The organism is Chryseobacterium sp. 22543 (assembly GCF_052044565.1).
In the GTDB taxonomy this organism is placed as follows: domain Bacteria; phylum Bacteroidota; class Bacteroidia; order Flavobacteriales; family Weeksellaceae; genus Chryseobacterium.
This window is the reverse complement of the sequence record NZ_JBQENH010000006.1, coordinates 173,014-226,319: the sequence shown is the minus strand read 5'-3', so window position 1 is coordinate 226,319 and position 53,306 is coordinate 173,014. Positions and strand designations below refer to the sequence as shown.

The window sequence follows — 53,306 nt, the reverse complement described above, 5'->3', positions numbered from 1 at the left end:
TTTTTAAAAAATCCTTTATCTTATGATAAAGGATTTTTTTTTTGCGTTATACCCAAGCACTATACCCAACTAAATAAAGCAAAACAAAACAAAACAAAACACCTGAACTCATAAATAATGAGTAATAAATAAACAATCAATCATTATTGATTGTCCCTACTGTTATCCAATATCATTTATCATCTATACCCCCATTATCACTTCGTAGGAGTCTCAACAACCCATTATCTTATTTTATCTCTTTTTTTCAACTAAATAGCCCCACCAGGTATTAAGTTTTGGTCAATCTAATTTCGAATTTTACTTAATCGTTTAAGTATCATAAGCTTTAGAAAGATTCAGTTGCTTTTATGAATGTATTTAACATAAATAATTAATGATTGTGTATTAATTTAATAAGAATTACGTTTATTTGTTATAATATCCTGTGATATTATTAAGTATATACCAAATCTAATTTTTATGAAAAAAAACATTTTTAAGGTTGGGCTGCTCCAATCCTTATTATTCTGTTTCGGACTGTATGCACAAAGTGATTCAACTAAAACGTCAAAGATTGACGAAGTAGTTGTTACAGCCTATGGTGTAAAAAAAGAAAAAAAAGCGCTTGGATATTCTTTCCAGGATGTGAAAGGCCAAACCCTTGTTGATGCTAAAGAAAATAACATGACCAATGCATTAGTAGGGAAGGTTGCAGGTTTACAAGTTATTAAAGGAGGTTTTGGGCCAGGTTCTTCTTCCAAAATTAATCTACGGGGGTTTAATTCTTTTACTGGAGATAATCAGCCTCTTATTGTGGTGGATGGAGTTCCATTAAGTAATAGTTTAGGATCAAAGGTTAAGCAGAATGGAAAAGACTTTAATAATGATTTCTGGAATCCGGATCTTGATATGGGAAATGGTTTAAGTGATATTAACCCGGATGACATTGAAAGTCTTTCTGTTTTAAAAGGTGGTGCTGCTTCCGCTCTTTACGGTTCCAGAGGTGGAAATGGAGTTATTTTGATTACTACAAAAACCGGTAAACGAAAGGGAGGATTAGGAATTACATATTCTACAAGCTTAGGCTTTGAAAATATTTTTATGAAACCTGATTTGCAAGATAGTTTTGCACAAGGTAGTATTGGTTTACCCAATCTTCCTGGGGTTGACAATACCACTTCCTGGGGACCTGCTTTTGAAGGATCCAATATGACGGTTCATGACAACTTAAAAAACTTTTTTAAGACAGGAACAAATTCACAGCATACACTGAGCTTTCAGGAGAGTTTAGGCGAAGGATCAAGCTTGTACACTTCGGCTAATTATTTAAACAGTAATAGTCAGATTCCTAATTCAAAATATGAAAGATTCAATTTCATGGCTAAAATGAATTCTAATTTTGGAGCTAATAAAAGGTGGACTAGTGAGGTGAAAGCCCAATATATGAGTATTAAAGGAACAAATAGACCTTCTGGAGGACAGGGTGATGGAAATTACTATCCGAAAATACTCTTAATGCCTCAAAATATTGATGTAAGAGATTATCGTGAGGGGCAGATGCAAAATGAAGTTACTTCGCGCTGGATAACTTCAAATGGAATTAACCCCTATTGGACAGCTTATAATGCATTGAACGCCGATAAAAAAGATAGGTTTTTATTAAACGGTTATCTCAAGTATCAATTTAATAATTGGCTGAGCGCAGATGTAAGGTTAGGAACAGATTTCTATTCTTTAAATACGGATGCAAGGGTTTGGACGGGATCTGGCCGTAATAATTCTTACTCTACCGGTCAGGAAAAGTTTTATGAGAATAATTATATCATAAGTCTTAATGCCAAAAAGGATAATATTATTGGCAAATGGGGCGGATCGCTTTCCGTTTATGGGCAGATGATGGAAAGCAGGGATAAGGCATTATATTTTTCCACTCAAAATCTTATTCTTGCCAACGTTTTCAGCACGTCTAATACGAGTGATCTTGCATCTATTACTACAACTGAAGTTGATATGTGGAAAAAAATTAATTCAGTATTTGCTGCTGCTGAAATTAATTATGATGGATACTGGTTTCTGAATGCTACAGCAAGAAATGATTGGTCTTCTACTTTGAATATTGATAACAGGTCTTATTTTTATTCTTCTGTGAGTACTTCATTAGTTTTAACGGATATGCTGAAGAAATTAAATGGTACAACTTCGAATGTTTTAACGTTTGCTAAACTTCGTGCAGCTTACGCAGTTGTAGGGAACTCTTTACCTCCTCAAAGCTTATACAATACATATCTTGCTTCCACAGATCCAAACGGGCATATTGTACTTGCAAGAAATAAAATACTTTTTAATCCGGATTTGCATGCGGAAAAGCTTAAAACTTTCGAAGTCGGTGCAGATATGAAGTTTTTTGACAGAGTGTCTTTGGATGTAAGCTATTTTAATAATAATGCGACTGATCAGCTTATAGCTATTCCAATAAACCCGCTATCCGGATATGAAAGAATGATGATTAATTCAGGAGGGCTGCATAATAAAGGATTTGAATTTGTTTTGAATACAGATATTTCTAAGAAGGAAAATTTTGCGTGGAACGTAAATGCTAATTTTTCAACTTTAAAAAGTAACATCGATAAAATTGATGGAAATATTTCAAAATATCCTCTATCAGGTTTTGATAACGTTGCTTTCTTCGCTGAAGTAGGAAAACCTTATGGTGCAATTTATGGAACGAAATTCTTGAGAGTAGAAGATACCGCTAGTCCTCATTACGGAAAACTGATTGTGGATCAAAATGGATTGCCACAGGCTACTCAAGACCAATATTATCTTGGAGATCAGACTCCGAGGGCTTTGTTTGGCTTTACCAACAGCTTTGTATATAAAAATATTGGACTTTCATTTTTAATTGACGGAAGAATCGGAGGTAAATTTTTCTCCGCAACGCAAGCAGCATTACAAGCTAATGGACTTGCTGCAGACACTGCGCCCGGAGGAAAACGTGATAATATGATTTTGGATGCCGTAGTGGAAGGAAATGGCGGTTATACAGCAAATACCAAAGAAATAACTCAGCAGGATTATTGGGGAGCTGTAACATCTGGAAATTTAGGAATTACGGAACAGAATATTTATGATGCTACCAACATTCGTTTAAGAAATATTCAGCTGACGTATAATTTCCCTAAAAGTATTTTCCAAAAATTAGCCTTGCAGAGTGCTAAAGTTGCTTTTACGGCCAATAATGTCTGGATGATCTACAGTAAAGCAAAAGGAATTGATCCGGAATCTGTATTCGCAATTAATTCTAATGCTACAGGATTTGAAAACCTTGCTTTTCCTACTTCAAGATCTTATTTATTTACAATTACTTTAGGCTTTTAATTAAAAACTGAAACAATGAAAAAATATATCTTATCATTTTTTACCATCGGTTTATTATGTACTTCATGCAATGATTTTGAAGAAATCAACAATAACCCATTTGCCGTAGACGCTAATAAGGCAGAACCTGAATATTTCTTAAATAACTCAATTCTTGGTGCTCAGCAGGATCCTAATATTGCAGAACGTGTTTTTGTTTTATACTGGAAAACGGCAGCGAGACAGCATTTATCAACAGGAATTGCAGGTGGAACTTATGACGATTCCTGGACTTCCGAATATTGGAAATATGCTTCAGATTGGCTGAATAATGCGAATGCGGCTATTCAATTGGCTAATGAAAAAAAGGCGGCCGGGCAAGGAAAACCTTATTATGACAATGTCATTCAGGTTTCCAGAATTTGGAGAGCTTATTTAATGAGTGAATTTTCGGATAATTTCGGACCTCAACCTATTCAGGCTTTTCAGGGAACGAATCCTACTTTTAATTCTGAAAAAGAAGTGTATTATTTTATTTTGGAAGAATTAAAAGATGCAGTCGCAAAAATGGACACAACCCAAGGAGCACCATCAAACGCTAATGCCCATGATATGGTGTATGGGTTCAATTGGACGCAATGGGTAAAGTATGCCAACTCTATGAGAATGAGAATTGCTATGAGAATTGCTGAAGTAGATCCTTCAAAAGCAAAAACAGAATTTGAAGCAGCTGCCAATTCAAATATGTTTATCGCTACAAATGCAGATAATTTTAAAGTGGCTGAAAAATCCGGTTGGGATGCCTTAACGGGTGTAATGTCCAGAGAATGGAACTCCCAAATCTTGTCAGCAACCCTTAATAATTTATACATTGGTTTAGGAGGAGTAAGTTCCACAGAGCAATTACCTGCAGCTCAACATACAGCAGTTAAGGCATCTGACTATGTTGGCATAAAGTATGATCAACAGTTCACCACAATGACCAACGATCCTAGTGCAGGATATTGGTTGGATGGACTACCCAATAAAATTGATCCGAGAGCGTATAAAACGTTCTATATTCCGGGTGATCTTACAAGCCCGGTTTATTCATTATATCCCACTTATACCAATCAGGCAACTACCAATCATGGAGATCTTACATTTGAAGATAACTCTAAAGTAACAATAAATACAGTAAATACCTGGAATGCCTATACCATTGGAAATTGGGGGGTAAAAGGACAGAGAAACGGCTTGAGAAATGTAGTAGGATGTATGCCGGCTTTGGGTAAGCAGTACCGGGAAAGTACGAATTCAAGAATATTTTTTGCAAGCTGGGAAACTTATTTCCTTTTGGCGGAAGCGGCATTGAAAGGCTGGGCTGTTCCAATGGGCGATGAAGCGGCATATAATAAAGGAATTCAGGAAAGTTTTGCTTATAATGGAGTTTCACAATTCTATGGTCAATATATTGCTTCAACAGATTATAACCGTGATGGGACTTCTGTTTCTTACAGTCATATTACAGAACCGGGAGTGAGCCATACGATGAAATATAAAGATCCTGTAAGCGGGAACTTAGTTTCGGTAGACATTAAATATCCTGTAAATACCATTTATAAAAATGGATCGGTAAAGAATGATAAACTGACAAAGATTATTACCCAGAAATATATTGCCAATATGCCTTGGTTACCGTTAGAGTCCTGGAGTGATCAGAGAAGACTTGGACTGCCGTTTTTTGAAAATCCTGCCATCGAAACTCCATTGGCAAACCTTCCTAATCTGAGTTCAGGGAATTATATGACAAATTCTATTCAGAATTTCCCTCAGAGATTAAGATATCCAAGTACTTTCAGAAATACGGATCAGCCTGGATATGATAAGGCTGTACAGTTACTTGGTGGTGCAGATGCTGTACTGACTCCTCTTTGGTGGGCCAAACATTAATTAGTTTTAAATACAATTAAAAAACAATCCTTTTCTGATTTTGAAAAGGATTGTTTTTTTTTAGATATAAATTGACTGATTATGTCTTTAGCTGGATTGGTATTGGAGTATTTTTAATTGGGACCTATTGTGAAAACTATTTGCGTGTTATAGGTTGTTGCAGGAACGATTACAGAAACACCACTTATTTGTAATTGTCCATTAATGCCTGAAAAAGTAACACTATTACCCAATCCCAAAATTCCCGAGAAATTTATTGTAAAGAATGCTGTATCTACAGCTTGTGGTATTTCTACATAGGTTGTCCCACCATTGATCGTTGCAGTGCAGCCAAGGCAAAGTCCACTGATACTGGTTGTCCCGCCACTTCTTTTGGCATAAAGGTGTAGATTGCTGTTCCAGGTGGTAGGAGTATGATGCATGCTTATTCTTGCCGCCCCACTTGTGAGCAGATTTAGAAAAGATCCTGGCAGTGTTCCTGATAATGTTATCAAATTAGTAGCGCTCTGATACGTTCCGGCATAGTTTGTCCCTGCTTCGGTAATAGAAGGTACGCTTACTGTCCAGTTACTTCCACCTACAGTTATTGTTTGGCCTGTCAAATAACTACTTATTATTAAAGGAATAACATATAGATATTTTTTTAAGAGGATTTCCCTGAAAAAGTGGCTGTAGACTTTCATTTTTCAATTTTATTCTGTGATGGTGTAGGTGATGACAATTGCTGTATTGGCCTGTGCCTGTAAATTAGCATAAGTATTGGTCGTTAGAGAAATAGTGAGCGCATGGCCATTGTTGGCACCATTTCCTGTGTAGGCACCTCCAATGCCGCTAATAATTGTAACAGGAGTCGTCGTAAGGGTAACCTGTCCTGAGGAAGTTCCCAATGTTCCGCCTCCAGCTCCGGAAGCGGCAGCTGCCTGTAATCTTATATTAACTCCTGCAATAACTTTATTCACAGATGCTGTAATTTTTCTGGTAAGTCCTCCGGGTGCAATTGCAGAGGTATAGTTGACCCATTTGGAAGTATTGGGTGTTGGATTACCAAGAGCATTTCCTGCTTCGGTAGGAGCTGTAAAATTGAGCGTAAAACTTCCTGTAGGTTCTATATCCATTAAAGTTACGATAGGTAAAGTCATCGTAACAGTAGTCTGGGAATAGAATACGCCCGAGAAGATGAAAAACACTAATAACAATAGGGAACGGATCAAAATCATTTTTTCTTTTTTATTTCATTATATCCTACCTTTAAGGATTCCTGCTGGTATTTTATTTCTATTTGCTGTTTGACAATATGAATATTTAATTTTTTTGTTTCCGAAGGGTTAAGCGTAAACTGAAATTTGTCGTTCGAGACTTTATAACGTTTATCAAGACCATTGCGATAGACTTTAACGGTCCAGTCTCCAGGTCTGAGGTAAGTAAAATCAAAATCTTCACCTATAAAGCATATTTTACGGTAGGTCTGATCCTTACCTGTAGCTTCTATAATAATACTTTCTTTCTTCTTTTTCTCTTTTTTAGCAAGCAGTTCAGTAAGTCCGGTTTGATCCTTATCTTCCGTTTCTACAAACTGAATATGACCCTGAACATTAGCCGCTGTCGTTAATCCGAAATTAAAAATATTTTCCTTATTACTTAAAGAAAGAGCTGCCGGAATAGTCAATGTGGGAATATCATTGATCTCAGTTGTTGAACGGTCGATTTCCAGAAAATAATTTCCGGGAATCACATTTTTGAATAAATAATTTCCTTCCTGATCGGTAACTGAAAGGTAGCTTCCCAGCATTAACCTTATCCCTTCCGTCTTTTTTATCCCAAGATTACTGATATTTCCGGATAACGAAATATATTCAGCGGTTTTCTGTACCGGAACATTGGGACGCCAGGTATAACGCATGGAGAATATAAAATCTTTATCCCCAATTTCTCCCCTCTGCAATGAATATCTGCCGGAAAGATCAATTTCATTTCCGGGAAACAGCTGCTGGTGGAAGAGAAGTTCAAATAAATTTCTGTCTTTAAAATATTCTTCCGGCATATAATTGTTCTGATAAAAAATACTTAAACTAGTCTTATCAGAAAAACGACTGTAAATTCGTGCCCCGTAGTAGAGCTGTTTCTGGTTCTGCAGCTGGTATCTCGAGCTGATAGCATAGCTTCCGAATACATTAAAATAGGTCCTGAATTTTTGAAATGAAAGATTGGCAGAATAAAAACTTGAATTACCACTAAACCCTGTCAGATAATTGTCTGTTTTACCAAACTGCCCTTCAACATTAACCTGAAACATTCCGAGCTGCTGATCAATACTCACTTTGAAAAAACGTTCATAGTAATCAAACTGTTTTGGTTCTAAACGATCCTGATACTTTTGATAACCGCTATTAACGATAACAGATCCATTGGAGCGGTATTTATATTGTACTCCATATTGCAGATACTGTCTGTAAGGAGCTGCTAAAAACAGCGTATCTCTCTGGAAATTTTTAACATCCTGTGTATAGTTGACAAAAGCACTGAGCTTTCTGGAAATTTTATAGCTAATGTTCCCGTTAAAGGTATTTGTATTCGTAAAATATCCTGCAAATTCCGGACTTGCTTTTACATACATTAAACTTCCGTTGAACTTTTCAAAAATAGCATCAGCCTGAAGCATGTAAGCTGTTCCATCCGTTTTTTTTGTAGTACTGTAAGCCAATTCTCCAGATACATTAATGTTTCTTGATATCTTGAATTTTCCTTTGGCATAAGGAAGATGTGCATCCGAATCCAGCCTTAGATCTCCATATCGGATTTCCTCCTTTCTTGGAGTTTTGTAAAGATATCCGACCGAAATTTCTGATTCCTTCTGGATTTTGAAACTGGAATAAAGGTTAAATTCATCCTTAATATCTCTGAAAAATCTTGGATGATTATAGAATCCGCCCAGACTGAATTTGTTAAAATCATAGCGGATTTCTGCCCCGCGGCCATATCTTGCAAACTCCGTTAAATAAGATGAAGAATACGTTTTATCACCAAGATGAATAAAGAACTTATCCCGTTTATAATTCACAAAATATTCTTCATATTGAGTAAATGTATTGAGATCTACAGGATTGTGGGTTACCGACCGGAATTCGATCTGGTTTTTGTTGTCTTTATCCAGAGTCCCTTTCCCGTAAATTTCTCCCTGAAAGCCATCCTTGTAAACCCCCATATTCTGCATTCCGATAAAAGATAATGAAACGGCAACAGGAAGTCTGTGGAAGATATCGTTCTCAGATGGTTTTACGGATATAATCTGAGTACTTACATAAACATTTTGAACTTCCTTAAGATTACCTTTTGAGTATACCGAAAGATTAAGGTTCTGAAATTCATTTTGACTGAGTTCAGGGTTTGTTACTTTGTGTATTGTAATGATTTTTGATTCATTGGGTTCCAGTACTAATGAAGTATCATTGTCAAGAATGGCATTTTTACTTTCAAGATGAATATCCTCTGTTATATTACCATTATTTTTTAAGAGAAAAGAAGCCCAAATCATTTCTCCGGCCCTTACAAACTCAGGTGAATTCAAAGGAGTCAGGGAAATATTTCTGTTTGCTGAAACTGTTATTTTTGATGTTTTTGTAAAGGATATTCCGTTATTGCGGTTAGTAATGTTCAATGTTACAGAATAATTTCCCTGGCTCGTTTCCGTTGCAATACGCAAAGGAACCAGATAAACTGATGCTTCATGTGCCGCAATCTGAAATTCTCCTTTTGCTAAAATAGGTGTAATAGAAGGACTTGAGGTGGTAACTGATATCTCATAAGTCCTGTTTTCATCCGAATTATTTTCTAATGTAAAAGGAATAGAAGTTGACATTCCCGGTAATATACTATCTTTTTTACTGGACAATCGGTTCGATTGCTGTTGAGAAAAAATAAATATCGGGAATAATGATATGATAATAAATATAGTCCAAGTTCTAATCATTTTTTACTTCTAATTCCACATTGAGTGCAAATGCATTCTCTTCTTCATCCGTAGCTATTATGGCGGCTTTGTATTTGTCCGGCGGTATTTTACTGATATCAATGTAAAATGTTTTGGAGGTGTCAGGCAGCAGTCCCATCGTTAAACTTGAATACGTTCCTATTTTTTCACCTGTTTTACGGTTATAAATTTCAATGGCTGTTGTCGGTTTACAGTAAAGATTACCATTATTGGCTACAGCAATCTTCACGGTTTGCTTTCCCTCCTGTTTCTCTACTTTTACACTCTCAAACTTAAGGTCCGGTTTGGCCTTTTCTGTTTCAAAATCTGTAATGACCTGAATCGCGTAACGTATCACAGAAGTGATATTCACTCCTGCCTTACTGTCGCTGGGCTTTATATCCTCTACCGGTTCTACAATAATGACACTCCAATAGCTTCCGGGATCTCTGTTTTGATTGGGAACTGTAATCTCATAAAAAACCTCAGTTTTCTCCTTACCTTTCAGGGTAATCAGGTTGGTATTGAGTTTAATCCATTCTCCATTGGTCCGTTTATTTGTACGCAAAGCCGAATAATTGATCGTTCCGTCAGCATGGTAAGCAAAGTCCTGTAAAAATAATTTTACACTCTGAGGATTATTGCTTGTGTTTTCAATGGCTACTTTTCCCTTGTAAACCTTTCCGTTTTCAATTTTGTAAGAATGTGTAAGTCCATTGAGAATCACAATGCCCGCATGTAAAAAGCTAAACTGCAAAATCAAGGTAATCAACAGAAGAATACGCTTTATCATTATGTAAAGTTTGGAGTTAAATGATGAGTAATACAAAAACAGGAAGAAACTGAATGACAACTTCTTCTTGTTTTTGAAATAGAGAATAAAATTTTATTTAAATTCTAATTGTCGGATATCGTATAAGTAACGGTAGCTGCTACAGTGGCTGTTGCCTGTAAATCTGCGTAGGCTGCTACCCCTCCAGGACCACTTCCTGCAGCAATTGCGTACGTAAGATTGTGTCCGTTGTTGGCACCATTTCCTGTATAAGCACTTCCGATTCCTGAAATGATAGTCTGGTTGGCAGCGCTTAAAGTCAACAGACCAGCAGATGTTCCCAATGTTCCTGCTCCTGCTCCGGTAGCTGCTGCTGCTGTTACCTGAAGATCAACTCCGGGAATGATAGCATTCATGGTTACACTTATATTACGGGTAGGATCTGCAACAGATTTAATGGATGAATAATTAAGCCATAAAGTAGTGTTGGCTGTTGCCGGAACGATAGGATTTCCTGCTTCAGTAGGTGCTGTAAATCCAAGAGTAATGTTTTTGGTGGCAGATGGTTCAATATCTACCAATGCAACTTCGGGAATAGAAATGGTAACCGTATGGTTATCTGTAGCGAGGTCTTGGGCGCTCATATTCCCGGATAGAGCCAATGCAAATACAGACATTGCAATAGTTAAATTTAGTTTTTTCATGATGCAAATAATTAGTTAAGTGAATATAACAAAATTCAGTGCATTGTGAAAAAAATATATTATAATTTTTATATTATTGCTTATTTGCACTATGTAATGCATTATATTTAAAGAATAACTCAAAAAAACCTGTGCTTTTTTGGTACAGGTTTTTATTAAATTGTAAGCGTTTTTCTATGCCCAGTGTGGATCAGAAACAGAAACCTTTCCCGTTTCTACTCTTCCGGCAAAATGCCACAGACATTCATCTGACGTTAATTTCAAATCATACCAGCCTTTAAATTTATCAAGATCAATAATTATTTTTTCTTCTGTTTTTTGTACAGAAATTGTTTTTTTATTTTTTGTGTACAAATCTTCCAGATTGATGGAGAAATTTCTCTTTTTGTTATTTCTTATAGTCAGTTCCACTTGGTTTTTTGCGGTCATATTCTCTAAAACTATCTCTATTTCCGGTGAAATACTTCCCTGAAATCTCCTGAAAAAGCCATTGGGACCGAAAATTTCATAATAATAAGCTCCGGAATGTACAGCATGGGATAATTCCTGCTTTGAATATAAGGCATATGAAAAATGATAATCCTTACTGTCGAATTGAGTCCTGTCATACACCAAAAGCGGAACGCCATTCTCTTTTAAATTGGACATTTTTATCTGTTCACCTTCTAAATTGACATGGAAATGATACGGAAGCGGATTTGATGGCTTCAGACCTCTTTCCTGAATTTCAAGTAAATTACCGTTAAGTTCATTTTCAGAATACCATTTCAGATCAGGAACAGGTTTGTTTTTGGCTGCATTGATGGTTTTAGCATAGTCTTTCTGATCCAGATAATTTATTTGTGGAACTTTTACACTGGAAGAATTGAAGGCAGACGTAAGATCACCGCATACCGCTCTTCTCCAGTCACTGATATTGTCAACATGCACATCCTTTTTGAATTTTTTCATGATAAATTTCTCCAGAAACTGCAGTACAGAAGTGTGATCCGATACTTCGGAATTTACAAATCCTCCTTTCGTCCATGGGGAAGCGATGATCATTGGAACCCTGTAACCCAATCCAACGGTTCCTTCAATTTTTTCATAATTTTTTAAAGAAGGATTGCTCATGTATTCCTGGGATTGATTCACATATTCCACGCCTTCTTTGCCGTTCATATCAACAGGCTGGCTTGGATTTACGGGTGGCGCGAAAGGGAGTACATGATCGAAATATCCGTCGTTTTCATCATAATTGATGATGAATATGGTTTTTTTCCAGGTTTCAGGATCTTTGGTCAGAATATTCAAAACCTCAGAAATATACCACGCGCCATACCATGGTGATCCCGGGTGGTCTGAGAAATGTTCAGGAGCTACCAGCCAGGAAACCAGCGGGAGTTTCTTCTCTTCCACATCTTTTCGGAACTGAAACAGTACGTCACCTTCAGGAACAACCAGCCTTTCTCCGTTTTCATCCTTTCCGATTTCCAGTTTCCAGTAATCAGGATCATTGGAGTTGGTGGTGAAGGCTTTTTCGTGAAGGTTTTTTTCCTCTTTTGAAAGTTTTGAATAATTATCCGGATGGTATTTCACCTGATCTTCCTGAACTTCAGCGAGCATAGTTTCCAGCCTTTCTTTCTGTTGAGGATTTTTTTCAATTTCCTGCTTCAGATACGCTATGATATTAGGAATATTCTGATAATATCCTTTTGAAAATTTAACGTTGAATTTTGAAAACCATTCAATAGGGTTATCGGTAAAATTACTTAACCATGCTTCCTGTTCTCCGGACATTCCTTTTGGAAGACTGATTTCATTCTGATAAATTCTCCACGAAACATTCTGTTGTTCTAAAATTTCCGGGAAACTTTTCCATTTGGCCTGCCTTGCTTTGTCATAATCAATATTTTCATTCACAACATTAGCCTTTACCTTTCCGTTCTGCTGCGCTCTCAACGTTCCGGACCATAGAAATAATCTGTTTGGAGTAGTCCCGGTAAGTGAAGAGCAGAAATATTGGTCGAATATGGTAAATGCATCTGCCAGCTGATAATAAAACGGAAGATCTTCACGATTGTAATATCCTAATGTCAGCGGAATATTTTTGTAATCTTTATTCCCTGAAGCTTTAGCCTGAAGCCACTGGTCGTATTTTCCCTTGTTCAGTGCTTTTTGCTGATCAGCCCATGAATGAGGCAGTGAGCTCATCCAGGTTGATTTGGTATTTCTTAAATCCAGGCGGGCTGGGGATGCATATTTCCCGTCATCATTCTTTTGAAAGAAAACGGATTGCCCATCCTGTTTTACAAAGGCTCTTTTATCTAAAAAACCTCTCACTCCTTTGAGAGCACCGAATGCATGATCAAATGAACGGTTCTCCTGCATCAGGATTACAACATGCTCTGCATCATAAAATGTAGACTGGGCAGCCGGATCAATGGCTAAAGCTTTTAAAATGGAAGGATGCAGAACACTTGAAGTTCCCAATCCGGCTAATAAAAGACTTGATTTTTCTAAAAATTCTCTTCTGTTCATGTTCAATCGAAATAAGAAAGAAACCGCAAGTTAATAGGATTTTCCTGCGGTTTCTTTGTTTTATATAAAATTAATCAGATTTCTATTGTAACCACCAAGGTTTAGAGTTAATATTATCATTCCCTCCATACTGAGCAGCTAAAGCAGATTTTAAATTACTGCTGTTATAGTTGTACTCAGACTGTGGATATCTGAATCTAAATGGTGCAGCAACTCCAGCTTTTAAAGGATAGTTTGGATATCCGGTTCTCAGATAGTCATAATAAGAAGTCCATTGTGCCTGGTGAAACATTGTCATGTATTTTTGAGTCATGATTTTTTCCAGCTGTGTCTGTAAAGGATCAGCATTATTATAAACTACTAAAGGCGTTGCCAGATATTGATTCACATCAAATCCTGAGAAATATTGTCCCGGATTTTTCACATAAGTCTGATAAAAATTGAAACTGGCTTTGATTGCATTGTCGTAATGTGTTTTTGCAGATCCGGAAATCCAGCCTCTTGCAGCAGCTTCAGCCAGGATAAACTCAAGCTCTGAATAACTTAATACAGAAGCAGGTTCATTGGTAGGATCTTTATAAAAACGATCGTTTACTTTGGAAATATTCTTAGCCGTGATCAGAGCGGCATTGTCAGAATATGGAGAAGTAGGATTTCCACCGTTATATGCTGTATAATCAGTAATAGCTTTTCCTGCTTCTTTTGCTCCGGTAGTCTGTGCAGCAAAAGTGAACAAACGTGGATCATGCCTGTCTTTGAACATATTGATGAAATAATCCGCCATATATAAGCTGGAACCATATCCGCTGTTGTTAAACATTGTATATCTGCTGTCGGCAGCATCAGCAAACTTAAGTTCACCGTTATCTGCAATGGAGGTCATTAAAGACTGGCTTCCTGCAATAGATGCAAATTCTGTAGCAATATTATAATTTCCTAACGTAGTTTTCTTAGATAAAGTAATCAGGATTTTAAGACGGAATGAGTTAATCAGTTTTTTCCACTTTAAAGCATCCCCGTTGTACACAATGTCACCCTCAATTTTATCATTGGTATTAATGAGATCATTGGCTACTTTTAATTCTGATAAAATTCCGGACATAATCGCTTCCTGAGTGTCATACTTAGGCTGTGTAATTCCTGATTCACCCTTAGCAGCTTCAGAATAGGGAGAGCTTCCTACTTTTAAGCTGATATTGAAGAAATGATAAGCTCTCAAAAATTTTCCGATTGCCAGATAATTTTTATTTCCTCTCTTTTCTGCTTCCTGCATCATTTTTCCTGTATTCAAGAGGCCTTTTGTGTAAACTTCAAAAGAAGCATCATTCCATTTCATATACTGGTATGAATTCTCACCATCAGTACCAATCATCATTCTTGACGCATACATATTCTCACCATTTACCTGAAATGTATATTTTTCAACGTAAGTAAGAAGGTTTTTCGGATCAATGCTTGCCTGGTCATTAGGGTTCTCATTGATCGTATCAAGGCTGGTTTCGCATGAAGCCAGTGTCAGAAGTCCTGCCGCAAATAGAGACCTCATCAGCCACTTTGCCGTTTTACCCTTTTGCCCTTTTATATTGTTTATATTATTTTTCATTGTCTTGACGTACTTTTTAGTTAAAACTTAAGATTAAATCCGATTCCGAACCATCTGCTGGACGGATCCTGGATATCATTAGCGATATCTCCACTTCTACCTGATCTTATCTGGAAATCCGGATCGGAGTAAAGGTTCTTCGATTTTTTCCACATGGCTAAGTTGTAGGCAGAAATATTGGCAGTGAAACCTTTCACCATCCCTTTCGGATTAAGCAGCGAAGAAAAATCATACTCCAATACTACAGATCTCAGCTTGATGAAAGTTCTGTCAAAAACGTTGGCAAACTCTTCACTTTCATCCTGCGTTACCCTTGCCTGGTATGGATAATTCTGTGCCCAGTCCTGGAAACTGATAGCTTTTGTGTGTGGAGTATAAAGACCGGTAGCAGGATTGTAATTAACTCCATCCGGCACAAAATAATATGTTCCCGGATTGGCATATTCAAGATCTCTGTACGCTACAGAATTAGGATGTTTTCCTCCCCACCACATCTTCTCAACAACCTGCGACCTCATCACACCTCCGATGCTTCCATCAATTCCTATATTTAAAGAGAATTTTTTGTATTTAAACGTGTTGTTGAAACCAAAAGTCCAGTCCGGATTGAAATGTCCAAGGTTACTTGGGGTATTGGCTCTTGTCGGCATTCCTGAATTGGCATCAAGAATTACTTTTCCGTCCGGAGACTTTTGCCATGTATAGTCATAATAACTGTCCATTCTTTCGCCTAACTTAATATTTTTGTAGTTCGGCATATTATCATAAATGGAAGTAAGCTTTTGCTCATATGTACTCCAGTTGATCAAGGTTTTCCAGGTGAAATCAGAGGTTTTTATGGGAACTAAACCTAACGAAACTTCAAATCCTTTCGTAGTATATTCATTTCCGTTTACATATTGTGAAGTGAAACCTGATGATTCAGCAGCCGGGAATTCAAGAATGTTATTATAATCTAATGTTCTGAAATAAGTAGCATCTAAAGTAATCCTGTTGTTCAGGAAGCCGGCACTTAATCCTAGCTCATAAGATTTTGTCTGTTCAGGTTTCAGAGAGTTTTCTACATTCAGCGTGGTAGGATAATAAGAAGTAGGATTTCCGTTGAATGTAATTCCCTCATTATTCAGATAATAATTTCTGATGGAATAAGGCTGGAAATCATACGCCACTTTAGCCCATGAAGCAGAAAGCTTCAACATATTGATAGACTCAGGTAATTTTACCAGGTTTGAAATAACAGCACTGATGGATGCAGAAGGGTAGAAGTAAGATCTGTTGGCCTTAGGAAGGGTAGAAGACCAGTCATTACGTCCTGAAATATTGATGAAGAAAGCATTGTACAATCCGATATCAATCGTTGAATAAGCACTATAAATCAACTTTTCCTTCAGATAGGTATAATTTTTAAGCGCTCCGATAGAGTTTTCAAATGTGTATACTTCAGGAGTTCTCAATCCGTCCGTAGATCTTTCATTGTTATTGTTTTTGAAATAAAAAGCTGAACCTCCTGCATTGATTGTGAAATCAAAGTTTTCAGATATCTTTTTCTTGTAAGTAGCCAGAACATCATAGTTAAGATTCCATGTTTTATTATCTTTCAGAATATATCCTCCACTTCTTGGCGCACTGTAATTGAAATAAGAATAAGGACTTAGTATTTCCGTTTTGCTGTGGTTTTCCACGAGGGATACTTTCCCTTTTACTGAAAGATCCTGAGTAGCCTTATATTCTAATCCTGTCTGAGCATTGATGATATTCGTTCTGTTCTGATTTTTATAATACTCAGCGCCGAACCATGGGTTGTTGTACCATGCATAGTTCCAGTTGGCCTGTGCTCTTCCTTCTTGTCCGGGAATCCACATATGATTTTTCAGTGCCTTTCCATCTACGTCGCCTCCCATCCAGATCAGAATGGTATACATATGTCCGCTTGGGTTGTAATCGTAGTTAGGGACATTAGGCGTAAAAGCCTGATTGAAATTGAATTTCGTATTAAAGATTAATTTATCCCCCAAATGGTTTTCAGACGAAAAGTTGAGCCCATATTTTTGAAGATAAGAATTCGGAACTCGGTCATCGTAGTTCATGAAGTTTCCTGAAAACCTGTAGATATCTTTATTATTTCTATAGCTTATGGCGAAATTATTGTTGTTGATAACCGCAGGCTTTAAGAATGTACTTAAGTTATCATGGTATTTCCAGTCAATGGGAACTCTTTCATACCTTGATTTATTATCATATTGAGTTCCTGTCACTGCTCCATACCATGGAACTACCTGTCCTGTTACTTTATCTCTGATCGGGCTGTTCCATTGGGCAATTTGTAAACCAGGAACGAATTTTGGTCCCCAGATCATATCCCCGTCATTCACCCCGCCATCGGCTCCATCCCAGAATTCGTACTTTCCGTGAGATCCGTTTCCGTATTCCGTTTGGGTTTTTGGAAGATTGGTAAATCCTGCCGTAATCATGGTGTTCTGAGAAAACTCTACAGAGAATCCTTTCTTCTTAGCTGTTTTTGTTGTTATTAAAACGGCTCCGTAACGGCCTCTTGAACCATACAGTGCAGAAGCAGTGGCACCTTTCAGTACATTGATATTCTCAATATTGTTTGGATCTAAATTCTGAAAAACTTCCTTTTCTACAATTACTCCGTCAATCACAAAAACTACATTGGAATTTCCTCTCAAGGTAAATTGTGGTGCCTGCTGCATTCCTGTCGGATTGGAAACACTCAGACCGGCAACCTGTCCTGAGAATAAATTACCAATACTCGGTGTTGTAATGGTTTCAAACTGTTTGGTTCCCACTTCCTGAGTAGAATAACCGATTTTTTCTTTCTTCTTGGCAATACCTAATGCGGTGATGACAACCCCTTCAATCTGCTTTTCGTTTGGCTTTTTTAAGACAACAGAATACTGTTTTTTTGAAGAAACCTCAACGGTATAAACAGAAAAATCAGGAGCAAAAAACTCAAGAATGTCTTTCGGGTTTGCAGAAATGGTAAAATTACCATTTTCATCTGTAGTGGCAGTCTTTCCTGTATTTTTATCAGTGATGTTTACACCGGAAACACTAGAGCCGTTTTCTGATTTTACATTTCCGGAAATATTGATTTCCTGTGCGGAAAAATATAGAGGAAGTAAAAAAACGGCAAAAGTAGCTAGAGTCTTCTTCATTTTTTTTGAAGGCAAATTTAGCGGAGCACTGTTACCTGTACTTTAATGATGTATTAAAATAAAAATACGATTTAATATTTTTTAACATGAAGAGTTAATAGAAAGGTAAAATGAAAAATATCCTTTGTATGGGAATTTTTGTTTTATTCTATAAGTATTACTATAAGGTAGGAAGCTGGAAGAGCGAGGCTGGAAGTTACTGTGGTGTTGTCAACTTCTTGCAATCCTTAGTAATAAATTTTGAAAAAACTTCGGTCTTATGAAAGAAATAAATTGCGAAACCAAGACTCCGATAACTTCTATCCTCCAGCTTCCTTCTTCTTTTCTTTTTTAAAACCTGCTCAGGATTCCCCAGTGAATTTTGGTATCATTAAACTTAAAAGGATTTCCAAACTCGTTACCATTAGACAGCTGAAAGCTCATCAGACCGATAGGAATGAAGAAATTGAAACCGAGTCCGACACTGTAGAGTTTGGGCCTTACATTCAGTGATTTATTATTAAGCTGTCCATATTGTCCAAAGATGTCGAAGAATGCCTGACTGCCAATCAGATACCGGTATTCCAGACTTCCATAATAGTAGAAATCGGCTGCCAGTGATTTTTCATTGAATCCCCGCATGGAGTTCCAGCCCCCGAAACGGTATAATTCGTTGGTGGTGAACTCTACTTTAGAATCCATCATGGCACCTTCTCCCTTAATGTTCAGGAAGTGGTTTCCGGAGATATGGTAATTGTGTTCTCCAAAGAAATAAAACTGGTTTTGGTTGGCTTTGATATTGTCTTTAGAATAAGTGGTTGTTAAAAAATCGTAACCAGCATTGATCCTTGTCTTATAAAGGAAAAGGTCAATATCAGTAGGCTCTGTCATTTCAAACCATACTCCGAGTCCCTTTTTGTTATAATCTTTCCCCTGCACATACAGCGTGTCAATAATGGTAGAGGATTCCAAAGTTGCCCTTAAACCTATTTTGTTACGGTTGTTGATATGGTAATAGAAGGCAGGCAGGAATTTTACATTGGCAAATGTAGAATCCTGACGATAGATATTCACTTTTGCATTCATTCCGACATTCGATTTGAACAGATATGGGATATCCACCTGAAGATCGAAAGTCTGCCCTCTATCCGGGTTTCTCTGCCAGTATAAATTGACGGTTTCAAAACCGTTGAACATATTCCTGAAATTTACATTCATGGTTCCGTTTAACGTAAACTTGGAGGTTTTGTCATTCCCGAAACCGATTACTCCGTCAAAAGTATTGGTCTTTTTCTTTTCCAGGAACAGGTAAATACTTGTAGAGTCTTTTGTAAATAAAGTTTGCGGCTGCCGTTCAAGAGTCAGAAAAGGATGGCTCTGAAATGTTTTATTGATGGCCAAAAGATTTTTATCATCGTAGTTTTTGCCTTTAAATTCCTTTTCAAGATTTTTGATGAATCTTTTAGGAACTTTTTCATATCCTTTTACGACAAAATTATTGATCGTTCTTTTATCGTTCTTGTTAATGTCAAGTTCTACGATGGGGTAGCCGTTTTTCTGTCCCTTATATTTGGATTTGATTCTGCTGAAAGAATATCCGTCATCAATATAAGTTTTGTTGATGCTTTTCTTGGTGGAATCTAAGTTTTTAGTGAAAAAATCTTTCTGAATCTTTAGCTTCTGAACAAGAGAATCAGTAAGGTTTACATAGGTTTCATTGAAATTCTTGCCTTTGTCAAAGAAAATTTCAGTGCTGTCACCCTTTACTTTTACATCCTTAAGTTTGGTAAAGAAATAATTATTCTGAGCTAATGAATCCAGAAACTTTACTGCGGAAGTAGAATCTTTTACTTTTTTCCTGACATTGGTTTCTGTATCAATCAGCCAATACTGCTTTTTCTGCGCTTGTGTAAAAACGCAGAACAGCACAAAAAATATTTTTAAAAGTAATTTCAATTTATCATTCTGAATGTGAAGAGGATTGAGAAATCTTCAGTACAAAAGATTCTTCACTGCATCGCATTCTGTTCAGAATAACTATGCGCCCTATCAATCAACTAATTTTTATCCAGTTTATTATATTTTTTCATTAAATTCTCATAAGTTCCCTGTGGAAGAATCCATTTCAAAGGAACCCCGATTTTCTGCCCGAATTTACCAAAATAATAATGAGCTTTCCACTTATTTTTTGCTAAAAGTTTTTCAATGTATTCTGCAACTTCCAAAGGTTCAGTTCCATCGTTCACATGAGAGTTCATCAGAGCATATACTTTATCAAAAACATTTTTATAAGGTTGGGAAACTTGTGCAATAACTCTGTTGTCTGCAATATTGGTTTTGATATCTCCCAAATGCAGTGAACATACTTCAATATTCCAAGGGTATACTTCATACCTCATTGCTTCCGTTACTTTATCCAGCGCAGATTTTGAAGCCGAATAAAATCCGCGGAAAGGCAGACCCATCTCACTTCCGATGCTGGAAACATTGATGATCTTCCCAAATTTGTGTTCACGCATTTTCGGAAGAACAGCGCTCATCATCTGTACAGGTCCGGCAAGATTTAGGCTGAACAATTTTAAAATATCTTCTTTCGTAGAATCTTCTACTGCTCCTACCATTCCCATTCCAGCATTATTGATCAGAACATCAATTCTGGATTCTGTTTTTAAAACCTCAGCGATAGCATTCTGAACGGCTGTGTTATCGGTAACATCAGTGGGTATAGATCTGAAATACTCACTTTCTGTATGCTTTCTGCTTAATCCGTATACTTTATGCCCTTTTTTACCAAAATATTCGGCCAATGCAAACCCGATCCCTGATGAGGTTCCTGTAATAATGATGGTCATTGAATTTGTCTGATTTTATTGTTTTTATTTTTCTTCTGATGCCAGTGAGACGTTTTTAAAGGTCTGTGTTCAAAAGTAAAATCTATTTTCAGCAAATGTAAAAAAAGAAAAATGAACTCAGTTATTTATTATTCCTGAAATAATTTTAATGATTTACTGATCTATTGCTATCAGTTCATAATAAACTTAAGACAAACTTAATCTCAATTCTGCATGCAATATCAGAGAAATGATTACTTTTAATTACTTATATAATTGATATACAATGTTTTACTTACAACGTGTGGTAGGTGGTGTCTTAAAAAAGCTAAAATTTATTAATAAAAACATAAGGAAACCTTAATGGGGCGGGGGAGCGGACTGATCTAATTTTGCACCTAATCAAAAAGGAGATCATGAATGTATTTAAAATCCCTGTCTCAGTAACGTATTTAACGGGAAGGGTATTACTTATTGGTGCAATATCAGCTTCACCGATGTTCCTCGCTCAGAAAAAAGACAGCTTAAAAGAAAAATCCATCGACGAGATTGTTGTTGTAGGATACGGAACACAGAAAAAAAGTAAAGTTTCCGGCGCTGTTTCGGAGGCTTCGCTGGATAAGCTTACTTCCAGATCTTTGTCTGGTGTAGGAGAGGTTCTTCAGGGTAAAGCTCCCGGAGTAACTGTAGTGAACGAAGGTGGAGATCCTAACGGCTCACCTAAAGTAAATATTCGTGGTCTGGGAGGAATCAATGGAGAAACTCCTCTTTATGTGGTAGACGGAGTAGTTTTTAATGGAACACCCTCTATTAACCCAAATGATATACAGGATATTTCTGTACTTAAAGATGCTTCTGCAGCCATTTATGGAGCAAGATCTTCCGGAGGGGTTATCCTGATCACCACTAAAAAGGGGAAAAAAGGAAATCTTACCGTAGATTTTGATGTAAAATATGGAGTGAACCAGGCATGGAGGCTAAAAGAGTCTCTGAATGCAGCGGAATTTCAGGATGTAATGTACAAAGCATATGAAAATGCCGGGAAACTGGGAAGCTTACCCATTGCTTTTAATCCTAACCAATATCCGGACGGAAGAATTACCAGAACAGACTGGATGAAAGAAATTTTCAGAACAGGAACTATTCAGGAATACAATGTTAACCTAAGCGGAGGAAGTGAGAAATCCAGATATTTTGTGGGAATGAACCATAGAAATCTTGAAGGGATCTTACTGAATACGCAGGCAAAACGATATAATTTCAGAGTCAATTCTGAACATAAAGTAAAAGATTGGCTGACGATTGGAGAAAATATGTATTATAATTACTCTGACGGCAATACAGCAGATACAAAAAGTGGTTATACGGGAGCTTTAGTGGCTGCAATGTACTATCCACCGAATGTTCCGGTATACACACCAAGCGGAGCTTTTTCCGGATTACCAATTGATGTGGCAGGAGGTTACGGGGATATGATCAATCCGGTAGCTTATCTTAAAAGGATCAGTATCAGAAATCCTACGCATGAGATCTTGATCAATCCATATGCTGAGATTACGTTGGCTAAGGATTTAAAATTCCGTTCTAACTTTTCGCAGACTTTTAAACTGGGTGATGTAAAAAACTTTACCTATAGAGTATTGGAAGTCGGGAAGATTTTTGATACGAATAATTTAGAGTACCAGTCCAATAACTCATCTACAGCACTTGCAGAGCAATTGCTTACCTATAAAATTGCTGCAGGAAAACATAATTTTGATTTCCTGGGAGGGTTTACTTTCCAGAAAACAATTGATGATGGTTTTGTAGCAAAAGCCTATGATTTCAGAAGTGAAGCTGAGGTTTTCCAACATCTTCAGAATGCTGCAGATACCAATAAAGATGTTTCCAGTTACAGATTCAAGCAATCTTTGGTTTCTTATCTGGCGAGAGTAAATTATGACTATGCAGGAAAGTATATCATAAGTGTATTGGGAAGACGTGATGGTTCTTCACTGGTAGCAAAACAGAACAGATTTGCTAACTATTATGCGGTTTCCGGTGCATGGGTAGTTTCGAAAGAAAATTTTATGAAAGATATTTCATGGCTTTCCAGTCTTAAACTGAGAGGAAGTTATGGTATTCTGGGTAACCTTGGAGGGATTTCTCCACAAGCTGTTAATCCATTAATGACCAGAGATAATAATGTGATTTTCGGACAGGATCCTTCTCAAAATATTGCTTATTACGCAACTACACGTCCGAACCCGGATCTGAAATGGGGGAAATCTGAGCAGACTAACTTTGGGGTAGATGCTTCATTCCTCCACAACAGCCTTTCTTTACAGTTTGATTATTTCGTAAAGAATTCCAAAGATCAGATTTTCAATGTAAGCTTACCAAGTACGGCAACATATAATAATCAGTATGTGAATGCAGGATTATTTCAGGATAAAGGATTCGAGTTGGGAATCAATTACAACAAAGTAGTTTCTGATGATTTCACATTCTCTGTCGGAGCTACAATGAGTCAACTAAAAAACACGGTGAAGCAGCTTGCCAATGTGGATGAGATCTTTATCAATGATAATGGAGTAAGAGGTGTGCTGAAACCAACACGTGTGAAAGTGGGTGATCCTCTCTATTCTTTCTATGGTTACAAGACCGGAGGAATTTTCCAGACTCAGGAAGAGATCAACAATTATAAAGATGCCAACGGAAATCTTATCCAGCCGAATGCAAAACCAGGTGATATCAAATTTCTGAAGAAAGAAGGTAACACAGGAGTACTTAATAATAATGACTTTGTCAATCTTGGTAGCCCATATCCTAAGTTTTCTTACGGATTTTCTTACAACATGACATGGAAAAACTTTGATCTGAACTTATTCTTCCAGGGCGTATACGGAAATAAAATATTCAACGGGATGAAGTTTATTTCTTTGAACCCGGGTGGTACAGGGCAGAACTACAACATGGATAAAGATATCCTTAATGCATGGACTCCTCAGAATACGAACACCGATATTCCAAGACTGGTACACGGAGACCCAAGCGGTAATTATTCCAAAGTATCGGATTTCTATGTGGAAGACGGATCTTATCTAAGGCTGAAGAACCTTACCATTGGTTACTCATTACCAAAAGAATTGTACAGCAAGCTGGATGTGAATAAGGTGAGAATCTATATGACTTCCAATAACCTGTTTACGATTACGAAATATACAGGATTTGATCCTGAAGTAGGAATGAATTCTTATGGTGTAGATACCGGAAGATATCCTCAGGCACGCTCATTCATCTTTGGGGTGGAGATCGGGTTATAATTTTTAACTAACAAAAAAGTAAAAAATGAAATTTTTCAATAAAATATTTTTAGTATCAGGAATATCCGTAATGCTTTTATCATGTACAGGAGAGTTGGATGTTCAGCCGGAAGGAACACCTACTGAAGCCAGTTTCTGGAAAACGGAAAATGACCTGATTACCGGTGCTAATGCCATGTATAAACCTTTGTTCGACGGTGAATTTTACGGAAGAGGACTATTTTGGTTTATCAACGCCAGTGATGATATGGTAACCGGAAGAGCAAAGAGCGAAGCGGATAACGCAAAAAACTTCAGTAGTAATTACATCGCAGCGGGAGATCTTGAAACTCAATGGAACAAAAGATATAATGTAATTGGGGTGGCCAACCGTGTGATCCGTAATATTGATAACATCCAGACTTCACAAGCCATTAAAAATAAATACCTGGGAGAAGCTTTGTTCATGAGCAGCAGAATGTATTTTGAACTTTCTTATTCTTACGGAAATGAAAAAGCGGGAGTACCTATTATCGACCGTTCTAAGGATCCTGATCCAAACCCGATTCCGAGAGCAGCCAATGTGATGGAAAATTACACCTACATTGTAAACGACCTGAAAAGAGCAGCCGAATTATTACCTACTCAGGCAGAACTTCCTGCAAAAGATTACGGCAGACCACATAAAGCTGCAGCATGGGCACTTTTGGCAAAAGTATACTTGTTTATGAAAGACTGGAAGAATGCAGAATTCTGGGCTAATGAAGTGATGACAAAAGGAAACAGAGCTTTGCTGGGTAATTTTGCTGACGTCTTCAAAGCTGAAAACAACTACAGCTCAGAATATATCTGGTCTGTCCCCGGGACACCTAAGTTTACAGCATGGGGAAGTATTCTTCCGGGCGTAATGCTTGAAAATAAAGGATGGGGCGAATATAACGGATGGGGATATTTTCAGCCTACAAAAGAACTTTATGACGAATATGAAACAGGGGATCTTAGAAGAAGTGCATCCATCCTGAAAATAGGTGACAAATTTACCTTTAACGGGAAAGAAAGAATATATGCTTCTACCAATTCACTTACCGGATATCAGTTCAATAAATATATGGATGCTTTCAAATATCAGCTTAACAGCGGTCATGTGAGTGCCAACGGAGATTATCCGTGTACGGATCTTGCCGTTCCGATCATGCGTTATGCTGAGGTTATCCTTATCAAAGCAGAAGCTGCATTGATGCAGGGGAAATCTGCAGATCAGGAAATCAATATGATCAGAGTACGTGCAGGTTTATCTCCGAAAAACGGATGTACAATGGCAGACCTTAAACATGAAAGACGCTGTGAGCTGGCAGGTGAATGGGCAGACAGACACAGAGACCTTGTACGTTGGGGAGATGCACAGGCAGCTTATGCCAAGCCTCTGCATGGTATTAACGGACAGGAGGTTTGGGCAGCAAGAAATTTTAATCCAGCTGTACATAATGTTTGGGCAGTTCCGCAGGCTGAAATCGTAAACAGTCATGGAATCATCAAGCAAAATGAAGGCTGGTAACATCTTAATCTTATATATTATCCACTATATCATTGCAGAAACTTCTGTGATGATATAGTTTTTTACAGAAATTATGAAACGGAAACTATCAAAAATTTTGGCTGTACTGGCCCTGGCTGTTTTTTCTGAAAATCAGGCACAGAATTATTTAAACTACAATGTTGGTAATGCACATTCACATAATGATTACATGCAGGAGATCCCTTTCTGGCAGGCTTATTATGCCAACTTTGGTTCCATAGAAGCAGATGTATTTCTTGTAAAAGGTAATCTTTGGGTAGCTCATACCGAAAAAGAACTTTCTGCAGACAGAACACTGGAAAACCTTTATCTCGATAATATTTCAAAACAGATTAAGCTGAACAAAGGGAATATCTATCCGGATGCCGGCAAAAAACTCCAGCTGCTGATTGATATTAAGCAGGATTATAAAACATCATTGGATGCTTTGGTGGCTACATTAAAAAAATATCCTGAGATCACGGGAAATTCAGGAATTAAAATTGTGATTACCGGCGGAAGACCCCAACCGACAGATTTTAAAAACTATCCAGACTATCTTTACTTTGATGGAGATCTTGACAAAAATTATTCTGCAGACCAGTTAAAAAGAGTAGGAATGTTCAGTGCAGATCTTCCCGGATTGGTAAAATGGAATGGAAAAGGAATCCCAAGAGACGAGGAAACGGCAAGGATTAGAACTGCTGTTGAAAAAGCACATTCCCAGCAAAAACCAGTGCGTTTTTACGGGGCTCCGGACTTTCCTAATGCATGGGTGAATTTTATGGATATGGGAGTAGATTATATCAATACCGACCATATTCCGGATCTAAAAAAATTCATGAACTCTATCCCGAAAAACTTTTATAAAAATACAAAAGAATACAGCACCTATACTCCGACTTATGCATCAGACGGAGTGGTTAAAAAGGTAAAGAATGTGATCCTTCTTATACCAGACGGAACTTCTCTTCCGCAATACTATGCTGCCTTTACAGCCAACAAAGGAAAGTTAAATGTTTTCAATATGAAAGCTACAGGACTTTCCAAAACCAATTCATCCAATGCCTATATTACAGATTCAGCACCGGGTTCTACAGCATTTGCAACAGGAGTGAAAACTAAAAATACTTTTGTAGGAGTTGACAATATGGGAAAAGCACTCGCACAAATTTCTGATATTATCGCTGAGAAAGGAATGGTCTCCGGATTGATTTCTACGGGTGATGTTACAGATGCAACGCCTGCTGATTTCTATGCACACTCAGACAATAGAAATAGTTCCGAATCTATTTTGAAAGATTTCGCAGCTTCAAAAACGAGAATTCTTATCGGAGGCCCTACAAACGGATTGTCTCAGGAAAATGTACAGAAATTTAAAGAAGCGAAGGTTGATTTGTTTAAAGATTTAAAATCCGTCACTACAATAAATAATCGTACTCTGGTTATTGATCCTCTGGCTTCACAAAGAATAACCAACGGAAGAGGAAACTGGCTTTCCGATGCGTTCGATCTTACCTTAAATGATTTAAAGAATAATAAAAACGGATTCTTTATGATGATAGAAGCTTCTCAGACTGATGGAGGAGGTCATAGCAACAATATTGAGCAGCTGGTTACAGAATTACTGGATTTTGATCATGTGGTTGGTAAGGCAATGAAATTTGCTGATGAAAATAAAGAAACCCTGGTAATCGTGGTGGGAGATCATGAAACAGGTGGTTTGACGCTATTGGACGGAAGCCTGAAGGATGGATGGATATTCGGAAACTTCAGTACGAATGATCATACCTCCATTCCGTCAAGTGTTTTTGCATACGGTCCGAACTCTAAAGAATTTACAGGATTATTTGAAAATACAGAGATTTTCAACAAGATATTGGCAGCCTACGGAATACAGAAATAACTTTTGATTTTAATACTTTTACTTTTACAAAGAGAGACTGTTTCAAAAAAGAAACAGTCTTTTTTGTGTATTGATTTAAAGCCTGAGATAAAACAAGAACAAAATTTAAAAAGGCTGCCTCAAAAAAGAAACAGCCTATAAATATATCTAACAAATAATGAATTAGAAATTGGTCTTCACTATTAATTCAGACAGTTCCGCATTTACAAAGTCAATCGGCATTATTCCATATGAACCCTGAGTATTTGTCTGGAAGAAGGTCTTAAGTTTTGGATTAATGGTATTGGATACTGTAGGAATACTTGGAATCCCAAAGATTCCCGGTTTATAACCGCTGGTGAAATTCACGAAAAGCTTTCCGTTAGTATCATTTTTGGCTTCATTAAGCAGGCTGGAAATTCCATTCCACTTATCATCATTGTTGGTAACCTTATAATAATCCTGAACTTTTAATTGTACGCCGGAATTGTTGATATCAAATGTCGTATTATCTGCCCACGGAGAAGCATTGATTCCTTTAGTTGTTCCTGAAGAAAACCTTCTCAACAATTTGATCTTTCCTCTTACAGCTCCTAATGCAGGAATGTTTGCCCCAAGATCCCATTTAGAAGGATTTTTCTGTACATAAGAATCGAAGGTCTGCTCAAAACTTCTGGTAGTGTTGGATGCGTCATATTCTTCCTTTACAGACATGATAATTGTTTCTGATGGATGACTGTTAAGGAAAGCATAGCAGGCATTAAGCACATCATCAAAATTCAGATTTTGGTAAATCGCACCGTGATGAATGGTGAAAGAATTGTCAATATGTCTGCAACGGATATCCAGAAAACGGACTCCTGCATTCAGTTGTTCTGCAATGCTGAGGTCTTGAGTTTTAGCCGTACCTGATACAACAGGAGCATCTACACGTGCACCGGAATCATGAGTCCCGGGAATAGAGATTTTTGAAATTGAAATATTATCCTGAAGACCAGACATCCAGCTATTCATGGCAATAGGTAATAATGAAGCTTTATTACTTGTTTTTGCTAAAGAGGCTGCAAGAGTTTCATTATCTCTTTCCATCATGCTGTCATTTGAACAGGAAAAGAAGATCGACGCAGTAACAACCCCAAGAGTGATGGCTGTAAAACGTTTCATGCTTTGTTTGAACATAGTTTTTTATTTTTTAATGCAGCTTAAAAATAAGAATATATCAAAATAGGAGGAGTTAATTTAATCTTAAGAGATGATTAAGTTGCTATAAAGTCAGGAAGTTGGGGGATGGATGGTGGAAAAAGAGAAATCGATAATAATTAAATAGTAATGGATTTACAGTAAAAGCAGCTATGATAGATCAACCGCCTAACAGTAACCTCCAGCACCCAGCTTCAATCTTCCATCTTAAAACACAAAATCCTCCTTCGACCCGGGAACTTTGAACTTGTGGTCTCCGATAAGGAAATCATTCATTTTAATAAGAGCCGGGAATTTATGAGAAAACTCTTTGTGTGAGTTTTCAGGTACTTTGGTGTCATCATCACAGGATGAATATTCTCTGTCAACAATTACTTGCCCTGTAGAAAAATTGATTTCATTTGTAAAACTGAATTCACAGGTGTCTTCAAAATGATCGTGTGAACCTATAAGATAAAAATCTCCGTTCTGAAATCTGAAGGTATGTTTATATTGCTGGGTATGCCTTGAATTGGTAAAAAACTGCTGTTCAATAATAAGACAGTTATTTTTTATATTGATTTCAAGAGTATTATCAGAAGGATAAAATCCGAATCCGCTTGAAAAAAGGAGGGTAGAATTTTCGTTCCATACTTTTAGACCGCTGTTTCCTTTTTTCAGAATATAGAAAACCCTTTTATAGTCATTTGTACCTTCCAGGTTTTGCTTGTCTGATGCTTTTATATTCGTATTAAATATCAGGATAGTTTCATCTTTTCCATCTTTGTCAAGATCGCCTTTGGCTTCCACAATCTGGGTATAACCTTTCGGAACAGAAAAATTTTTCAGATTCTGAGCAGGTAAGCTCGTCACAGATAAGAAAGCCAAAAAGAGAAAGATGGGTCTCATTATTAATAGTATGATTAAAATGTAGTAATCCAGAATGAAACCATTTCCAAATTACCACATTTTTAAATTAATTTGTTACAATACTTTCAAGGTCTTCCCAAAACATTGGATAAGATTTTTCAACTACATTTTCATCCTCAATAGTAAGCTCATTAATCAGGCAGAACGGAGCAAAACTCATTGCCATTCTGTGATCCTGATACGTTTTGATAGAAATATGATCCTGTGGCTCTCCAAAACGGATTGATTTAATCGTTAAATCTGTAATTTCTGTTTCAGTACCCAGTTTTTCAAGCTCATTATATAAGGCAAGAAGTCTGTCGGTTTCTTTTACTCTTAAAGTTCCCAATCCGGAAATATCAAAAGGTATTTTTAAGGCTGCGGCTGTTACACAAAGAGTTTGTGCAATATCAGGACAGTCATTCATATCCAGGATAATTTTTTCCGGAAAAGAAAAATCTGGCTGAGGTTCCAGCGTTAGTTGATGCTCATCTTCAGAGAATGTTGTTTTGATTCCGAAGAACTTCTCATAGATATTGGCAATTGCAGAATCTCCCTGCGTTGACTCTTTGTAAAAACTTTTCAGGTGGATGGTTTCTCTTCCCAAAGCACAGATAGAGTAGAAGTAAGAAGCCGAACTCCAGTCACTCTCCACTTCATAATGTACTTCTGCATTATGGTCAGGAGTGAAAGGTTCTACTTTGATCGAATTTCCTTCAAAACTGCTTTGGATACCAAATTTTGTCAGAATATCAAGGGTCATTTCAATATAAGACCTAGATGTAACCTTCCCTACAAGATTAATTTCCATTCCGTTTTCAAGTTTTCCTGCAATAAGAAGCAGAGAGGTAATAAACTGGCTGGAAATATTGGCCGGAACATTCACAGAAGTCTGGGTGATCTTTTTTCCTGTAATTTTTAAAGGAGGAAAGCCTTCATTCTCCAAATACTCAATTTCTACCCCAAGATCCCTCAAGGCACTTACCAGATTTTTGATCGGTCTTTCTTTCATTCTTCCTGAGCCGGTAAGAATAGTAGTCTTTCCTTCCTGGATAGAATAATAAGAAGTAAGAAAGCGCATTGCCGTTCCTGCATGGTGAATGTCTACCACTTCTGTATTTTCAGATAATGCTTTTTTCAGCAACTGAGTATCCTGAGAATTGGATAGATTTCCGATTTTTATATTGCTAAACAGACTTTCCAGAATCAATAAACGATTCGAAATACTTTTCGAACCGCTGATCTGTACTGTTTTTCCTCCTGATAACTTTGATTTTTCTAGCTTCTTCATTATTATCTACATGATATTAAAAAAATTATGAGTTACAAATTCATCTATAATTCATAACTCATCATTTATAATTATTTCAATTTTTCATTATTCTGATGCCGGTCTTTATCCCGGTCAGTCTTGATTTTCATTTTTCTGTCAAAAGCGTCCTGTAAATTAACTCCCGTCTGATTAGCCAGGCATAATGTTACAAAAAGTACATCAGCCAGTTCTTCGCCAAGATCTTTTGTTTTATCGCTTTCCTTTTCGCTTTGTTCACCATACCTTCTGGCAATGATTCTCGCTACTTCACCTACTTCTTCTGTCAGCATCGCCATATTCGTAAGCTCATTAAAGTATCTTACGCCAATGGTTTTGATCCATTCATCAACCTGCTGTTGTAACTGGGTAATTTCCATTATTGATAAGCTCCCAGCGTTGGGTTTGTAGTTCTGGATACATTCACAATATCGAAAGGTACTGTTGCTGCAACAGCCGCATTTCCTTTTCCAAGAGCTGGAGAACCTGGTTTTACCCTTAAATTCATTTTAGCCATAAAATAGTTGACAAACTGTGGATCAGTATTCTTGGTTGTTTGTATTACGTTTGGATTATTGTCAAAAGTGAAACCTGCTCCTGTTGCACTGGTATATTTTATTAATGAATTTTGAAGTAAGAATTCAAACTGCTGTCCCGGAGTCTGTTCAAAATGAATAGCATCATCCCTATCAGAATATATGATACTGTTTTTAATATCAAGCAGCTGTAAAGCGCCCTGTTCTGATTGTCCTGCATCATTCTTCCATTCATTGGCTGCAAAAATTCCGCTTCTGTCAAAAGAGCTCATTGTTCTGGAATAATTGGCAATCGTAGCGTGAGTATAGCTGTGTTTTCCTCCTCTGAAAATACCGATACATGATAAACCGCAATTGTTCATCACAAGGTTATTGGCATTCACAGTAGAACCTACCGCATAGATACCGTATTCAAAGAAAGTATGGATGAATGAATTGGTGATGGTAGCATTGGTTTGTCTCATATCAAAACCTCTTGTTCCTCCGAAAAGTCTAGCATGGTTCATCTTAAGTGTAGAATTTGCTTCCATTTTAATAGAATTCCAGTTTTTAGGAATCGTATCATAATAAGGATCATTTCTGTCTCCACGAAGAATAACCTGATCGGTCTGAGTTCCATTGATATTTAAAACAGCTCCGGAAGAAACTTTCATTCCACTGTTTTTGTGGAAGTATACCTTAGTTCCAGGATTAATATCTAACGTTACACTTGGGTTGATGGTAAGATTCCCGTAGATGATCTTTGCTTTATTGTTATTCCATGTAGTGGAATTGGTAATTTCATTAGGGTTGCCGGGAGTCTGAATAAAAAATTCAGCATCCTGAACTACAGAAAATAAGGTCACATGCTGCTGTCCTGCAGGCCCTGTGAAAATAACTTTGTCCTCAGCAATCGCTTCTGGTCCGGTAGCTTCAGGGGCAATTTCAACAAAAATATAAAGACTGTCTTTCTTTCTTAAAGGAACATTTTGAAAATCATATCCAGGTTTTCCATCTACATTGATTCTATATAATGAAGAGGCACCTTTCTCAAGATTTACTCTTGGGATCATGATATCCTTATCTTCATTATTATATACTTTTACTACATAGGTTTCTGAACGTACCTGATGATATACCGTATCACAGAATACTGTGTCTCTTGAGAAACTTAGCTGCTGCGTAGGGCTGTCAAACGTAATATCATCCTTATTACATGATACTGCTACAAGTAACATCCAGAAGGAAAAAGCCAGTAATAATTTGAATTTCATTGAAATTAAGGTTTAAGTAAGTTCCAAATTTAACGAAAATACTTTAAATTTCTTACCAATAAAAAAAAATGAATTCAGTATTTGGAATTTTAAAAAAATGTTGTATTTTTGCAACCTAAAATTTAGCAGAGAAATATCCATTACTATTTCGAAAGCAAACTTAATTTTTTTAAAAATAGTATTATGAAAAACGGAATCCACCCAGAAAATTATAGACTTGTTGTTTTCAAAGATATGAGTAACGACGAGGTGTTTCTTTGCAAGTCTACTGCAGAAACAAAAGACACTATCGAGTACGAAGGACAAGAGTATCCACTAATCAAAATGGAAATCTCTTCAACTTCTCACCCTTTCTACACTGGTAAAGTAAAACTAGTTGACACTGCAGGTAGAGTTGATAAGTTCATGAACAAATACAAAAAATTCGCTAAGTAATTTTTGTATACTTAAAAATATAGAAGTCTTCCAATTTTTTGGAAGACTTTTTTTATTGTAAATTTGTTAACCTTGAATTTTAAACTTTAAACCAAAAACTGAATGATGCAGTTAGTATTTTCAGACGCACAATATTGGGAAGATTTTCTTCCGCTTACTTTTACCCGCCCTGTTGCTGCCATGCGATGCGGAATTCTTACATTCTCCGAAAGATGGCAGAAAATCCTTGAAAACACGGAAATTTCTTACTTCACGGAAACGTATCTTCAGGATAAATTTAAAAGTCCGGAGGAAAAAGAAAGTCTCTTTTTAGTTCCGAATTTCATTCCTACAGAAACCGTAATTCAACAGATTAAAGATCTTAAGCTGGGAGAAGCGTTGGTTTATGAAGATGAATTGATCGCCGCTAAAATCAATATGAAAGATTTCTCTCTGAATCAGATTGAAAAAATGACAGACATTAAGGAGGATCTTATTTTCTTTAAAAGACCAAAAGATCTGTTTACCTATAATCATCATGCTATTGATTTTGACTTTGATCTGCTTACCAAAGGAAGAACTTCACAGGAGTTATCTTCAACCAATGGTTTTTTAGGAGATAAAAAAGATCTGTTTATTGAAGAAGGTGCAGAAATTGAATTCTCTACTTTAAATACTAAGACCGGGAAAATTTATATCGGTAAAAATGCTGAAGTAATGGAAGGCTGTCACCTTAGAGGTCCTATTACCCTTGGAGAAGATTCTAAATTTAATCTTGGGGCTAAAATTTACGGAGCAACTACCATTGGTCCACATTGTAAAATGGGAGGGGAAGTCAATAATATTATCATTTTTGGTTACACCAGTAAAGGACATGAAGGTTTCGTTGGAAACTCTGTAATCGGGGAATGGTGTAATTTCGGTGCTGATACCAATTCTTCCAATCTTAAAAATAATTACAGCCATGTAAAACTGTGGAATTACAGAACAAAAGCTTTTGAAGATACGGGCTTACAGTTTGCTGGTTTGATCATGGGAGATCATTCCAAAACAGCAATTAACACTCAATTGAATACCGGAACGGTGATAGGAGTAGCATCCAATATATTCAAACCTGGTTTTCCACCCAATCTTGTGGAAAACTTTTCATGGGGAGGATTGAAAGATGACGAAAGATTCAGACTGGATAAAGTATATGAAGTGGCAGAAAGAGCTATGGCGAGGAGGAAAGTTCCTTTAACAGAAGAGGATAAAGCGATTCTGAAACATATTTTTGATACGTATTAATTCGATTATAATAAAAAACTTCAATTTTTTTTGAAGTTTTTTTATTTTTGATGTAATAGATCTGTAACGGCAATTGTCTTACCTATAAGAAACAAAACTCATGACCCAAGAAACTTTCAAGAATACGGTGTTTATTCTCAAAGACGAGATGTATCGTTTTGCGAAGCGGTTTGTCATGAGCAGTGATGAAGCAGAAGATGTAGTGCAGGATCTCATGATAAAGTTTTGGCAGAAGAGGGATGAACTGGGGCAATTCGGAAATTTTAAATCCTATGCGCTGAAGTCTGTCCGGAACGAATGCCTGAACCGGCTGAAACATCACGATGTCAAGATCGGCTTTGCGGATATGCAGCTTCATCGCTCGGAGCTTTATAGTATGGAAGTTGATAACCTTAAGGAACATATTATAGGATTTATCAATCAGCTCCCCGAAAAACAGAAGATGGTCATCCACTTGAAAGATGTAGAAGAGTATGATGTTTCTGAAATTTCTGAAATGCTGGAAATGGAGGAAAATGCAGTAAGGGTAAACCTGATGCGTGCGAGACAAAAAGTAAAAGAACAAATCTCACAACTGATGAGCTATGAAAAAAGATCAATTACAAGATAAATACAACGAAGTCTTCCGGGATATTAAGGAAGAAAAAATGGACTGGAGTTTTGAAGACTTTCTTCAGACTGCTGAAGGCGCGGAGCCTGAACAGAATGCAACACCTGTTATTCCATTGCAAGAAAAGAAGAAACCCTCCTTTCCTAAATGGTTCTGGATGGCCGCCAGTGTAATGCTGGTCTTAAGTATCGGATTTTTCCTGAATAACAATAATAAGAATGCGCAGGATAAAGAAAAGCTGGTAAAAGATGAAATCTTAAAGCAGAAGTCCGGATTCATTGAAGAAAACAGTGATCACCAGGAACAGGTTGCCATAAATCATACAGATTCTATTTCCGGTGTGAAAAAAGATTCTGTTTTTCAGGATAACCAGGTAGCGGAAAAAGATGTAATGGATGAAATCCTGCCAAAAAGAGGAAGACTTAAAAAGGAAACAAGACCCAGATACGTAAGTAATTCCTCAAACAGTAAAAGTTTAAATGATTCTGCTACAGCATACAATGACTCCTATGTAATTGTAAACGGCAAAAGAATCAGCAGTGAAAAAGAAGCCATAGATGTTGCTAAATATTCCTTTATGAAATTAGGAACTGAGTTTAAAAAAACAGTAGCATCTTCTCAAAAAAATGAAAATCTTGACAGCGAATACTAAAAATCAGAACAATCCCATGAAAAAAATATTTTTTATAATAGCCGTAATGCTAAGCAGCTTTGCAACTTATTCTGCACAGACTGAGAAATTAGACAAGCTTTTTCAGGATTTTGAAAAAAAGGGTAGAGTGACCTCTATCAATATTAAAAAACCGATGTTCAAGCTATTGAATACCATTGATGTTGATGATGCCTATGTCGGAAAAATAAAACCGATTTTGAACGATGTGGATGGGCTTAAAATTTTAATTATTCCTAAAATTACCTTCCCAGATCGTTTAAAAGATGAGAATCTTGCCAATATAAAAATGAACGAGGATAAAACGGCGAGAATAAATGATGCCTTAAAATCATTAAACTTCAACGAGCTGATGTCTATGAGCAGCGATGGAACTTCTATGAAATTTCTTGCTGAAGATGAGAAAGATAACTATCTTGAAAATTTGGTGTTCAATGTTGATTCCAAAGAAGAAAATATTATTTTTATCCTTAATGGAAAAATGAAATTATCTGATGTTAACAAGATTATTAATTCCGGCGAAACAACCACTTCTTCTGTAACAACTTCCGTGAGAAATGATCTTACTTCGGGTAATACATCGTCTTACCTGAATGGAGATAACAGAAATGTGGGTGAATTTTCCAAGATAGATGCCAGCGTAGGAGTAAATGTTACCTATAAACAGGAAAATACAAAAAGTGTAAAAGTTATTGCGGATGCTGATAAGCTTCAATATGTGATCACAAAGGTGGAAAACGGAGTTTTAAAAATATATGTTGACAATAAAGGAGTTCGGAACCTGAGATTTAAAAATCTTAACGTCAATGTTTCTGCACCTAGTATTAACGCTATAAAAACATCATCAGGAAGTGTCTTTACAGCTGTGAATCCGGTTACAGAAAACAGTTTGGCAATTGAAGCAGATTCTGGTTCTATTATTAAAGGAACATTCAATGTAAAAGATGCTACAGCAGTGCAGGTAAGCTCAGGATCTGTACTGGATGTTGATATTAAAACGCCAAAGCTTGCATTGGATACTTCCAGTGGCGCAAGTGTTAGCATATCCGGAGAGGCAGCCTCTGCCGTAATTGATATCAGCAGTGGAGCCTCTTGTAAAGCAGATGATCTTAAGATCGCTACAGCAGTGGTAGAATCTACTTCAGGAGCAAGTCTTTCCTTACTGGTAACAGATAAGCTGAAAGTAAGTGTTTCATCTGGAGCGGCAGTAAAATTGAGAGGAAACCCTGAACTGGATGCCAAAGTAGATAAAATTTCAGGAGGAAGTTTCAGACAAATCAAATAAAAAACTAAACTATGAAGACTCTTAAAAACATTTTCCTAGCTATTCTGACAATAGGTATGCTTCAGTCGTGTATTGTATCAGAAAAGCCGAATATCGATTTTTTTCAAAATTCAAAATATGATTTCAAAGGAGCGCGGTTTGCAAGTATTAATGTACCTATGGCTCTTGCTAAATCGTATATTAAGAAAGCGTTAAGGGAAGAAGGAGAAAGTGAGGAAACAGTCAACCTGGTAAAGAAAGCTTCAAAAATAAAAGTTCTTACCGTAACAAACGGGAGTAAGGAAATGCTGAATGATTATAGCCAATATTTGAGTGATAATCACTACGAAGAATGGGCTACCATTAAGCACGATGGAGATAATGTCAATATAAAGGTAAAACAAGACGGAGAAGCTATTAAAAATATGCTGATCACTGTAGGTTCCAATAGCCAGGATATGGTTTTTGTGGATGTGAAAGGGAACTTTACTCCTGATGATATTTCAAAAATGATTAATTCAGTTTCTGCTAAATAATCCTTGCACTAATCTCAAAACTTTCGCAGCCTGGAAAAACTAATACATTATACATCCATAAAAATAATTTAGGTGAAAATGAAAACCAGGTCAAGTAAGCCTTTTAACAACCAGTTTAATCAGATTTAACAAGTAGTTTCTACATATTCAATTATTTTGTACCGTAACCGTTCTGATAAAAGAACGGTTTTTTCGATTTAAGTTATTGATTATTAAATTTTATTTAAACTATTAAAAAGGATTTTCATATCTCACTAAAATAACCTAATTTTGCAAAGAAAGTAAAGATGTCTATTCATAACAAAATTGTAGAGACAGCCATCACTTTCGATGACGTTCTTCTAGTCCCTTCTTATTCAGAAGTTTTACCTAACCAGGTTTCATTAAAATCAAGACTTACCGACAAAATCACGCTGAATGTTCCGATAGTTTCCGCTGCGATGGACACTGTTACTGAAGCTGATCTGGCTATTGCTTTAGCAAGAGTTGGAGGATTAGGTTTTATCCACAAAAACATGACGATCGATGAGCAGGCAGCTCAGGTAAACCGTGTAAAGCGTTCCGAAAACGGAATGATCTCAGATCCGGTTACATTATCTAAAGATCATACTTTAGGTGAAGCTAGAGATCTTATGTCAAGATATAAGATTTCCGGTCTTCCGGTGGTAGATCCTAATAATGTTCTGATCGGAATTATTACCAACAGAGATGTAAAATATCAGGAAAACCTTGATATGAAAGTGGAAGAGATCATGACCAAAGAAAATCTGATCACTTCAGACAAAGATACCAACCTTGAAAAGGCAAAAGAAATCCTTCTTAAAAACAGAGTTGAAAAACTTCCTATTGTAGATAAAGATAATAAGCTTGTAGGATTAATCACGATCAAGGATATTGATAATCAATTGGAATATCCAAACGCTAATAAAGACCAGAATGGTCGTCTTATCGTAGGAGCAGGAGTAGGAGTAGGAGAAGATACATTGGCAAGAATTGAGGCTTTGGTACAGGCAGGAGTTGATATTGTAGCAATTGATTCAGCTCACGGTCATTCTAAAGGAGTTTTAGATAAAATCTCAGAAATCAGAAAAGCATATCCAAACCTTGATGTTGTAGGTGGAAATATTGTAACTGCAGAAGCTGCAAAAGACCTTATTAAAGCTGGAGCTAACGTACTGAAAGTTGGAGTAGGCCCGGGTTCTATCTGTACAACAAGAGTAGTTGCAGGAGTAGGGGTTCCTCAGTTATCTGCGATCTATAACGTTTACGAATATGCTAAGTCACAAAATGTAACGGTAATTGCTGATGGTGGAATCAAACTTTCAGGAGATATTGTTAAAGCGATTGCAAGTGGAGCAGGAGCAGTAATGCTTGGTTCTCTTTTAGCGGGTACAGATGAAGCACCAGGGGAAGAAATTATTTTCCAGGGAAGAAAATTCAAGTCTTACCAAGGTATGGGAAGTCTTTCTGCTATGAAGAGAGGAGGCAAAGAGAGATATTTCCAAAGTGAAGCTAAAAAATTCGTTCCGGAAGGAATCGAAGGAAGGGTTCCGCATAAAGGAAAATTGGAAGATGTAATTTTCCAGTTGACAGGAGGTCTAAGAGCCGGTATGGGATACTGTGGATCTAAGGATATTGAAACACTGCAAAGAGATTCTAAACTGGTAATGATTACAGGAAGCGGATTGAAAGAATCCCACCCTCATGATGTAATTATTACACAGGAGGCTCCGAATTATTCTTTATAAAATTATAATTGAATTTATATATTAAAAACCGCACAATTAGTGCGGTTTTTTTATTTTGCATTTGTATTTTAACTTATTGATTAATAGTAATTTGCTTTTATATGTTTGGTTTTTAAAATTATATATTTCTCTTTATTCTGTGTATTTTTTTAAGGAAAAATTAAATAAAGTAATAGTAGTTTGAAGTGATGTTAATTTTATTTTCGTTTAAAAATGTAACAATAATGAACTTTTTTCTACTAACTGAAGTGAAATTTAAAATTTTACATTGGTTTTGATGATAAATATTGTTGATTGATATGTGAAATTAATGAATTTTCAACTTGTTTAATTTTTTTAAATTATTGTAATGAAGAAAACTATCCTTTGTGGGGCATTGCTACTATCCCTTTCAATATCAGCACAGCAAAAAAAAGAATGGTGTGACTTTGATAATGAACAGAGAGTACACCAGAAACAGAATGCGGAAATTGATGAAATGGTTCGCAATATGCGTAACAAAATTATTAGCAGTAATCAAAATACTACTGCTAAAGGTGGAAGTGCATACAAAATTGTAAATGGAGTTTATGAAATTCCTGTTGTAGTACACGTAATAGCACCTACAGGAGCTGCTATTGGAACTACTTATAATAAGAGTGATGCACAAATTCAGGCGTGGTTGGATCATTGCAATCAAATGTATGCAGGTACTTATCAGTGGGCTCAGGGAATTCCCGCAGATTTTGGTACTGCAGCTACAATGCCGATTAAATTGGTGTTGGCTAAAAGGGATCCTAACTGTAATGCTACTACAGGTATTGTTAGATATAACGGGGGAGCTCTTACAGGATATGATACTTATGGGGTGAAACGTAGTGGTACAAATGGTGTTACTACAGATCAGATTAAATCAATTGCTCCGCACTGGTCTGAGGCATCTTACTTTAATATTTATATTATGAATAAAGTAGATGGTGGTGGAACATATGGTATTATGGGATGGGCAGGTCTGCCTCAAAATTCTGATGATAACTACGAATCGTTTATGAAATCTTTTGTAGTTACTTTACAGGATGATATTACATTAGCACACGAATTTGGACATAGTATGGGATTACTTCATACATTTGGTAATGCTAACGCTCAACCGCCACAAGGTACTACTTCTACTACCTACTGCCCGGCGATGACTTATAATGATTGTAATAAAGATGATGATCAGGTATGTGATACAGAAAGATCAAGAAGCTTACTGAATGATCCTGCACCTACTAACAATGATATGAATTATTGTACAGGAGCAAACTATCAGGGAGTACAGTATAACATGATGAATTATACCAATCCAATAGCATTTAAGTTTACCAATGGACAGCATGACAGGGCTGCTCTTTACTTCTTTTTAATGAGAGGATCTTTGAGTTCTTCATTAGGAGGAACAGCTCCATCTACTGCTGCTGCGATTGGAACGCCTATTGCTGCAACATGTAATCCCGCAGGTATTACTACAGCAGATGATTATTTTGTAGGACCAACTCTTGTAAAACTGGGAAGTATTAATAATGCAACTACTGGATATTGGCATAATAATGCTAGTTTTTATGAAGACTATACAGGAGCAAGCTGCCTGAAAGCTACATCAACTGAACTTTCATCAACGGGAACACATAACCTTCAGGTAAATGTATCAGGTTCAAATAATGAAATAAGAGTTTGGATTGACTATAATAATAATGGAACGTTTGAAGCTTCTGAACTTGTAGCTTCTGCTGATAATATTATAGCAGATCCAGCTACAGAAATAGGTACTTACAGTACTACAATTACAGCTCCAGCTTCAACGGTATTGAATACTCCATTAAGAATGAGAGTTCTGGTAGATGATGAGAATCCTAACATGACCCCTTGTGGACAATTAATGTACGGACAGGTTGAAGATTATACAGTGAAATTTGTTACTAACTTAGGAACAAACGAAGTGAAAGCTGATAATAGTGATTTGACAGTGTATCCTAACCCGGTAGCAACCGGAGATAAAATCTTCATTAAAGCTAAAAATGGTAAAAACCTGAAAGTTTCTATTTCTGATATGGCAGGAAGATTGGTAGCAAGCCAGTCTGCAACTGAAGAAGGAAATGGTATTTTCAAAGTAGATCAGCAGTTAGGAAAAGGAGTATATATGATTCAGGTTTCTAACGGAAAAGACTCTAAAACTTCAAAATTGATCATCAAATAAATTGATCAAATTTTAAAATAATATAAATGTCTCCATTTCAATGGGGACATTTTTTTATTCAATTCTAATGTATTTAAATCTGGGCTTTATGACTTTGTTCAGGAACTGTCCTTTAGATTTTGCCTTTCCGAACTTTTCTATGATATCAGAGGGTACTTTAAAATAGTCATAAACCGCTCCTGACTGATATATAATCCTCAATATTTCAGTATCCGGGAAATAGATGAAATGATGTACAACACTTGAAGGCATGCTACAGTTCATACAATAAATGTTCCTTATCATCAAAAATAAAAAGCTTCCGGTAATTCCGAAAGCTTCAAAGATGTGTTCCTGTAAAATAGTAGTTTATTTTTTCACGAATTTAAATTGATGAGTTTGGAAATTCCTGGTATTTATTTTTAATATATAACCACCTGGAATAAGTTGTGAGACATCAATTTTTGAATCAAACATTTCAGTTTTTACAAGTCGTCCGTCCATATTATAAATTTGGATAGATAATCCGTCATCAATGCCGGAAATACGAATGAAATCTGTCACAGGGTTCGGGAAGATCTGGATTTTATGTTGAGAAAGATCTGAAGTTCCCAATGTTGTGGTCTGTACGTCACCCGTCATGGTGGAATTTACCGCAGTAAGGTTTCCGCCACATTGTCCGTTAGTCATTACTGTATTTTCAACCCAGGTTCCGACGCTGTTGCCTGGTGGTATCGGAACAGAATTGTTTCCTGTTGAATTATAATAGATCAAATAAGGAGTCGTAAAAGTTCCATTGCCTTCATCACCAAGAAATTCCCATCTTGTAAGGGTGTTGTTCCATTGGATTTTAAATTCACAGGTGCCTAATCCATCACAATCTTGTCCGCCGTCAATAGGGGTCGTCATATAAATATTTTTGTTAAAAGCATCTACTCCGGTTTTGTTAAAAGTATATGTATTCGGCGGGCTGCTAAACAGATTAGGACATCCATTAAACGTTATGGTCTGTGCAAAAGCTGAGCTTCCGGCGAGCAGACATAATAAGTAAAGAATTTTCATAACCGTTAATTTTGTGATGGGAAAACTCCGGCCAATGCAATGATGCATTTCAGCGTGATAAAGGGAGGTCTGTTTTCATGAGGCTGGCTTCCTCCTGTGTTTCCTACCATTGTGCTTTTCATCGTAGTATTGGCCGCTGCGTCGGAATATTCTTTATCGAGAATTTTGGTGTCTGCCGGAAGATTATTTGTTGGTGAATTTTGATTTCCTTCCGCTGTTACGGCATTTACAGTATGATTGTGAGCTGGCATTTGTGTTATCAATAATGTTACACTTTCAGTTCCGCCGGTTTCTCCCATAGTGTAGTTTGTTGGCCCTCCAGGAGCCTGTCCGTTATGAACAAGAACTCTTCCCCTCATATCGGGTAAAGCAAATGTGGTTGTTCCATTTCCTCCATAAGTAGTTCCTAACAATGAAAAAAGTGCTTGATTTTGAGCGATAGGCAGGATCTGCCCATTACATTCTGCCCAGTATTTTGGTGCAAAATTATAAGGTACAAAGGCTATTTGCCCTAAAAATGGTTCTGATGCCTGAGCTTTTAAAGCAGGGGCAAATGCACCGCAGATCAGCAGTGTACATGCAAGAAATAAATTTTTCATGATGACAAGGTTTTAAGTAATATAAAATTAGAAAATATTTCACATATAATCAATTATAAAAATAAAAACCTTTCATTAATTTAATGAAAGGTAGATTTTATTAATGAAATATTAATTTTTTATAGATTTTTTCTCTAATGTTTAAATTGCTCAATAGCCAATGCAGATGATCATTAATTTTTCAGATTATCCTTAAAATCTTCAATTCTGAAATCTGTCAGAGCGTTTCCTTTTTCAATTTTCTCTTTGGAATACAACCTGAAATCATTTTCTGTTTTTTCTAAAAGATAATCGTAAGGCCCTATATGAGAAATTAATTTTACCAGAACCGGAGAGATTTCAAGACAGATGAACAGTCCCATAATAAAAGCTGCTGCCAATCCTATAATCGCTGAATTCTTACCCAGTTCATCCAGTGCCTGAAGTCTTGCTGCAAACCCATTGAATTTGTCCTCAAAAGTCTCTGTAGATTTTCTTTCTGTTTCCAGATTCGTGTATACCTTGGATATTTCTTTGTCTAAATATTCCAGTCTGGGAGCAGCTTGTTTTTGATAATTCTCAAGATCCTGTCTGCGTTGCTCTTTTAATTCCTGTTTACGTTTAGCATTCGGTCCGTAACCCTCTTTTCCACTGGTTAGACCCGATTGTTTTCCCAGGATTTCTTTTTCAAGTTCTACTGAAGCAGAATCATAGGATTTCTGATACTGTGCTATTTTTCCTGAAATCTGCTGTTTTTCGGTTTCAAAAGGCCCGCTCTGTTGAAGAATCCTTCCATTCATTTCACCCTGAAGCTGCTTTTTATTCCTTTGAATGATGGTATTCAACTGTTTATTTACCTCTTTCTCAAAAATTTTAAGCTCTAATGGTTTAGAAATAATAATCCCTAAAAATGTGGCTAGGATAAGACGGGGAATAGCCATCAGAATCTGATTCCACCATGTTCCTGTTTTTTTAATGGAAGAAACGATATAACGGTCAAGATTAAAAATCATCAATCCCCAAAGAATTCCAAATCCTATGGCTGCCCAAATGTTGTCAAAAACGGTATACATCGCATAGCCTGCAGATAAAGTGGCAAATACTGCGGTGAAAAGTACAATCCCCCCAATGCCGGAAAACTTATTCCATTCACTCGGAGTCTTTCTTAAGATATGGATGTTCCCGCCGGAACACACCATCAGAAACTTTTGGAACCAGTTTATTTTATGAGTCCCTTGATTTATAGTTTGTTGGTTTGTTTTCATAACTGAAAATTTATACAAAGGTAATACTAAAAATCATACCAATGTAAAAGATAGTATTATGTTTTACCAAGTAATTGAATGTGTTTTCGTAAAAAACTGTTTTTAAGACGATTAAATTTACTTTTTTGAAATTTTCAAAGAGAAGATCAAGATTACTTCAATCTATCCGGATTCTGTTTCAAAAAACTATCCCATCCGGAATATGATTTGGTATCTGCTATTGTTCCGGAATTAAAATGATGACATACGGCAACGGCAAGCCCGTCAGAGGCATCCAGGTATTTGGTAGGGAATTCTTTTAAATTAAGAAGATTCTGAAGCATCCCTGCCACCTGTTCTTTACTGGCGTTTCCGTTTCCGGTGATGGCCATTTTAATTTTTTTCGGAGAATATTCGGTGATAGGAATATTTCTGTAAAGGCTGGCAGCCATGGCAACTCCCTGTGCACGGCCAAGTTTAAGCATACTCTGTACGTTTTTTCCAAAGAAAGGAGCTTCAAGAGCAACTTCATCAGGATGAAACTCATCGATGAGAGACAGCGTTCTTTCAAAAATATATTTGAGCTTTGTTTCGTGGTTGGGATATTTTTTTAAGATCAGTTCATGGATAGAAACCATCTCCATTTTTCCTTTTTTTACGGAGATAATGCCAAACCCCATCACAGCTGTTCCCGGGTCAATACCTAAAATTATTTTCTCTGAAATCATTGCCCCAAAGATAGGACTTTCTGTGTTTTAAGCTGGAAAAAGTATTTGCAATGATTTTCGTTCATATTTAAAACTTTAGTAACTTTAAACAAAAATGATTATGAAAAATGTATTTAATGTACTCATTGTTCCTGTTTTTCTGTTCTGCAGCTTTCAGAAAGAAAATGGATTAACTCAAAAAAGGCAATCGCTTTCAGAAACTGTGGCAAGAAAAGGCGATAGGATTATTTATTTGTTTTTCAAGGCAGATAAAGATCAATCAGGAAATGCAAAAATTACCCTGCAAAGTTCTAAAATTACGGATGGCAGGTTGAAACACACCCCTTATTTTGAAAGAAATGGAGTGGATAAGGGAGATCTTATCATCACATTGACAGAGTCCGGTGGGAAAGAAGTTGCCAAACAGCTTGTAAAAGATCCTTTTAATCCTGAATTGGAAGTGTATGAAAAAGAAGGTATTTCCCGACATAAAGCTTCCCTTCAAAGCGCGGAATTCAGTGCCCGTTTTTCCTATTCTGAAAATGTTCAGACTATAAAGATTGAAAAGGCAACTGATGATGGAGCACAACTATTATTCACACAAAAACTATAATTATGAAAAAAGTTTTATTATCCCTTTTAATAGGAAGCAGCTGTTTTGCCCAGTCATTTGAGACTGTTCCTCTTTTACAGAACGGAGACAACAGTAAGCGGGTTGTGATTGCTGTGTTAGGAGACGGGTTTACCGCTGCACAGCAGGCTGCTTTCACAACATCAGCTCAGAATACGGTCAACTATCTTTTTACAAAAAGTCCCTATACAGAATATAAAAATTATTTTAATGCCTATGCGGTAAAAGTGATTTCTACAGAATCAGGAGTGAAGCACCCGGGAACTGCCACAGATGTTACTGAACCCGTAATTCCTGTAACCAATCCTAATAACTATCTTGGTTCTACCTTCGATGTTGGAGTTCACAGATGTATATACAGTAATACAACCAATAAGGTAGGGCAGGTTTTGGCGGCCAATATCCCGGATTATGATATCACCTATGTATTGGGCAACTCTACGGAATACGGAGGTTGTGGAGGTACCTATGCCTTTGCTTCCTTAAATGGTTCTTCTAATGAAATTGTGGTACATGAGCTAGGACATTCCTTTGGTAAATTAGCTGATGAATATTGGTTTTCAGGTACATTGGAATCCGCAAATAAAACCCAAAACTCCAATCCTGCGACGATCAAATGGAAAAATTGGGTAGGATTAAACGGGGTAGGTGTCTATGCTCATGCTGAAAGCCCAACATGGTTCCGTCCGCATCAGAGTTGTGAGATGAGATATCTTAACCAGCAGTTTTGCTCCGTATGCAAAGAAGCAATTATCGAAAAAATCCATAGTTTAGTGTCTCCTGTAGATTCCTATACACCGGCAAATAACACTTCAGTAGATGCCACATCAAATGTTACTTTCACGGTCACTGAAATTCTTCCTATTCCTAATACATTGGTCAACACCTGGACATTAAATGGAACAGCTTTGGGGGCTACAGGAAATAGTGTTACCATTACTCCCGGACAACTTAACAATGGAAATAATACTTTGACATTTTCGGTCGTAGATAATAACCCGCTTTTAAAAGTTGATAATCACAGCACCCTTCATGTTACCAATGTTTCCTGGACTCTGAGTAAATCAACTCTTAAACTTTCAGAAGTAAAAGCTGAAGAAAGACGTTTCAGTATTTATCCGAATCCTACAGATGGTGAATTTTTCATTAAAGGGAAACAGGATTTTTCAAAAGATGTAAAAATAGAAATCTATGATACTTCCGGAAAATTGATTCCATCCAGATTTGAATTCAAAGATGCCGGGATAAGAATTGATATTAAAAACTTTCCGGCAGGTACTTATCTGCTGAATGTAAAAGAAAACAAAAATCTGATTCTCTCTCAGAAAATCATAAAAGAATAAATTTGAACTTAACCGGCTCCTGCAGCCGGTTTATTTTTCCAGTTTCTTCTCTGCTATAGGCACCCATTGTCCATCGTGGCGGAGAAGTATTATTTTATCAACTAAGAATTTAGTTTTGTAATCCTTTGTTTCATATTTTTCCCAGGCTTTAAGATAATTTTCCCAACTCAGATCTCTGTAGCCTACAGTCATATGTGGGCTAAAAGAATAAGGGACAAAATTAAAATACTCTTTTACCCTATGATAAAGCTCAGTTAAATGAATATTTGCTTTTGGCTGAATATAGAGTACAGGATTTTTAGGATTAGGAAAGCTTCCAAAGCCATCCAGTTCTACTTCAAAAGGGTTGATTTCCGTATTGATCTTCTGAAAAGCAATATGAATATCGTCCTCCATTTCAATTTCTCTGGAAAAGGGAGGGAATAGTGTAATATGGGCTTCATTTTTCAAAGCCTTGGAATTGGCATAATTCATTACCAGATCTCTTTTAAAGGCTTTTATTTCTTCAATAATCTCCTGAGGAGGATAAATGGCTATGAAGTACATTTTTTTCATAAGACAAATTAAAAGTTTTTACATTAAATTTATATACATAAGAAAATTATGCATATGTTTGCAATGTATAAATCATTCTATGAAAAAGAATAGTCTTTATAAAGGTACCCTGCAGAATATTATTTTGAAGCTTCTTTCAAAAGAAATCAAAATGTACGGATATCAGATTACTCAAAGGGCAAAAGAACTCACGGAAGGTGAGCTTGAAATGACGGAAGGAGCACTTTATCCATTATTGCACAAACTGGAGGGTGACGGAATGATTATTTCTGAAATTCAGAAAATCAACGGAAGAGACCGTAAATATTATCTGCTGACTGAAAAAGGGAAAAAACAACAGGAAGAAAAAGAGACTGAGATGAAAAGCTACTTATTAAACCTACAAACCATATTCAATTTATGATAACGGAGGAACAGGAAAATAAAATTACAGATTATCTGGTAGCTCAACAGCTCTCATTGGATATTCTGGTAGAAATCAGAGACCATATGATCAGCCAGATTTCAGATCTTCAGTATAAAGAGAATATCAGTTTCGAGGAAGCTTTCTTACAGATAAAAGAATCCTGGAGTGGAGAATTTAAATTAGTTAACTATCTGCTATTCTATCCAACGACAATCCCTTTGATTGCCAAAAAGATTATACAGGAAAAATATGCCGGACTTTTCAGAAAATCTTTAATAATAGGATTGCTGGCTTTAGGAATTAATTTATTGCTGATTTTTACAGCACAAAACCAGGAAGTTTATAATATATTTTTTAAACTGCTTAACGGATCATTTTTATTGGGATCAGTATTGATATTGGTTTTTAATTATAAGATCTGGAAATACCTGAAAGCAGATTTCAAATACAAGGAAAAAAGCCTTTATACAATGTATCAGCAGAATATAGGATTATTGGTTGTTTGTGCTTCTTCAATGGTACAGATTGTAATGAAGAACGGGACTTATGCTTATCAGTTTTTCAGAGAACACAATCATTCTGAAGTTGCTCTGACCTTAATTACATTGATCTTCCCTTTCATATTGCAGACGGCACTTGTTTTTGCTGTATTCAATTTTATGGAACACAAAAAGAATTTAGTGAAAATGCAGGAATTCCTTAAACCCGCATAAATAGCACGTTATTCAACTAGTGTTGTGATCTTAGCTGCGTAAGAGTGTTCTCAAGATGATCTGTAATCTTTTTTACTTCAATATGAGGTCTGAAGATAACTCCTTTTCCCTTTTCTTCATCGGCAATATTAGAAAGGATGATTACTGAAGTTTTGGTGTCGGGATAATAGATATTTAATGAAGGGGAACCTTTTATATAACCGCTGTGGAAATAAGAATTGGGTTGGCCAATATTAAGCATGATGCCGTAAGCGTAGCCCATCTTTCCAAAGATTGCATGACGTCTTTCTGCGCTTTTTGCCATGAATAGCTTCTGCGTTTCTGGTTTTAAAATTTTCCCACCATACAAAGCATTGTTCCATGAATGAAGATCCTGAATAGTGGATAATATTCCACCAGCCGGAGTTCCTATTTCCTGTCCGCCTAATCTTTTCGGCATATTGGGAACTTCCTGAAATCTAGCAGGTGTACCGAGATAAGCACTGGCAAAGTTATTTCCTTTAAAAGTATCTCCGGTTGAAGAATGGTTCATTCCTGCTTTTTGAAAAAGTTCCTGAACGTTTTCAGCATATGATCTTCCGGAAACTTTTTCCACAATCTTTCCAAGGGTATTGAATCCGTCGTTGGAATAGAAGAAGTCAGAACCGCTTTTAAACATAAGCTTTCCTCCCACCATATTTAACCCTGAAGTATGGTTCAATAGCTGATGAATTGTAATGTTTTCATATTCTTTGATCTGGAATTCCTTTAAATATTTTGAAACTTTATCTGTCACGTTCAGTTTTCCCTGTTCCATTTGAAGTAATACCAAAACAGCGGTAAACTGCTTGCTTACAGAACCTATGGCAAAAATGGTATTACTGTCAATTTTAGTTTTCTTTTTAAAATCAGAATATCCGTTTTCTCTTCTGTAAAGGGATATGGTGTCTTTAAAAACAGCAATACTTCCATTGAAATGGTACTTTTTGAAAGCAGAATCAATCTGTTGTTCTAAAAGTGTTTTCTGAAAAGCGGCAACAGTAGAATCGATAATGGCTTTTTTATCAACAGGAGAAGCCTTTGGAGCCTCAGTTGTTGTACAGGAAAATAAAAAACAGAATAGAGTCAGGAATACTAAATTTTTGATCACAGGTGTTGTATTTTTATATGATGGTTGTTACCCTTAAAGATACTAAAATATCCAGGAGCATTTAGGGATGCAAATTGCGTGCTAGGACGGGCTTTGGATCAATTTAATATTAAATTTAATAATTCTTTAGCAGGTATTTTTAATACATTTGATATAGAAATGTATCACAAAGTATGAATGAACACTTGAAAAATGATTCAGCAAACATCGGATACCTGCTGAATATCATCAAAGAACAGGGAACGGATTATCTGAACTCTATTGAAGACAGATCAACATCGGTAATCAATAACAATCTAAACACTCTATTGGAAAAACAGGAACTCCCGGAATCAGGATTAGGAGCAGAAGAGGCTTTGCGGATTTTCAACGAAAAATTTGAACCGATCATGGTGGGTTCCGGAGGGCCCCGATACTGGGGATTTGTGACGGGAGGTGCTACACCGGCATCGGTAGCTGGTGACTGGCTGGCGACGGTTTATGATCAGAATACCCAGTCTGTAAAAGGACAGGGAGATATTTCCGCAACCATAGAAATGGAAACCGTACAGCTTTTGCTAAAACTTCTTAAGCTTCCGGAAAGTTTCTTTTGTGGTTTTGTATCAGGAGCTACAATGTCTAATTTTACCTGTTTGGCTGTGGGCCGTCAATGGCTGGGAAAAGAGCAGGGAAGAGATATTGCGAAAGAAGGCATTTCGGGAACAGTAAAGATACTCACAGCGACTCCTCACTCTTCTTCTATAAAATCATTGTCATTATTAGGACTGGGAAGCGCCAATATTATTAAGATTAAAACGGAAGAAGGAAACCGGGAAGCCATCCATATCAAGGATCTGGAAGAAAATATTCTAAAGCTTGATGGGGAGTCATTTATATTGATTTCAAGTGGAGGAACAGTAAATACGGTGGATTTTGATGATTTCAAAGCGATCAGCAAATTAAAAGAAAAATACAATTTCTGGTGGCACATCGATGCCGCTTTTGGTGGTTTTGCAGCTTGTTCAGAAACCCATCATCATCTTGTGGAAGGTTGGGAATATGCCGACAGTATCACAGTAGATTGTCACAAATGGCTGAATGTACCTTATGAAAGTGCCGTATTTTTCATTAAAGAGCAATATAAAATTTTACAGATAGAAACTTTTCAGAATTCAAATGCCCCTTATCTGGGAGATCCGTTGGATAATTTCAACTATTTAAATTTCCTTCCTGAAAACTCAAGAAGATTAAAGGCGCTTCCTGCATGGTTCTCTCTTATGGCTTATGGTAAAAAGGGGTATCAGGAGATTGTGGATAAGAATATATCATGGGCGAAACAGTTTGGACAGCTGATTGAAAACAGTCATGATTTTAAACTGCTGGCTCCGGTAAGACTGAACACAGTTTGCTTTACATTGAAAGATGATGCAAAGCAGGATGCGGTAGGACGATTTCTTGAAAAGCTAAATAATACAGGAAAAGTCTTTATGACCCCTACTTTTTATAATCAGCATAAAGGAGTAAGAGCTGCTTTTGTAAACTGGATGACTAGTGAAAACGATATCAGACAGGTATTTGATCTGATGAATGAAATCATTACTGAAATACAATAATCTATTGAAAAGCCTGTGAAGATTTATCCACAGGCTTATTTTGACAGCAGATCACAAAACCAGAAAACATATTCGCCGTCTTCTTCTTCAGCAGAGGTTTTAGGTTTAGGATAAGTTTTTTTAACTGTTTCCCCGATTTCAAAGTGTACCGGATTTTTGAAAATAGGTCCATCAAAAGTGAAGGTGTGAAACTCACCGTTTTCTCCGCATGGATCTACATTTTCAGGAAGATCATCTATAAATTTCTGATCAATGATTCGTCCTGCAAAGCTTTTATCCAGATAAGTTCCGTTTACACAGGTTACAATGGTTTTAAAACCAAGCTCTAAAAATTCATGGATGAGGTTGGAGGTATCTTGTTTCCAGAGGGGAAATAGAGCCTTCATACCGATGGCATTTAATTGGTCTTCCCTGTATTTTCGCAGATCTTCCAGGAAAATATCACCAAAAACGGAATGGGTAATCCCCTGAGCCTGAATTCCGGCCATTGTTTTGCTCATGATTTGCTGGTATTCTTCCATTGATGGTTCTTTAGGAAGCTCCATTTTAATTAACGAAATCCCGAGGCTTTCGGTCTGTTTTTCCAACAGAGAAACATGAACACCATGCATGGAAATCCTTTGAAATTCTTCATTAATACTTGTAAGCAAAGTAGAAATTTCATATTGATCTGCCTGTAGTATTTTATAAAGAGCAAGCGCAGAATCTTTTCCGCTGCTCCAGTTGAATAAAGCTTTTGGTTTCATTTTAAAAATAAAAATCTCCCAAAAGTAAGGAGATTTTGTGGGTTAATAATTTTTGTTTTGAATTTCTTTGATCGGAACAAATCCACCATTGAAGTAATCTATCTTCATTTCAAAAGGATAGGCTGGATTGCTCATAATCAGAACACCAATGGCACCAAAGAATGCAGCTCCAGTCAGCATCATACTTCCCGCATTGGGATTCGACCTTATTTTACCAATAAAATAATAATCATTATCTCTTTTTACTGCCTTGGTAAAAAGGTTTTCTATGGAAAGGTAGATGTATGGTTCTCCTTTATACACGATAGCATAGATATTGTCTTTTTTGATTTCTTTTTCTTTGCCGTCTGCCATTTCATAGATTCTTACAATTTTTGGAGCATTACCGTAGAATTTGACATTTGCGATTTCTTGGTCCGGCTGTTGATTCTTTAAAGAGTTATAGTTTTTATATACTCCATCTTTCAGTTGAGGTGAATTGTAAAAACTGATTGACTGCTTGGCGGTATTATCAAAGTTCTTTACTTGTTCAATGGTATAAGAATTGGTTGTTTCTAGCTTTTTAGATGCGTTTTTACTGATGAAATCTACGAGCATTTCGCTTCCTTTTTCAAGTGTTTTTGTGGTAACATCAGTTGCTTTGATATCAATTACTGTATCGGTCTGATCCATCAAAGAGTAAGTTCCATCACTGTTTTTTGAAAACAGAAACCCCTGAAAATAGCAGTAGCCATGCTCGCTGAGTTTGGCAGTAACCTCCGCAAAGTATAATTGTTTCAGGTACAGAACCATCGTTCCATCTTCGGTATCATCTCCATTGATGCTGTTCAGGATACTTTGAAATTGGCTTGATATACTGGAGGTGGGAATCACTTTAGCTTTGGCATTCAGCATTCCCTGCTGTACAATTCCTAAAGAAGTGGTATCTTCTCTTTTATCAATAAGTGTTATCATTTTATAGTAGCTTTTCTCTACTTTGTGGCTGGGTAGGGTGATGGTAAATGGTTCAGTGCGTTTTTGACCCCATAAAGTAGATGTAAGGCAAATGATGGTTAAGAACAGGAATTTCTCAAAATTATTTTTCATAGTTCTCTTTTTCATTGTTAATTAGTTTTTAAAATTAAAAATACAAAAAAAC

At 36.6% G+C, this 53,306-nt stretch carries 42 protein-coding genes; 18 read left to right on the top strand and 24 right to left on the bottom strand.

Annotated elements, in window-relative coordinates:
- The first annotated feature begins 462 nt into the window (after window positions 1-462).
- Complete coding sequence (locus ACTJIP_RS19935; RefSeq protein WP_440704995.1) at window positions 463-3,360, top strand: SusC/RagA family TonB-linked outer membrane protein; 2,898 nt, start codon at window positions 463-465, stop codon at window positions 3,358-3,360.
- Between the two features lie 15 nt (window positions 3,361-3,375).
- On the top strand, window positions 3,376-5,271 hold the full coding sequence (locus ACTJIP_RS19930) for a SusD/RagB family nutrient-binding outer membrane lipoprotein (RefSeq protein WP_077418752.1): 1,896 nt from the start codon (window positions 3,376-3,378) through the stop codon (window positions 5,269-5,271).
- A 113-nt stretch (window positions 5,272-5,384) separates the two neighbouring features.
- Here the strand turns inward: ACTJIP_RS19930 and ACTJIP_RS19925 are convergent, their stop codons facing one another.
- From ACTJIP_RS19925 to ACTJIP_RS19880, 10 genes are all read right to left on the bottom strand, one after another.
- Window positions 5,385-5,873: a hypothetical protein gene (locus tag ACTJIP_RS19925; protein WP_139348583.1), complete on the bottom strand. Its 489-nt coding sequence runs from the start codon at window positions 5,871-5,873 to the stop codon at window positions 5,385-5,387.
- Window positions 5,874-5,963: 90 nt separating this feature from the next.
- On the bottom strand, window positions 5,964-6,488 hold the full coding sequence (locus ACTJIP_RS19920) for a hypothetical protein (RefSeq protein WP_180564729.1): 525 nt from the start codon (window positions 6,486-6,488) through the stop codon (window positions 5,964-5,966).
- Window positions 6,485-9,127 carry a COG1470 family protein gene (locus ACTJIP_RS19915; protein ID WP_440704994.1) on the bottom strand — a complete coding sequence of 881 codons (2,643 nt, stop codon included), beginning with the start codon at window positions 9,125-9,127 and terminating at the stop codon, window positions 6,485-6,487. Before ACTJIP_RS19915 ends, ACTJIP_RS19920 begins: the two co-directional genes overlap by 4 nt.
- Before the next feature lie 103 nt (window positions 9,128-9,230).
- Entirely contained in the window at window positions 9,231-10,031 is an 801-nt protein-coding gene (locus ACTJIP_RS19910; protein WP_180564727.1) for a WxL protein host-binding domain-containing protein, read from the bottom strand.
- A 104-nt stretch (window positions 10,032-10,135) separates the two neighbouring features.
- Entirely contained in the window at window positions 10,136-10,714 is a 579-nt protein-coding gene (locus tag ACTJIP_RS19905) for a hypothetical protein (protein ID WP_440704993.1), read from the bottom strand.
- A gap of 174 nt (window positions 10,715-10,888) precedes the next feature.
- On the bottom strand, window positions 10,889-13,234 hold the full coding sequence (locus tag ACTJIP_RS19900; protein WP_440704992.1) for a phosphocholine-specific phospholipase C: 2,346 nt from the start codon (window positions 13,232-13,234) through the stop codon (window positions 10,889-10,891).
- 82 nt (window positions 13,235-13,316) lie between these two features.
- Window positions 13,317-14,837 (bottom strand): SusD/RagB family nutrient-binding outer membrane lipoprotein, encoded by a 1,521-nt coding sequence (locus ACTJIP_RS19895; RefSeq protein WP_440704991.1) that lies wholly within the window; start codon window positions 14,835-14,837, stop codon window positions 13,317-13,319.
- Window positions 14,838-14,857: 20 nt separating this feature from the next.
- A complete protein-coding gene (locus ACTJIP_RS19890) occupies window positions 14,858-18,016 on the bottom strand; it encodes a SusC/RagA family TonB-linked outer membrane protein (protein WP_440704990.1) in 3,159 nt (1,052 codons plus the stop codon).
- Between the two features lie 330 nt (window positions 18,017-18,346).
- Window positions 18,347-19,924 (bottom strand): hypothetical protein, encoded by a 1,578-nt coding sequence (locus tag ACTJIP_RS19885; RefSeq protein ID WP_228408894.1) that lies wholly within the window; start codon window positions 19,922-19,924, stop codon window positions 18,347-18,349.
- 128 nt (window positions 19,925-20,052) lie between these two features.
- Window positions 20,053-20,847 (bottom strand): SDR family oxidoreductase, encoded by a 795-nt coding sequence (locus ACTJIP_RS19880; protein ID WP_180564723.1) that lies wholly within the window; start codon window positions 20,845-20,847, stop codon window positions 20,053-20,055.
- A gap of 395 nt (window positions 20,848-21,242) precedes the next feature.
- Here ACTJIP_RS19880 and ACTJIP_RS19875 point away from each other — a divergent pair, with 395 nt between their 5' ends.
- The 3 genes from ACTJIP_RS19875 to ACTJIP_RS19865 all read left to right on the top strand — a co-directional run bounded on the left by ACTJIP_RS19875 (window position 21,243) and on the right by ACTJIP_RS19865 (window position 27,571).
- Window positions 21,243-24,131, top strand: coding sequence for a SusC/RagA family TonB-linked outer membrane protein (locus ACTJIP_RS19875; RefSeq protein ID WP_428168735.1), 2,889 nt, complete (start codon window positions 21,243-21,245; stop codon window positions 24,129-24,131).
- 25 nt (window positions 24,132-24,156) lie between these two features.
- Window positions 24,157-25,665 (top strand): RagB/SusD family nutrient uptake outer membrane protein, encoded by a 1,509-nt coding sequence (locus ACTJIP_RS19870; protein ID WP_077418764.1) that lies wholly within the window; start codon window positions 24,157-24,159, stop codon window positions 25,663-25,665.
- A gap of 73 nt (window positions 25,666-25,738) precedes the next feature.
- The gene (locus ACTJIP_RS19865; protein WP_440704989.1) at window positions 25,739-27,571 is read left to right on the top strand and encodes an alkaline phosphatase; all 1,833 of its coding nucleotides are present in this window, start codon (window positions 25,739-25,741) and stop codon (window positions 27,569-27,571) included.
- 162 nt (window positions 27,572-27,733) lie between these two features.
- Here ACTJIP_RS19865 and ACTJIP_RS19860 read toward each other — a convergent pair whose 3' ends face one another.
- From ACTJIP_RS19860 to ACTJIP_RS19840, 5 genes are all read right to left on the bottom strand, one after another.
- A complete protein-coding gene (locus ACTJIP_RS19860) occupies window positions 27,734-28,714 on the bottom strand; it encodes a phosphatidylinositol-specific phospholipase C (protein WP_077419345.1) in 981 nt (326 codons plus the stop codon).
- A gap of 243 nt (window positions 28,715-28,957) precedes the next feature.
- Entirely contained in the window at window positions 28,958-29,638 is a 681-nt protein-coding gene (locus ACTJIP_RS19855; protein WP_440704988.1) for a hypothetical protein, read from the bottom strand.
- A 67-nt stretch (window positions 29,639-29,705) separates the two neighbouring features.
- Complete coding sequence (locus tag ACTJIP_RS19850; RefSeq protein ID WP_219071862.1) at window positions 29,706-30,929, bottom strand: 3-phosphoshikimate 1-carboxyvinyltransferase; 1,224 nt, start codon at window positions 30,927-30,929, stop codon at window positions 29,706-29,708.
- Between the two features lie 71 nt (window positions 30,930-31,000).
- Window positions 31,001-31,327, bottom strand: coding sequence for a nucleotide pyrophosphohydrolase (locus tag ACTJIP_RS19845; RefSeq protein ID WP_047385875.1), 327 nt, complete (start codon window positions 31,325-31,327; stop codon window positions 31,001-31,003).
- Window positions 31,327-32,736, bottom strand: a complete 1,410-nt coding sequence (locus ACTJIP_RS19840) for a hypothetical protein (protein WP_180564718.1) — start codon at window positions 32,734-32,736, stop codon at window positions 31,327-31,329. The genes ACTJIP_RS19845 and ACTJIP_RS19840 overlap by 1 nt, the downstream gene beginning before the upstream one ends.
- 183 nt (window positions 32,737-32,919) lie before the next feature.
- On the opposite strand from ACTJIP_RS19840, the gene ACTJIP_RS19835 reads away from it, so the two are divergent.
- The 8 genes from ACTJIP_RS19835 (at window position 32,920) to ACTJIP_RS19800 (ending at window position 41,483) form a co-directional block, all read left to right on the top strand.
- On the top strand, window positions 32,920-33,171 hold the full coding sequence (locus ACTJIP_RS19835) for a type B 50S ribosomal protein L31 (protein WP_002976190.1): 252 nt from the start codon (window positions 32,920-32,922) through the stop codon (window positions 33,169-33,171).
- 105 nt (window positions 33,172-33,276) lie between these two features.
- Window positions 33,277-34,437 carry a GlmU family protein gene (locus ACTJIP_RS19830; RefSeq protein ID WP_175627298.1) on the top strand — a complete coding sequence of 387 codons (1,161 nt, stop codon included), beginning with the start codon at window positions 33,277-33,279 and terminating at the stop codon, window positions 34,435-34,437.
- Window positions 34,438-34,537: 100 nt separating this feature from the next.
- Window positions 34,538-35,047: an RNA polymerase sigma factor gene (locus ACTJIP_RS19825; protein WP_047385893.1), complete on the top strand. Its 510-nt coding sequence runs from the start codon at window positions 34,538-34,540 to the stop codon at window positions 35,045-35,047.
- A complete protein-coding gene (locus ACTJIP_RS19820; RefSeq protein ID WP_077418770.1) occupies window positions 35,022-35,699 on the top strand; it encodes a hypothetical protein in 678 nt (225 codons plus the stop codon). Before ACTJIP_RS19825 ends, ACTJIP_RS19820 begins: the two co-directional genes overlap by 26 nt.
- A gap of 16 nt (window positions 35,700-35,715) precedes the next feature.
- A complete protein-coding gene (locus ACTJIP_RS19815; RefSeq protein ID WP_228408896.1) occupies window positions 35,716-37,002 on the top strand; it encodes a DUF4252 domain-containing protein in 1,287 nt (428 codons plus the stop codon).
- An 11-nt stretch (window positions 37,003-37,013) separates the two neighbouring features.
- Window positions 37,014-37,517: a DUF4252 domain-containing protein gene (locus tag ACTJIP_RS19810; protein ID WP_077418771.1), complete on the top strand. Its 504-nt coding sequence runs from the start codon at window positions 37,014-37,016 to the stop codon at window positions 37,515-37,517.
- 287 nt (window positions 37,518-37,804) lie between these two features.
- Entirely contained in the window at window positions 37,805-39,265 is a 1,461-nt protein-coding gene (gene guaB, locus ACTJIP_RS19805; protein WP_077418772.1) for an IMP dehydrogenase, read from the top strand.
- Window positions 39,266-39,614: 349 nt separating this feature from the next.
- Window positions 39,615-41,483: a GEVED domain-containing protein gene (locus tag ACTJIP_RS19800; RefSeq protein ID WP_440704987.1), complete on the top strand. Its 1,869-nt coding sequence runs from the start codon at window positions 39,615-39,617 to the stop codon at window positions 41,481-41,483.
- Window positions 41,484-41,537: 54 nt separating this feature from the next.
- Here the strand turns inward: ACTJIP_RS19800 and ACTJIP_RS19795 are convergent, their stop codons facing one another.
- The 5 genes from ACTJIP_RS19795 to ruvC form a co-directional block, all read right to left on the bottom strand.
- Entirely contained in the window at window positions 41,538-41,735 is a 198-nt protein-coding gene (locus ACTJIP_RS19795) for a KTSC domain-containing protein (protein WP_077418774.1), read from the bottom strand.
- Window positions 41,736-41,831: 96 nt separating this feature from the next.
- Window positions 41,832-42,524 (bottom strand): T9SS type A sorting domain-containing protein, encoded by a 693-nt coding sequence (locus ACTJIP_RS19790; RefSeq protein ID WP_077418775.1) that lies wholly within the window; start codon window positions 42,522-42,524, stop codon window positions 41,832-41,834.
- 5 nt (window positions 42,525-42,529) lie between these two features.
- Window positions 42,530-43,123 carry a phage tail protein gene (locus ACTJIP_RS19785; protein ID WP_077418776.1) on the bottom strand — a complete coding sequence of 198 codons (594 nt, stop codon included), beginning with the start codon at window positions 43,121-43,123 and terminating at the stop codon, window positions 42,530-42,532.
- A 173-nt stretch (window positions 43,124-43,296) separates the two neighbouring features.
- Window positions 43,297-44,367: a DUF4407 domain-containing protein gene (locus ACTJIP_RS19780; protein ID WP_077418777.1), complete on the bottom strand. Its 1,071-nt coding sequence runs from the start codon at window positions 44,365-44,367 to the stop codon at window positions 43,297-43,299.
- 152 nt (window positions 44,368-44,519) lie between these two features.
- Window positions 44,520-45,074, bottom strand: coding sequence for a crossover junction endodeoxyribonuclease RuvC (ruvC, locus tag ACTJIP_RS19775; RefSeq protein WP_077418778.1), 555 nt, complete (start codon window positions 45,072-45,074; stop codon window positions 44,520-44,522).
- Between the two features lie 100 nt (window positions 45,075-45,174).
- Here ruvC and ACTJIP_RS19770 point away from each other — a divergent pair, with 100 nt between their 5' ends.
- Window positions 45,175-45,666: a hypothetical protein gene (locus ACTJIP_RS19770; protein WP_139348585.1), complete on the top strand. Its 492-nt coding sequence runs from the start codon at window positions 45,175-45,177 to the stop codon at window positions 45,664-45,666.
- A gap of 2 nt (window positions 45,667-45,668) precedes the next feature.
- On the top strand, window positions 45,669-47,027 hold the full coding sequence (locus ACTJIP_RS19765) for a T9SS type A sorting domain-containing protein (RefSeq protein ID WP_077418780.1): 1,359 nt from the start codon (window positions 45,669-45,671) through the stop codon (window positions 47,025-47,027).
- A 30-nt stretch (window positions 47,028-47,057) separates the two neighbouring features.
- Here the strand turns inward: ACTJIP_RS19765 and ACTJIP_RS19760 are convergent, their stop codons facing one another.
- Window positions 47,058-47,582, bottom strand: coding sequence for a 2'-5' RNA ligase family protein (locus ACTJIP_RS19760; protein ID WP_180564713.1), 525 nt, complete (start codon window positions 47,580-47,582; stop codon window positions 47,058-47,060).
- Window positions 47,583-47,661: 79 nt separating this feature from the next.
- On the opposite strand from ACTJIP_RS19760, the gene ACTJIP_RS19755 reads away from it, so the two are divergent.
- The gene (locus tag ACTJIP_RS19755; protein WP_047385914.1) at window positions 47,662-47,985 is read left to right on the top strand and encodes a PadR family transcriptional regulator; all 324 of its coding nucleotides are present in this window, start codon (window positions 47,662-47,664) and stop codon (window positions 47,983-47,985) included.
- Entirely contained in the window at window positions 47,982-48,701 is a 720-nt protein-coding gene (locus tag ACTJIP_RS19750; protein WP_077418782.1) for a hypothetical protein, read from the top strand. Before ACTJIP_RS19755 ends, ACTJIP_RS19750 begins: the two co-directional genes overlap by 4 nt.
- 16 nt (window positions 48,702-48,717) lie before the next feature.
- On the opposite strand, the gene ACTJIP_RS19745 is transcribed toward ACTJIP_RS19750, so the two are convergent.
- On the bottom strand, window positions 48,718-49,830 hold the full coding sequence (locus ACTJIP_RS19745) for a serine hydrolase domain-containing protein (protein ID WP_077418783.1): 1,113 nt from the start codon (window positions 49,828-49,830) through the stop codon (window positions 48,718-48,720).
- Window positions 49,831-50,003: 173 nt separating this feature from the next.
- Here ACTJIP_RS19745 and ACTJIP_RS19740 point away from each other — a divergent pair, with 173 nt between their 5' ends.
- Complete coding sequence (locus tag ACTJIP_RS19740) at window positions 50,004-51,422, top strand: pyridoxal phosphate-dependent decarboxylase family protein (protein ID WP_219071853.1); 1,419 nt, start codon at window positions 50,004-50,006, stop codon at window positions 51,420-51,422.
- Between the two features lie 35 nt (window positions 51,423-51,457).
- Here ACTJIP_RS19740 and ACTJIP_RS19735 read toward each other — a convergent pair whose 3' ends face one another.
- On the bottom strand, window positions 51,458-52,168 hold the full coding sequence (locus tag ACTJIP_RS19735) for a diphthine--ammonia ligase (RefSeq protein ID WP_219071852.1): 711 nt from the start codon (window positions 52,166-52,168) through the stop codon (window positions 51,458-51,460).
- A 42-nt stretch (window positions 52,169-52,210) separates the two neighbouring features.
- The gene (locus tag ACTJIP_RS19730) at window positions 52,211-53,269 is read right to left on the bottom strand and encodes a hypothetical protein (RefSeq protein WP_440704986.1); all 1,059 of its coding nucleotides are present in this window, start codon (window positions 53,267-53,269) and stop codon (window positions 52,211-52,213) included.
- Between the last annotated feature and the right edge of the window lie 37 nt (window positions 53,270-53,306).

Excerpts from the sequence above, each read along its gene's own strand:
- ACTJIP_RS19935 (WP_440704995.1), top strand. The coding sequence starts at position 463 with ATGAAAAAAAACATTTTTAAGGTTGGGCTGCTCCAATCCTTATTATTC.
- ACTJIP_RS19930 (WP_077418752.1), top strand. The coding sequence starts at position 3,376 with ATGAAAAAATATATCTTATCATTTTTTACCATCGGTTTATTATGTACT.
- ACTJIP_RS19920 (WP_180564729.1), bottom strand. The coding sequence starts at position 6,488 with ATGATTTTGATCCGTTCCCTATTGTTATTAGTGTTTTTCATCTTCTCG.
- ACTJIP_RS19915 (WP_440704994.1), bottom strand. The coding sequence starts at position 9,127 with ATGTCAACTTCTATTCCTTTTACATTAGAAAATAATTCGGATGAAAAC.
- ACTJIP_RS19910 (WP_180564727.1), bottom strand. The coding sequence starts at position 10,031 with ATGATAAAGCGTATTCTTCTGTTGATTACCTTGATTTTGCAGTTTAGC.
- ACTJIP_RS19905 (WP_440704993.1), bottom strand. The coding sequence starts at position 10,714 with ATGAAAAAACTAAATTTAACTATTGCAATGTCTGTATTTGCATTGGCT.
- ACTJIP_RS19900 (WP_440704992.1), bottom strand. The coding sequence starts at position 13,234 with ATGAACAGAAGAGAATTTTTAGAAAAATCAAGTCTTTTATTAGCCGGA.
- ACTJIP_RS19895 (WP_440704991.1), bottom strand. The coding sequence starts at position 14,837 with ATGAAAAATAATATAAACAATATAAAAGGGCAAAAGGGTAAAACGGCA.
- ACTJIP_RS19890 (WP_440704990.1), bottom strand. The coding sequence starts at position 18,016 with ATGAAGAAGACTCTAGCTACTTTTGCCGTTTTTTTACTTCCTCTATAT.
- ACTJIP_RS19880 (WP_180564723.1), bottom strand. The coding sequence starts at position 20,847 with ATGACCATCATTATTACAGGAACCTCATCAGGGATCGGGTTTGCATTG.
- ACTJIP_RS19875 (WP_428168735.1), top strand. The coding sequence starts at position 21,243 with ATGAATGTATTTAAAATCCCTGTCTCAGTAACGTATTTAACGGGAAGG.
- ACTJIP_RS19870 (WP_077418764.1), top strand. The coding sequence starts at position 24,157 with ATGAAATTTTTCAATAAAATATTTTTAGTATCAGGAATATCCGTAATG.
- ACTJIP_RS19865 (WP_440704989.1), top strand. The coding sequence starts at position 25,739 with ATGAAACGGAAACTATCAAAAATTTTGGCTGTACTGGCCCTGGCTGTT.
- ACTJIP_RS19860 (WP_077419345.1), bottom strand. The coding sequence starts at position 28,714 with ATGAAACGTTTTACAGCCATCACTCTTGGGGTTGTTACTGCGTCGATC.
- ACTJIP_RS19855 (WP_440704988.1), bottom strand. The coding sequence starts at position 29,638 with ATGAGACCCATCTTTCTCTTTTTGGCTTTCTTATCTGTGACGAGCTTA.
- ACTJIP_RS19850 (WP_219071862.1), bottom strand. The coding sequence starts at position 30,929 with ATGAAGAAGCTAGAAAAATCAAAGTTATCAGGAGGAAAAACAGTACAG.
- ACTJIP_RS19845 (WP_047385875.1), bottom strand. The coding sequence starts at position 31,327 with ATGGAAATTACCCAGTTACAACAGCAGGTTGATGAATGGATCAAAACC.
- ACTJIP_RS19840 (WP_180564718.1), bottom strand. The coding sequence starts at position 32,736 with ATGAAATTCAAATTATTACTGGCTTTTTCCTTCTGGATGTTACTTGTA.
- ACTJIP_RS19835 (WP_002976190.1), top strand. The coding sequence starts at position 32,920 with ATGAAAAACGGAATCCACCCAGAAAATTATAGACTTGTTGTTTTCAAA.
- ACTJIP_RS19830 (WP_175627298.1), top strand. The coding sequence starts at position 33,277 with ATGCAGTTAGTATTTTCAGACGCACAATATTGGGAAGATTTTCTTCCG.
- ACTJIP_RS19825 (WP_047385893.1), top strand. The coding sequence starts at position 34,538 with ATGACCCAAGAAACTTTCAAGAATACGGTGTTTATTCTCAAAGACGAG.
- ACTJIP_RS19820 (WP_077418770.1), top strand. The coding sequence starts at position 35,022 with ATGAAAAAAGATCAATTACAAGATAAATACAACGAAGTCTTCCGGGAT.
- ACTJIP_RS19815 (WP_228408896.1), top strand. The coding sequence starts at position 35,716 with ATGAAAAAAATATTTTTTATAATAGCCGTAATGCTAAGCAGCTTTGCA.
- ACTJIP_RS19810 (WP_077418771.1), top strand. The coding sequence starts at position 37,014 with ATGAAGACTCTTAAAAACATTTTCCTAGCTATTCTGACAATAGGTATG.
- guaB (WP_077418772.1), top strand. The coding sequence starts at position 37,805 with ATGTCTATTCATAACAAAATTGTAGAGACAGCCATCACTTTCGATGAC.
- ACTJIP_RS19800 (WP_440704987.1), top strand. The coding sequence starts at position 39,615 with ATGAAGAAAACTATCCTTTGTGGGGCATTGCTACTATCCCTTTCAATA.
- ACTJIP_RS19795 (WP_077418774.1), bottom strand. The coding sequence starts at position 41,735 with ATGCCTTCAAGTGTTGTACATCATTTCATCTATTTCCCGGATACTGAA.
- ACTJIP_RS19790 (WP_077418775.1), bottom strand. The coding sequence starts at position 42,524 with ATGAAAATTCTTTACTTATTATGTCTGCTCGCCGGAAGCTCAGCTTTT.
- ACTJIP_RS19785 (WP_077418776.1), bottom strand. The coding sequence starts at position 43,123 with ATGAAAAATTTATTTCTTGCATGTACACTGCTGATCTGCGGTGCATTT.
- ACTJIP_RS19780 (WP_077418777.1), bottom strand. The coding sequence starts at position 44,367 with ATGAAAACAAACCAACAAACTATAAATCAAGGGACTCATAAAATAAAC.
- ruvC (WP_077418778.1), bottom strand. The coding sequence starts at position 45,074 with ATGATTTCAGAGAAAATAATTTTAGGTATTGACCCGGGAACAGCTGTG.
- ACTJIP_RS19770 (WP_139348585.1), top strand. The coding sequence starts at position 45,175 with ATGAAAAATGTATTTAATGTACTCATTGTTCCTGTTTTTCTGTTCTGC.
- ACTJIP_RS19765 (WP_077418780.1), top strand. The coding sequence starts at position 45,669 with ATGAAAAAAGTTTTATTATCCCTTTTAATAGGAAGCAGCTGTTTTGCC.
- ACTJIP_RS19760 (WP_180564713.1), bottom strand. The coding sequence starts at position 47,582 with ATGAAAAAAATGTACTTCATAGCCATTTATCCTCCTCAGGAGATTATT.
- ACTJIP_RS19755 (WP_047385914.1), top strand. The coding sequence starts at position 47,662 with ATGAAAAAGAATAGTCTTTATAAAGGTACCCTGCAGAATATTATTTTG.
- ACTJIP_RS19750 (WP_077418782.1), top strand. The coding sequence starts at position 47,982 with ATGATAACGGAGGAACAGGAAAATAAAATTACAGATTATCTGGTAGCT.
- ACTJIP_RS19740 (WP_219071853.1), top strand. The coding sequence starts at position 50,004 with ATGAATGAACACTTGAAAAATGATTCAGCAAACATCGGATACCTGCTG.
- ACTJIP_RS19735 (WP_219071852.1), bottom strand. The coding sequence starts at position 52,168 with ATGAAACCAAAAGCTTTATTCAACTGGAGCAGCGGAAAAGATTCTGCG.
- ACTJIP_RS19730 (WP_440704986.1), bottom strand. The coding sequence starts at position 53,269 with ATGAAAAAGAGAACTATGAAAAATAATTTTGAGAAATTCCTGTTCTTA.